The following is a 56,416-nucleotide window of genomic DNA, read 5'->3' as shown; positions in this document are numbered from 1 at the left end:
GTGAAGGCCTGGCGGGACCGCGTGCTCGGGCTGTCCGCCGAGGCCGCGTTCTGGCAGATGCTGAGCCTGCCGTCACTGTTTCTCGCGCTGATCGCGTCCCTGGGCTACGTCTCGCGCTGGTTCGGCCCCCGCACCGTCGGCAGTGTCGAGCGGCAGATCGAGAACACGCTGTCGCGCGGCTTCAGCCAGGAGGTCGTCGCCGAGGTCATCTCGCCGACGCTGCGCGAGGTGCTGCGCGGCGACCGCGCCGACATCATCAGCATCGGCTTCGTGCTGGCCCTCTGGGCCGGCTCGTCGGCGACGGCGACCTTCGTCAACACGATCACCATCGCCTACGACATGCGCGACCTGCGCGGACCGGTGCGCAGCCGGCTGCTGGCCCTGTGGCTGTTCCTCGGCACCGTCGTGCTCGGCGTGTTCCTGCTGCCGATGATGGTCCTGGGCCCGGGGTTGTTGCGGCGGACCTTCCCCGAACGGGTCCGTCCGACCGTCACGACGCTGATCGACGTCGGGTACTACCCGGTGCTGGTCGTGCTGCTGATGCTCGGCCTGACCACGTTCTACAAGCTCGCCCCGCCCCGCCGGCTGCCCTGGCACCGGGGCCTGCCGGGGGCCACCCTGGCCCTGCTCGTGTTCCTGGCGGGATCGGCCGGGTTGCGCGAGTACATCGCGTTCATCCTCGACCAGAACCATGCCTACGGGACCCTCGCCGCCCCGATCGCGGCACTGCTGTTCTTCTTCGTCCTCGCGCTCGGCGTGCTGCTGGGGGCGGAGTTCAACGCCGCGGTCGAGCAGTACAAACCCTCGAAGCGCCGCCAGCCGCGCGTGCTGGACCCGCGCAACTGGCAGGTCTTCTCGGGACCCACGCCGATCGTGGACGAGAGCCCGGAGACGTCCGTGAACGGGCACGAGACCGACCACGACACCGGCCACGACATCGGCGACGACACCGAACACGAAACCGGCCACGACACCGCCCACGAGCCGGCACGGCGGCTGCGCTCGCGCGGTGCCGCGCGCCGGGCGCGTCAGTCGCGGAAGCTCTCGTAGATCTCCTTGCACGCCGGGCACACCGGGGAGCCGGGCTTCGGGCTCTTGGTGACCGGGAAGACCTCGCCGCACAGCGCCTCGACCATGGTGCCCATGACGGCGCTCTCGGCGATCTTGTTCTTCTTGACGTAGTGGAACATCTCCGGACCGGTGTCGGTGTCGGAGGTGCTCGGCGACTCCAGAACCTGCGTGTCGGTCATGCCGACAGTCTGCCTAATACGAACGGCGCGGCGGGGCTCAGCCGTCGATGGTGCGGGAGCGGTCGTCGCCGGCGGTGAGCATCCGCTCGGTGCGATAGCCGGTGGCCAGGTTCGGCACCGGGGCGCGCTTCTTGGCGGGCCGATCGTTCGCGATCAGCACGGCACACCACGGCAGCACCATGCCGCCGACGACGAACACCAACGCCAGGATGATCGACAGCTGGTAGGTGACAGCCGCGAGGATCACGCACAGGGCGCGGATCGACATCATGATCGCGTACTTCTTGCGCCGCTGGTCGTAGCCGTCGCCGGCGACCTCCGGAGCGCTGGTGATGAGCCACGGGTCGTCCGTCCGATGTCCGGGATGTCCGCCGTGTGCCTCGTTGCGCATACCGCAATGGTTCCACCGCGCGGCGCGAAATGCTCGTCCTGCGCACGACCTGTTCCCAGCCGTCCATCACGATGGTCTGTGTGACCCACCCGAGACCGCTGCTGGCCCCCGACGACGTCGACCGGGCGCGCACCGCACTCGCCGGCGCCTTCACCGTCGACCTCGTGCACGAGCGCCTCGGCCCGGTCGGACGTGCCGCCCAGTCGCGCGGCGACCGGGCCGGCACCGCCCGCGCCCTCGGGGGCGGCGACGACCCCACCGCCACGCTCGTCCGGCTGTTCCTGCTCGGACGGGCGGTGCCGGCCCGCGCCGCCCGCGAGGCGCTCGACCCGCTGCCGTTGCCGTCGGCCCTGGCGGCGGGCCTGCTCGACGGCACCCCGGACGGCGACGTGCGGGCGGCGCTCGAAATCCGTCCGTACGGCGAGAACCGGGCGGACGGTGACCCGTGGTGGGTGGTGTCCGACCTCGGCGCCGACGTGCGGTCCGGGCCGCTCGCGGCCGACCACGTGCTCGGCGTCGGGGCGGCGGGGCTGACCCTGGCCCAGGCCACGCCACGCGACCCGGTGCGGCGGGCCCTCGACGTCGGCACCGGGTGCGGGGTGCAGGCGCTGCACCTGTCCGCGCACGCGTCGGAGGTGGTGGCCACCGACCTCAGCGCGCGCGCCCTGACGATGGCCGCCACCACCGCGGCACTCAGCGGGCGGGCGTGGCAGCTGCGCCAGGGGTCGTTCCTCGAGCCCGTGGCGGGCGACCGGTTCGACCTCGTCGTGGCCAACCCGCCGTTCGTGCTCTCCCCCGGCGTCACCGAGCACGAGTACCGCGACAGCGGACGTCCCGGTGACACCGCCTGCCGTGACCTGGTGCGAGGCCTGCCCGGTGTGCTCGCGCCCGGCGGCACCGCACAGCTGCTGGCGAACTGGGCCGTGCCCGCGGACGGCGACTGGCGCGACCACGTCGCAGAGTGGGTGTCCGACTCGGGGTGCGACGCCTGGGTCTGGCAGCGGGAGGTCGCCGACCTGGGCGAGTACGTCACCCTCTGGCTGCGCGACGCCGGCCACGACCCGGACTCCCCCGACTGGACCGGCCGCTACGACGCCTGGCTCGACTGGTTCGCCGCGCAGGGCATCGTCGCGGTCGGGATGGGGCTCATCACGCTGTGGGCCGGGGGCGCGTCCGACCCGGTGGTGGTCCTCGAGGACGTCGTCCAGCCGGTGTCCCAGCCCATCGGGTCCGAGATCGCCGCCTGGCACCGGCGGCAGCGTCGGCTCGCCGCGATCGACGACGCGCAGCTGCTGGGCATGCCGCTGCTGCCGGCCCCGGGCGTCGTGCGCACCCGCGACGACCTGACGACGGACGACGGCTGGTCCACCGCCCGGCAGGTGCTGCGCCAGACCCATGGCATGCGGTGGGAGCTCGAGGCGGACGACGCGATCGGCGGGCTCGTCGGCGCGTGCGCGGCCGGTGGCACCCCCGCACTGGCCTGCGAGCTGCTCGCGGCGACGACGGGCGCCGACGGGGGCGCCGTGGCGCAGGCGGCGGCCCCCGTCGTCCGGGACCTGGTCTCGCGCGGGTTCCTGCTGTTCCCGGAGGCGTCCGCGTGAGGGCGGTCGTGCAACGGGTGACCCGCGGCGCGGTGACGGTCGACGACCGGACCGTCGGCAGCATCGGCACCGGGTTGGTGGTGCTCGTCGGCGTCACCCACGACGACACCGCGGACCAGGCGCGCACCCTGGCCCGGAAGGTGCTCGGGCTGCGCATCCTGCACGGCGAACGCAGCGTCTCCGAGGTCGACGGTGCGGGCGTGCTCGTGGTCAGTCAGTTCACGCTCTACGGCGACGCCCGCAAGGGGCGTCGCCCCACCTGGGCGGCCGCCGCACCGGGACCGATCGCCGAGCCGCTCGTCGCCGCCTTCGTTGCCGCGTTGAGACAGGCCGACGCCACGGTCGAAACCGGTGTATTCGGGGCCGACATGCGGGTAGACATCGTCAACGACGGCCCGATGACCCTGCTGCTCGAGGTGTGAAGCCCGTCGCACCTCCTCGCTCACGTCGGTGCCGTCGGCCGGATCTCGTCGCGATCCCTCCGGAATCGCCGCGCTGAGCCCGGCCTGAGCACCGCAGGGCCCGTCTCAGCGGCGGGAACACCGACCACCGTCGGCACGTTCGAACACATGACAGCGGGAAGCGCAGTTCCATCCGGCCCGTCCCCGAGAAGCACGCCGCAGCCCATGACGCGGTGCTCTCGCCGGGCCACCCCTGGTTCTGACACCCACCATCACCACGTTTCTCAGTGAGGTGGAGACGACATGACGACCACTCCGAGCGCAACCACCGCCCGCACGCCCCGGCGCGCGTCCGGCGACGCAGCCACCACCCGGGCCCACCGCACGGCGCGCGCCGCGGCCGCTGCGGCTGTCGACGCGGTCGATGCGGTCGACGCGTCCGAGACCGCCGCGGCGACGACCGAGGCCCCGGTCACCGAAGCTGCCAAGACCGCCAAGCCGGCCCGGAGCGCCGCCGGCGGCAAGCCGAGCGCGAAGGCCCCCACCAAGACCGCGACCAAGGCCGCCGCCACGAAGGCGACCGCGCGGCGCGCGAAGTCGGCGTCCCAGGACGGCGACACCGCCACCCAGGAGGCGCCGACCCGGACCGCCGGGTCGGCGTCCGCCGACGACGGCCGCACCCCGACCACGACGTCGTCGCGCGGCGCCCTCGACCTCGACGAGGTCGCGGCGTCGGCGGACCTCGTGCGGGTGTACCTCAACGAGATCGGCAAGGTCGCGCTGCTGACCGCCGCCGACGAGGTCGAGCTGTCGCAGCGCATCGAGGCGGGGCTGTACGCCAAGCACCTGCTCGAGACCGCGGAGAAGCTCACGCCCGCGCGGCGTCGCGACCTGCGCATGGTGATGATCGACGGCGAGCGCGCCAAGGACCACCTGCTGCGGGCGAACCTGCGTCTCGTCGTGTCCCTCGCCAAGCGCTACACCGGCCACGGCATGCCGTTCCTCGACCTCATCCAGGAGGGCAACCTGGGGCTCATCCGTGCGGTCGAGAAGTTCGACTACACCAAGGGCTTCAAGTTCTCGACGTACGCGACCTGGTGGATCCGGCAGGCGATCAGCCGGGCGATGGCCGACCAGTCGCGCACGATCCGGCTGCCCGTCCACCTGGTCGAGCAGGTCAACAAGCTGCAGCGCATCCGCCGCGAGATGAACCAGCAGCTGGGCCGCGAGGCGAGCGACGCCGAGCTGGCGCACGAGCTGGACATCACCGAGGAGCGGGTTCGGGAGCTGATCGACCTCTCGCGCGACCTCGTGAGCCTGGACCAGACGGTCGGGGCGGACGACGACGCGTCGCTCGGCGACTTCATCGCCGACGAGCGCGCGACCTCGGCCGCCGAGGACGTCGTCGAGGGCGGGCTCATGCGGGCCCACCTGCAGGACGTGCTCGACACGCTCGACACCCGCGAGGCGGCCGTCGTGCGCATGCGGTACGGCCTCGACGGCAGCCAGCCGAAGACGCTGGACGAGATCGGCCGGACGTTCAAGCTCTCGCGCGAGCGCATTCGGCAGATCGAACGGGAGACGATGGCCAAGCTGCGGCATCCCTCCCGCTCGCAGCCCCTGCGGGACTACCTCAACTGAGCCGAGCGGAGACGAGCTTGCTCGTATCCCGAGGCGAGGGCAGAGGTCGAGGGGCGAAGCCCCGGAGCACCTCAACTGAGCCGAGCGGAGACGAGCTTGCTCGTATCCCGAGGCGAGGGCAGAGGTCGAGGGGCGAAGCCCCGGAGCACCTCAACTGAGCCGAGCGGAGACGAGCTTGCTCGTATCCCGAGGCGAGGGCAGAGGTCGAGGGGCGAAGCCCCGGAGCACCTCGACCAGCAAGCCTCGGATGCCTCGACCGCCGTCCCGGCGGCCCCGCTGCGGCGGGCCGTGGGGCGGCGGTTCGTCGTCGTATCGCCGGTCACCACTAGCACTAGGATTGCGTCATGTCGCACCATTCCGAGCTCATCGACACCACGCAGATGTATCTGCGCACCATCTTCGAGCTCGAGGAAGAGGGCATCGTCCCGCTGCGGGCCCGGATCGCCGAGCGGTTGTCGCAGAGCGGCCCCACCGTCAGCCAGACCGTGGCCCGCATGGAGCGCGACGGTCTCGTGCACGTCGCCGACGACCGCCACCTGCAGCTGACCGACCTGGGCAAGCAGGAGGCCGTCGCGGTCATGCGCAAGCACCGCCTGGCCGAACGCCTGCTCGTCGACGTCATCGGCCTCGGCTGGGAGGACGTGCACATCGAGGCCTGCAGGTGGGAGCACGTCATGAGCGAGGCGGTCGAGCGCCGCATCGTCGCCATGCTGACGCCGCCGCTGGTGTGCCCGCACGGCAGCCCGATCCCGGGCCTCGAGGACCTCGGCGTGACCGCCGCGGGTGCCGCCGCCTTGCCGGACGCGGGCATCGTCAGTCTCACCGACGCCGCGACCGCGGCGGCCACGGCGCCGCAGGGCGAGCGCGAGGTCGCCGTCGATCGCATCAGCGAGTTGTTGCAGCCCGACGCCGACCTGTTGCACCGGCTCACCGACGCCGGGATGCGACCCGGCAACAAGATCGTGATCGCCCCGTCGGGCCGCGACGTCGAGGTCTCCCACGACGGCGGACCCCGCCAGCGCTTCGACCACGAGATCACCGACCACGTGTTCGTCCGGGTCTCCTGACCGACCCTCCCCCGGCGACGCATCAGGCCGGTCGCCGCAGCCGCGGGAACGTGCGCGGATCGATGCCGCGCGCCAGGACCCCGAGCAACAGGTCGGCCGGATGCAGTTCGGGGTCGCTCGCTGCGGCCCGCTGTGCCGCCTCGCCCGCCTGGGCGCCGTCGCCGTGGCGCCAGCACGTCCATCCGTGCAGGAACAGTGCCCGCGCATCCAGCGGCGCCGGCAGCCGACGGGCGAGATCGCGCCACAGCGGACGACCGTCGAGCCGCTCGGCGTCGACGGCGAGCCACAGCGGCTCGAACACCCGGCGGTCGGCGAGCGCCACCCCGAAGCCGGCCGCGACGTCGTCGTCGACGGCGGGCGCCCGCGCCTCCTCGCTGTGCCGCGCCGCCGCGAACAGTGCCCGTTTCGCCGCCCGGGCATGCCGATCACCCGCACCCTCGGCCTCGGCGCGGGCCGCGTCGCGCTCGGCGGCGGCCACGGCGAATCGCAACCGCGCCCGCTCCGGCGCGGGCAGCGGGTCGAGCTGGGCGGCCATGGCTTCGCGGTCGGGCAACGCCACCATGCCCCGGAACGTGGCCTCGGCGAGGAACGCCGACGGCATCTCGGGTACCGCCGAACCGTCGGGCGGGCAGCAGTAGGCGTCGGCGCAGGTGTAGGACCACCACCGTCCGCCGTGCAGGTAGACGACCTCGATCGGCACGCATCCGGACTCGACGACGGCCGCCTCGACCTGCTCTGCGAGCGGCCAGAGGGGCAGCGGCGGCGCGGCTGCGGGTTCGTCGTCTCCCGCGACGACGACCACGACCTCGGTGACCCCGCTGCCGGTGAGCGTGGCCAGCGTGTTCGTCACCGCTCCCGCCCGGCCCCAGCCGTCGGTGCGGACGCAGTCGGCGATGTCGAGCCGGGCCGTGACGACGAGCGAGCCGTCGTGCAGGCCCACGAGGACGACGCTGCGCCGGGGATGGAATCCGAGCAGGTACGGCACGGCCTGCACCAGCTCGGCCGGTCCGGAGAGGCGGTGGCGACTCGAGGACCGGCCGGGGCTGCGGCGGGGGCGACGTCGTGTCATGGCCGGAAGCCTCACGGGCCGGCAGGGAGCGGCGCGCGGCGACGACGCCGGCTGTGGACGACCGGCGGTCTGTGGACGGCGCGGACCGCTGCTGTCGGCCGCGTGTGCTAGCGGGACGCGATCAGGCCGCTCGGCGCATCGCCATCAGCGCGTCGCCATCAGCGCGTCGCCGTCGGCGCGTCGCCATCAGCGCGTCGCCGTCGGCGCGTCGCCGTCAGTGCGTCGCCGTCAGTGCAGGTCGCCCCGCCGCCACAGGCCCGCCGCCGTCCGCAGCGACGCGGCGGCACGGTCGTTGCGTTCGGCGAAGTCGCCGGCCAACTCGGCGTCCGCCTCACGCCGCGCGGTGCGACGTCCGCTCGCCACCACGCGGAAGAACGCCGCCGCGCGCTCGAGCGCGACGTCGAGGTCACCGCGGAACGCGCCGGCGAGCACGGCGTCGGCGAAGCGTTCGACGGCGGCCGCGTCGGCGAAGTCGGACAGTCCCGCCACCACCGCGTCGGCGGGCGCGAGGGCTTCGCCGTCGCGCCACAGCCGCACGACCTGATCGGCGTCCGAACGGCACCACTGCCGCAGCAGGTACAGCGTCCAGAGCACCCCCGGCAGGCTCACCGGGTCGCTGCCGCGCCACAGCGCGGCCAGGGTGTCGAGCCCGACCCGGTCGGCCAGCTCGACGAACACCTCCCCGTCGGCGGCGGTGCCGTCCGCGTCCGCGGCGCGGGTACGGCCCGCAGCCACGACGGCCGCGGCCGTGGTGGCGGCCAGCTCGGCGCGGGTGCCGGGCGCGTTGGCGCCACCGGCGGCGTCGATGATCTCGGTGAGATCGGCGAAGCGCGCGGGGCGGTGCGGACGGGATTCCACCGCGACCACGATACGGATCGGCACGCCCATCCGGACGGTCGCCGGACCCGGCGGCGCATCGGTTCGCGCTTGGGTACCGTGGAGAGCGACGTCGGCCCGCATCATGGCCCCCGGTCTCACAACTGCCGCCACGAGCGGCCTTCCGCCGAGAGGCGACCTGGCGGGTCGGCGTCACTTCACTTCGCGAGCCCGGTGTCGGGCTCCTCGACGGACGAGTCGGCGGGACGCGTGTTGGGCGACGGCAACGGCTGGGTGCACTGCAGCTGCGGGCGCACGCACTGGGGCCGGCACGGCGCTGCGGGGCTGCTGGTCACCGCCACCACCGACGACGGTCCGGTCGTGCTGTTGCAGATGCGCGCCGCCTGGACGCACGACGGCGGCACCTGGGCCCTGCCCGGCGGCGCCCGCGACTCGCACGAGCGTCCGATCGAGGCGGCGCTGCGGGAGGCGGGCGAGGAGACGTCGCTCGACCTCGACGCCCTGACCGTCTACGACGAGCTGGTCGACGACCACGGCCCGTGGTCGTACACGACCCTGCTCGCGCACCGGGAGGACGCCGCACCCGTGCGCAGCGCCAACGCCGAGAGCGACGAGATGCGCTGGTTGCCGCTCGGGGAGGTCGACCGGCTGCCGCTGCACCGCGGGTTCGCCGCCACCTGGCCGGTGCTGCGGGAGCGGGTCACCGACCGGCGCGACGTCGGATAGCGTCGCGCGGATGCACGTGCTGCTGCCGCCCAGCGAGACGAAGCACCCGGGGGGCCGCGGCCGTCCGCTGCGCACCCGGACGGCGAGCGGCCCGCTCGCCGAGCCGCGCCGGCAGGTGCTCGACGCCCTCGCCGAGCTCGTGAGCGGCGACGCGGACGCCGCCGCCGAGGCGCTGCTGCTGCCGGCCGGGGTCGCGGCCGCGGCCCTCGAGACCGACCGCGCCGTGCGCGACTCCCGCACCACTGCCGCGCTGAGCCGGTACGCGGGCGTCGTCTACGACGGCCTCGCCCACGCCACCATGACCGTGGCCGAGCAGCGGCTCGCCGCGCGCAGCACCTGGGTCTTCTCGGGTCTGCTCGGCGTCGTGCGCGGCGACGAGGCCGTCCCCGACTACCGGGTGCCGGCCAAGGCCGTGCTGCCCGGCATCGGCGTCGCCGGCACGTTCTGGCGCCCGGTGCTGGACGAGGTCGTGCCGCGACTGCTGCGCACCGGCCTGGTCGTCGACCTGCGCTCCGGCGACTACGCGTCGATGTGGCGGCCGAAGGGTCGGCTGGCCGCCCGCGTGGTGCCGGTGCGGGTGCTGTCGCCCGTTCCGTCCGGCGGGTACGGGGTCGTGAGCTACACCAGCAAGTTCTCGAAGGGGCTGCTGACCGCCGCCCTGGTGCGCCGGGCTCTGGGCGGCGACCCGGTGGCGGACGTGCAGGACGTGGCGGCCGCATGGCTCACCTGCGGCGGCCACGGCAGCGAGGTACGGCCCGACGGCGGCCTGGACGTCGTCACGGGCTGATCGGCGAACGAACGAGTCGTCCGGACGGCGAGCCCACCGGACCCGCCTGTCACCGGCCCGGAGCGGTCGGACACGATGTGGCGATGCGCCTGGATCATCTGTCCTACGTCGCGGGCCCCGAGGGGCTCGCCGCCTGCATGCAGCGCATCGGATCGCGGTTGGGGGCCGGCTTCGTCGACGGCGGCATCCACCCGTCCTTCGGCACCCGCAACGTCGTGCTGCCGCTGGCGAACATGACGTACCTCGAGATCGTCAAGGCGCTGGACCATCCGGCCGCCGACCGGGCGCCCTTCGGGCGCGCCGTGCGCGACAAGGCCGAGGCCGGTGGCGGCTGGCTGGCGTGGGCGATCCGCGTCGACGACATCGCCCCCATCGAGCGGCGCCTCGGCCGCGCGGCTGCGCAGGGGCACCGGCGCCGTCCGGACGGATTCGACCTGCGGTGGCGCCAGATCGGCATCAACGACCTCACCGAGGACCCGCAGCTGCCGTTCTTCGCGCAGTGGGAGATCGACGATTCCGAGCACCCGGCCCACGGCGGCTCGGCCATCAGCCTGACGGGCCTCGAGATCGCGGGCGTCGAATCGGTCGTCGACGAGTACCTGGGTGTGCCCGCGAGCGAGCCGCTCGCCGGTCTGGACGTGCGCTGGGTGCCGCCCTTCGGCGAGCACGGCGACGAGCGCGGTGTCGTGGCGGCGACGTTCTCGACGCCGCGCGGCGACGTCCGCATCGACTGAACGGGTCCGGCTACCCCGCGACGGTGGTTGCGGCGGCGCCCTCCGGCGTCGCCGCCCGCGGCGGACGCGCCCGCCGCGCGGCGAGCACGGACCCGACGAGGATGAGCGGGAACCCGATCGCGATGCCGAGGGTGAACGGCTCGTCGAGCACCAGCACGCCCAGCAGCACGGCCACCGCCGGGTTGACGTAGGTGAACACCGTCGAGCGGGCCGGGCCGTTCTCGGCGATGAGGGCGAAGAACACCACGAACGCGAGCGCGGTGCACACGACCGCCAGCGCGACCACCGACAGCCACGCCTGGAGGCCGGCCGACGTCGGCGGCCGGACGGCGGCGTAGGGCAGGTAGGCCAGCGCCACGACGAGCAGCGACACGCAGATGACGGGGATGCTCGGCAGGTCGGACAGGTAGCGCGACAGGATCACCGGCGCGCTGGCGTACCCGAGGACCACGAACAGCACCTCGACCAGCGCGCCGCCGTGCACCTGACCGACGTCGACGCCGAGCAGCACCGCGACGCCGACGAGGCCGAGCAGCAACCCCGCGTAGCGGACCGGCCCGCCGCCGCGGTCGTCGGAGCGCAGCACCGCGGCGATGACGACGCCCACGAGCGGCACGCCCGCGATGAGCAGACCGGTGAGCGAGCTGGACAGGTGCTGTTCGGCCTCGCCGAGCAGCAACCACGGCCCCGCGATCTCGATGGCGCAGAACGCCAGCAGCGGACGCCACCGCCGCAGCACCGCCCGCAGGTCGGCCACCCCGCCGCCGCGCAGCGCGAACGGCACCAGCAGCAGGCCGCCGAGGGCGGTGCGCAGGAACACCAGCGTGCCGGGGGTGATGTCGCGGACGGCGACCCGGATCAGCAGGTACGGAACCCCCCAGATGACGCACATCGCCGCGAACAACAACCACCCGCGACGACTCACGGACGACACCCTAGGGCCGGGGACCGACACGGTCGCCGGGAGCGGGGGCCGGGAGTGCAGACTGTGGCCCGTGCAGGCCGTCGCGCTCGACTGGGAGCAGGCCGCGGTGCTCACCGCGGGCCTGGCCGCCGCGTCGGCCGGGCTGACCCTGTGGGCGCCGCCCCGCGCCCGCCGCCTGGCCCCGTTCGCGCGCGAGGCCACCATGATCGCCGGGCTGTACGCGCTGTGGCAGTTGGCGGGCCGGCTGTCCGTGCTGGGCACCTCGGGCGCGTTCGCCCGGGCCGAGTGGATCGAGCGCGTCGAACGCGACGTGCACCTGCCGTCCGAGGCGACGGTGCAGCGGGTGCTGACGACCGGCGGCGGCGTCCGCGACGTCGTGGCCCAGGTCGCGAACCTGTACTACGCGACCATGCACTTCGGTGTGCTGTTCGTGTTCCTGCTCTGGCTGTTCCTGCGTCACCGCGACCGGTACCGACAGGTGCGGCGGGTGCTCGCGATGACGACCTTCGTGTGTCTCCTGGTGCAGCTGCTCCCGGTGGCGCCGCCACGGCTGCTGCCCGGCTACGAGGACACCGCCGAGAAGTTCGGGCAGTCGGTCTACGGGCTCGGGTTCGGGGCGGACGAGTTGTCGGCCATGCCGTCGGTGCACGTCGCGTGGGCGGTGCTGGTCGGCGTGGCGGTGTGGCGCATCGCCGACTCCCGCTGGCGCTGGCTAGGCCCGGCCCACGCGGTCGTCACCGTCGTCGTGGTGGTCGCGACGGCCAACCACTTCTGGGCCGACGGCATCGTCGCGGTCGCGATCATGGCGGTCTGCGCGGGCGTCGAGCGGACGGCCACCAGGGTCGCCCACCGCACGCGACGCGACGTCGACGCGAACAGCACCCCGGCTCCGGCCCCGGTGCCCGCGGACGGTTGACTGGCGCCATGGACGAACGCCTCGAGACCGATCCGCAGGAACTCGGCCGGGGCACCTACCCGTGGTTGACGGCATCCCTGATCCCGCGGGCGATCGCGTGGGTGTCGAGCATCTCGGCCGACGGGGTCGACAACGTCGCGCCGCACTCGTTCACCACCGTCGCCGGCATCGACCCGGCCACGCTGTGCTTCGTGTCGGTCGGCGAGAAGGACACGCTGCGCAACGTCCGGGCGACCGGCGAGTTCGTCCTCAACGTCGGGTCGGACGCGCTGCTGCACCCGATGAACGACTCGGCGACGCCCCTGCCCGGTGAGCTCAGCGAGTTCGACGAGGCCGGGCTGGCCCGCGAGCCGAGCCGGGTCGTCCGTCCGCCCCGCGTCGCGGCAGCTCCCGTCGTGTTCGAGTGCCGGGTCAGCGGCGAGTACCCGATCGGCAACTGCACGACCGTGTTCGGCGAGATCGTGCACATCGCCGCCCATCGTTCGGTGCTGGCCGACGACGGGCTGCCCGACCCGATCGCCCTCGCGCCGCTCGCCCGCCTCGGGCGCAGCGAGTGGTCGCGGCTCGGCGAGGTGTTCTCGCTCGAGCGCATCACCTACGACCAGTGGACGGACGGCCGCCGCAGCGCCGGCGCGTGAGTCACCCCGTCGGGCGGGGGCGTCCGTCACGGTGGGGCACGACGCGGCCGTTCAGCGGCAGACACGTCCGGACGAACTCCTCGCCGAAGGAGTTGAGCCGGATGCTGCGCTGCACCAGCTTGGGTGCCCGGCCGGCGGACTTCATCGCCGTGACCACCTTGGGCTGCGCCTCGATCACCTGGTAGCGCGTGGGGTTGCGCACCTGCTCCTTGGAGAAGTCGAGCAACCCGAGGCGACGCAGGTTGGTGAGGTACTGGTCGATGCGGTCGACGTTGCGCAGCCCGGCGTGCTCGCCGATCATGTTCAGCCCCGCCGCCACCAGCTCGGAGCCGATGCCCAACGGCCGGTTCGTGCGGATGTCGAGCGAGGGCTGCGGCCCGTCCAGGTAGACGAAGCGCAGGATGCGCGCCTCGTCGGGCGTGATCTCGGACAGGATGCGCGCGAACGCCGGATGGGTGTCCTCGACGACGTGCACGTCGTTGCTGCGGCGCAGCAGGTCGCTGCCGCGTCGCTGCAGGTCGGCGGTCGTCGCGCCGTGGACGGCCTGCGTCACCGGCGAGCGGTCGGGCGCCGGCGTCGGGGCGAAGCCGCCGAGGTCGCCCTGCAGGCCCAGCGCCCGCCAGGCGAACGCCCGCAGGTCGCGGCCCGCCTCCTGCAGGATGGTCGTGGCCGACTCCCCCGCGGCCGCGCGCCGGGCGACATAGCCGGCGCTGTTGACGGTGGCGTTGAGCGTCCAGCCGGCGAGGTTGAGCGCCGACGTGGCCGCGACCCGGGCGATCTCGGGGGCGGCGCGCGCGACGACCGGGGTGGCGCGGGCGATGCGGTCGGGCAGCGGTCGCCAGTACGGCCGGGGCCGGCGGGCCACGGTGTGCACCGCACCCGGCGCCGGGCCGGTCGCCGCCCGGCGCGCCGCCGGGGACTCCTGCGGCGCCGCGTCGAGCAGTTCGCCGACGGACGCCGCCAGCTCGGGGTAGTGCTCGTCGCCGGTCGGCGTCGTGCCGCCCGGGAACTGGCCGTGCTCGCTCACACGTCCCCTCTCGCGAGTCGTGCCGTGCCGCTGGTGGTCACGCGGGCGCGGCCGGTCAGACGCCGAAGATGCCGAGGTGCAGCAGCCCGGCGACCAGGCCGAGCGCGCCGCCGTGGAAGAACAGTAGCCACTCGTCCTGCTTGATGGCCGAGCGGAGCATCTCGACGAAGTCGTCCGGCCCCATCGCCTTCATCTGCCGGGAGATGTAGTTGTAGATCTTCACCGACTGCCGCTGGCTGAACTCGGCGTCGTTGAACGCGATGGGCGCGAACGCGGTGGCCTCGGTGGCCACCGACGAGCGGATCTGGTCGTACTCCTTGCCGCCGATCGCGACGCGGACGGCCGCGCGGGCGGGCCCGACGGCGCGGTCGACGGCCGGGCGCAACGAGTCCTCGAGCATCTGCAGGGTGCGGTCGCTGCGCGGCCCGGTGAGCAGCTCGTTGCCGACGTTCTGCAGCGTGATGACCCGGTCGGCGACCATCTGCGAGTACTTCTCGGTGACCTCGTCCTGCCGTTTGAGCATGAGGCCCTGTTTCCAGGGCACCCAGCGTTTCGGGTGGACCGGCTCGAAGATCATGTTCAGGCCGATCCAGTTGACGATCCAGCCGATGACGACGCCGCCGATGGGCAGCACCCACCATTCGGGCACGACCTGCAGCACGCCCACGAGCACGAAGCCCATCGGCAGGCCGAAGTAGAAGCCGAAGTTCTGCATGAACCGCAGTTCCTTGCGGCCCATGATGAGGAACAGCTCGTTGAGCAGCTCGGGGTTCTGCACGAAGTAGCGGATCACCATCAGCTTGGCGTCGATGAGCTGGTCGACGTTCTCGCCGATCTCGTCGGTGATGTGCTTGATGATGGCCGGCAGCTGGGCGCGGACGCGGTTGAACACCGCTTCCTTCACGACCGGGGGCAGGTCGTGCCACAGCTGCGGGTTCTCCTGCTGCATGATCTGCTCGACCACGTCGCGGATCTCGGCCTGCGCGATCGCGGCGAGGTGCTCGGCGATCTTGTCCGGTTCGAGCTCGCGGTAGAAGTCCTTGATGCCGCCGAGCTTGGCCAGACCCTTGTCGACGCTGATGCTGGCCATCTTGTCGGCCCGGGACGGCACGATGCCCTGCCAGCCCAGGCGGCCGTCGTAGCGGATCAGCGGCAGGATGCGCACCCGCCGCGGCAGGTACGGGAACAGGATGCGCAGCCCCGGCACCCGGACGCCGTGGAACTGGATCGGCTTGAACAGCATGAGGACGCCGGTCCAGTTCGTGATGTAGCCGATCACGCCCGTGAACAGCGGGATGCTGATGAGCTCGCTGATCAGCTTGTCGCTCACCGCACCCCCTCGTCCTGCCGCGTCCGGGCCACGTCCGGGGCCACCGCCACCCCGGCGTGGGTGTCAGTGTGTCGTGCCCGGGCCCCGGACGCACGGCCGGGAGGGCCGGAACACACACGGTCCGTCACACATACCCGCCGGACGGGCCCGCGACGCTGCCGAGGGCGTGGCGGACGGCGCGGGTGGTGCGGGGCAGGTCGCCGGTGGCCAGCAGGTCGAGCAGGCAACCGCGCAGCACACCGAGCACGGCGGTGCGGGCGGCCGCGGCGTCGGCGGTGTCGCGGGTGCGCGCGGGCTGGGCGCCGCGCAGCACCGCCAGCCAGTCGGCGACGGTCGCCCGCGCGAACGTGGCGAACGGGTCGTCCTCGCCGGTGGCGCGCAGCGACAGCGCGTAGCACTCCGTCCACAGGCGCAGCTGCCGCCGGTGCTGCGGCGCCGCCAGCCACAGCCACAGCTGGGCGGCGGTCTCGGCGAGGTCGCCGGGCCCGGCGGCGGTGGTGCCGGCGAGCAGGGCCCGCTCGTCCTGGCGGGCGCGGTCGAGGACGGCGGTCACCAGCCCGTCCTTGGTGCCGAACAGGAAGCGCAGCACCCCGGTGCTCGAGCCGATCGCCTCGGCGACCGGGCGCAGCGACAGCGCGGACGGCCCGTGGTCGAGCACCCACTCGTACGCCGCCTCGAGCAACTCGGCCCGGCGCGGCGACGTCATGGCACCAGTCTGCCTCGCTGCTACGTCCGTGTCAGTAGTCACAATGGCCGGATGCGCAACGGCGACGTGTCCTTCTGGCAGCACCGCCTCGGAGACCCGGCAGCCCGTCCGCCCCTCGACGGCGACGTCACGTGCGATGTCGCCGTCGTCGGCGGCGGACTGACCGGGCTGTGGAGCGCGTACCACCTCGCGGCCGCCCGTCCGGATCTCGACGTCCGCGTCGTCGAGCGGCGGTTCGCGGGCTTCGGCGCGTCCGGCCGCAACGGCGGGTGGCTGTCGGCGGAGCTGTCCGGGTCGCGCCGGCGCTACGCGGCGGCACACGGCCGCGAGGGTGTCGTCGCGCTGCTGGCCGCGCTGCGGACGGCCGTCGACGACGTGCTCGGCGTGCTGGCGGACGAGGGCATCGAAGCCGACGCGGCGAAGGCGGGGACGGTGACGGTGGCCCGCAACCCGGCCCAGGCCGACCGGCTGCGCGCCGAGGTCGCGGAGCAGCACGCGTGGGGCGACGGCGACCTGCAGCTCGTCGCGCCCGGCGACACGGGCATCGAGGTCGCGGGCGCGGTGGCCGCCGCGTTCACGCCGCACTGCGCCCGGGTCGACCCCGCCCGGCTGGTGCGCGGTCTCGCCGGGGCGGTCGAGCGGCGTGGCGTGACCGTCTACGAGGGCACCACCGCATCGGCGATCGAGCCGGGGCTCATACGCACCGACCGGGGCACGGTGCGCGCCCGGCACGTGCTGCGCTGCCTCGAGGGCTTCACCGCGAGCCTCGCCGGCGCCCGCCGCGACTGGCTGCCCATGAACTCGTCGATGATCGTCACCGCCCCCCTGCCCGGCGACGTGCGCGACGCGATCGGATGGCGCTCCCCCGCGACGCTCGGCGACGCCGCCCACGCCTACGTCTACGCGCAGATCACGGCCGACGGTCGCATCGCGCTCGGCGGTCGGGGCAACCCCTACCGGTTCGGGTCACGGACGGACGTCGACGGCCGCACCCGGGACGCGACCGTCGCGTCGCTGACCGGCATGCTCCGGACGTTGTTCCCGGCGGCGCGGGACGTGCCGGTCGAACACGCCTGGTGCGGTGTCCTCGGGGTGCCGCGCGACTGGTGCACCACGGTCGCGCACGACCCGGCGACGGGACTGGGCACGGCCGGCGGCTACGTCGGCAACGGTCTGACGACGACCTACCTGGCCGGGGCGACGCTGGCCGACCTCGTGCTCGGCCGCGAGACGGCACTGACCCGCCTGCCGTGGGTGGCGCGCCGGGTGCGTCGCTGGGAACCCGAGCCGCTGCGCTGGCTGGGCGTCCAGGCCATGTACGCCCTCTACCGGACGGCGGACCGGCGCGAGGCCCGTCCGGACGTCACCCGGACGAGCCGGTCGGCACGACTGGCGGACGTGCTGTCGGGTCGCTGACCAGCTCGGCGGCCCGCCATCCCCGCAGCGAGTTCACCACGGCGAGCGCCTCGGCCCGGCGCAGCTCGGTCACCGGCACCGGGCGCTCGCGCAGCGTGCCGTCGGCGAGCAGGCGGGCCCGTTCGACGCCCGGGAGGCAGCCGGCGTCCAGGGGCGGGGTGCACCAGACACCGTCCAGCAGCACGGCGAGGTTCGCGATGGTGGTCTCGACCGCCTCGCCGCGGTCGTTGACGAGCACCACGTCGCGGGTGACGCCGTCGACACCGTGCCGGGCGGCGCGGCGCTCGTAGGGTTCGCGGCGCGTGGTCTTGTGCCACGGCCACGGGCCGGACAGGTCGACGGGCTCGTCGTCGACCACGAGCGCGACCGGGGCGGCGACGGCCGCGGGCAGCGGTGCGGTGTGCAGGTCGAGCCGGCCGTCGCGGTGCAGCACCAGGCGCAGCCGTCCCTCGGGCGCGGCGTCCAGGGTCGCCGTGGCCGCTCGGCGGTCGAACCGGAACCCGAAGTGCGCGGCCGACGCGGCGAGCCGGTCGAGGTGCCGGTCCCGGTTGCGCAGGCCGTCACCGTCGCGCCGCAGGGTCTCGACGAGCCCGAACTCGGGGGGCGGGCCGTCGAGGATGCGGGCCTTGGCGTGCAGCTCGGCGAGCTCGGCGTCCGGGTCGGAGCCCCACGTGATGCCGGCGCCGACGCCGTAGGTGACCCGGCCGGCGTCGCGGTCGAGCACCGCGGTGCGGATGGCCACGCCGAAGCGGGCCCGCACCGGCTCGCCCGGCGGCGCCACCCAGCCGACCGCGCCGCAGTAGACGCCGCGCGGACGTCCCTCGAGCTGCCGGATCAGCTGCATCGTGCGCGGTTTCGGCGCGCCCGTCACCGATCCGGACGGGAACAGCGCGGTGAACACGTCCGTCAGGGTCGTGCCGGGGCCGACGCGGGCGGCGACGTCGGACGTCAGCTGCCACACCGTCTCGTAGCGTTCCGCCGTGCCGAGCGGCGCCGCGCGCACCGTCCCCGTCACGGCGATGCGGCCCAGGTCGTTGCGCAGCAGGTCGACGACGATGACGTTCTCGGCCCGCTCCTTGGCGCTGGACAGCAGCGCGCGGCGCACCGCGGCGTCCTCGGCCGGGGTGCGGCCGCGGGCGGCGGTGCCCTTCATCGGACGGGTGAGCAGCGTGTCGCCCGTCCACTCGAAGAACAGTTCGGGGCTCGCGGACGCCACCACGTGACGTCCGGTGTCGACGTAGGCCGCGTAGGCCGGACGCTGTCGCAGTGCGAGGTCGGCGTAGAGGCCCCGCTGGTCGCCGTCGAACGACGCGCGCAGCCGGGTCGTCAGGTTCAACTGGTACGTCTCCCCCGCCGCGATGTGCGCGCGGACCCGGTCGACGTCGCGGCGGTAGCCGTCGGTGTCGCGGTCGAACGTCCAGGCGGGGGTGCGGTACCCGCCGCCGGTGGTGACGGGCTCGACGGCGAGCGGCGGCCCGGTGACCGCGAACCACACCAGAGGGGTGCCGTCGCCCGTCGCGACGGTGAGAGCGGGGTCCAGCCCGGCGGCGGCCTCGTACGCGACGAATCCGTGGGCCCACTCCCCGCCGCGCGTGGCGGCGTCGACCGCCTCCAGGGCGGGACGGACCTCGTCGGGGCGGGACGCGCTGATCACCTGCTGCGGCGGCCCGAAGGCGAGAGCGGACCCCGCCACCAGGTCGTCGAACCGCGCGGTCATGGCCGCAGGATGTCAGGTTCGGGGGCGCCAGCGCTTCCAGAGCGCGCTCGCCGACGCCCGCACCTTGCCCTGCCACCAGAGCTCGGTGTCGACGGTGACGGCGTCCGCGCTCGACTCGCTGACCCGGGCCACCAGTTCGGCAGGCTCGACGAGCGGGGACGGTCGCCGGAAACGGACGTCCAGGCCGGCGGTGACGAACTGCAACGTGCCGTCCGGGGCGAGCCCGAGCCGTTCGGCCTCGACGTACACGGCGGCGGCGCTGTTGCAGTCGAGCAGCGTGGCGATGATGCCGCCGTTGAGGTAGCCGAGGCCGTTGTCGTGCTCCGGCCACGGCTCGAAGACGGCGCGGACGGACCCGTCCGATTGCGTGAAACTGCGCAAACGCAGGCCGCGCTCGTTGGCCGGCCCGCAGCCGAAGCAGCGCAGCTGCGGGGTGTAGTGCTCCTGGATGGACAGGTCGGTGGTCACGTCCGCGATCCTGTCGCACGCGGGTCGACGCCGCGGACTCGGGATGACGCGCGCCCTCACCTCACGAACGGCGCAGCAACCACAGCCCCGGGACCCCGGCGGCCACGGCGTAGGCCGCCAGCACCAGCAGGTCGGTCGCGCGCCACCCGAACCCGAACCACGGGTCCTGCAGCGCGGTCAGCAGGTGTGCCAGCGGGAGGGCGCCACCGGCCGCGCGGAGCCCGAGAGGCAGCACCGCGCGCGGCGGGGCCGTGCCGGACAGCAACCACAGCGCGAAGAACGCGAGCAGGCCGGCGCCGAGAGCCGAGCGGGCGGTGCGGACGACGGCGGCCAGCAGCAGGCCGACCGCCGCGAAGGCGAGATTGCCGAGCAGCAGCGCGACGACCACGCCGAGCGGGTCCTGCGGCAGGCTCGCGCCGTACGCGACGCGGGCAATGACGCCCACGATCACCGCGCCGGCCCCGGACGTGACGAGGAAGAGGGAGAGCTGGGCGGCGGGAAGCGACCACGTGGGCACCGACGAGGCGCGGAAGCGACGCAGCACGCCCCGCTCCCTGTACCCCGCCAGGGTTATCGGCAGCGTCATCAGCCCGAGCGCGGCGACCATCACCGCCACAGAGGCAACGGCGTAGTACTCGGCCGGGTCGAGTCCCCTCCAGACGAGCATCCCGTTCTGGCGCTCGGTGACGGCGGCGGAGTCGTTGCCGAAGACCGAGGCCAGCAGCGTCATCATCATGATCGGGAACGCGAGCACGAACACGACCGAGAACGGGTCGCGGCGGAACAGCCGCAGCTCGACCCGCGTCATGGCCGTGTACTCGCGCAGCGCCCTCACTCGTCCTCGACCCCCCGCCCGGTCAGCGAGAGGAACGCGTCCTCGACGGTCGGCCGCTCGATGCGCAGGTCGACCGGAGCGTGACCCTGCGCCACGAGATCGGCGGCCACCAGCGCCAGGACGGGCCCGCGCCCGCGCACCTCGACACCGGACTCGAGCCGTTCGACGGACTCCACCGCGTCGAGGCGACGCAACCGTTCGAGGTCGGCGCCGTCCGCGGTGAACCGCACCGTGGACGGGAGTCCCAGACCGTCGATGAGGCCCTGCGGCGTGTCCAGCGCCACGAGCCGGCCGCGATCGACGACCGCGACGCGGTCGCAGAGCCGCTCGGCCTCGTCCATGAAGTGCGTGACGAGCACGACGGTCGTGCCGGCGTCACGGACCTCGCGCACCAGCTGCCACGTCGCGTGCCGAGCCTGCGGGTCGAGTCCCTGCGTGAGCTCGTCGAGAAAGACCACCTTCGGCGAGTTCACGAACGCGAGGGCGATGAACAGCCGCTGCCGCTGGCCGCCCGACAGCGCATCGAAGGCGGTGTCGCGCTGGGCTCCCAACCGCCAGCGCTCGATGAGCTCCGCGCTGTTCACCGGGTGCTCGGCGAAGGAGGCGAACAGCTCGAGCGCCTCGGCGACCTGCAGCCGTCCGGGCAGGGCGGAGTCCTGCAGCTGCGAGCCGATGAGGCGTCGCAGCCGCGCCGAGTCGGTGGCCGGGTCGAGCCCGAGCACCCGGACCGTGCCGCCGTCGAGGTGCCGCAGACCCTGGACGCACTCGACCAGCGTGGTCTTGCCGGCGCCGTTGGGCCCGAGGACGCCGAAGATCTCCTGCTCCGCCACGTCGAAGGAGACGTCCTCCACCGCGGTGACGTGCTTGTACCGCTTGTGCAGGTGCCGAACGGTGACGACGTCCACGCCCGCTCCTGTCACCGTTCCGCCCGGACCCCGCCGACCCTCGTCGCACGGCGACGCCGACCCCAGGGCCGTTCGGCGTGGCCGACCACGAGCCGGACGGCCCCTCCTCGGCGCGCCTTCCGGACCGGGTGCCCGCGTCCGCCCGGCGTCAGGCTCACGACCGTGAACTCCTTGCCGTCCCATGACATCCCCGGTCCCGCGGCTCGCGGCCGGCTCCTCGCAGCCGTCGCGGCCGTGACGATCGCCGCCGCCTGCGGAAGCGACGGGGGCGGATCGTCCGGCACCGCGAGCGGGTCCTCGTCCGCGACGACACCGAGCCCACCCCCGGCGAGTTCGTCGGTCCCGTCGGCGCTGCCGGTGTCACCGACGGCATCGGCCGGCGTGCGCGAGCAGAAGGTGGTGGTGCTGCCTTCGCGGCACCTGCGTGACGGGCAGACCGTGGCCGTGCGGGCCACCGGCTTCACGCCGGGCGAGGCCCTGCAGGTCGTGCAGTGCGCGGACCGGGGCACGGCGACCGGACCGTCGGACTGCAACCTCGCCGCGATGCAGTCGGCCGTCAGCAGCGCGCGCGGCACCGTCGCCGCGCGTCTCGCCGTCGTCCGCGGCCCGTTCGGCTCGAGCGGTGTCGTCTGCAGCGCGACGGTCCGCTGCCTGATCTCGGTCACGCAGGCGTCGCTGACCCCGACGGAACAGGCCAACGCGCCCATCAGCTTCGGGCCGGCCGGCTCGTAGCGCCGGCGCCGAGCATTCTCAGCGGCACCCTCAGCGGCACCCTCAGCGCCGGCTCGCGCGCAGGGCCGCCACCGCGACGAGCGGCACGGCCACCGCGAGCAGCACTCCGCCGCCCACCAGCAGGACCGTCGCGATGAGGGCGAGGTCGGGCACGGTCGCGCCGACGTCAGCGCTCACCCCCAGCCCGGGGCGGCCGTCGGCGTTCATGACGACGACCGTCCAGTCGCCGCCGCTCGGCGTCCAGGTCAGGGTCTGCGGCCCGGTGCCCTTCGCGCTGGCGCTCCAGATCCCCGCCTCGGACGGTCGCACCGCCGGCGCGCGTCCGCTGCCCGAACGCGTCCGGTCCGACCCATCCCACCCGGTGACGACGAGGTGGCTCACACCCCGCAGGTAGCGGTCGGCGTCGGCCTTCGGCGCGATGCCCACGAACACGTCGTCGGTGGCGTCGATCCCGCGGACGCGGATGCGCACCGTCCCGAGCACGTCCCCGGGTGTCACGGCGTCGCCGGCATTGCCGAGGTCGATGCGGTCGCTCGTGACCGCGTAGCCGTCGGTGCGGAACGTGTGCCGGTCGCTGCTGATGTAGCCGCCCGCACCCCGCTGGGTCGACGTCGCCCAGGCCGCGACGCCGCCGGCCCCCACGATGCCCAGCGCGAGGATCCCCATGAGGATGCCGGCGACCAACGACGTGACCCGGCCGCCCGTCCACCCGCCGCGGGGTCGGCGGTGCTCCCCCGGCGGAGCCGGCTCCACCGTGGGCGCAGCCGCGGGCTTGCTCATCGTCACCGTCCCCGCCTCGTGTCCGCCCATGTCGAGGCGGAACGGCGGGTACCGGTCGGTCATGAGCCCGGCGTACGCGGCGACGCGCAACGCCCAGCGGTTCATCCCGAGGACGAAGTCGAAGATCTGCTGCGGGTAGCGGCCGGTGAACGCGAGCACGACGGCGGCGACCAGAACGAGCAGGTCGATCAGGCCGATCGCGCCGCCCGCCGCCTCCCGGGTGCGCCAGAGCGCCCAGCCGCCGCCGACGAACACGCCGACGACGAGGTAGTGCGGGATCGCCAGCAGCCACCACTTGACCAGGACGAGCCCGCGGGACAGCCGGTGCGGGTAGTCGATCTCGAGGTGGGCCGGGTAGGTCGGGTCCTCGGCGAGGCTGAACGGCGGGTACCGGTCCGTGGCGAGAGCCCCGTACGTGTAGTAGGCGACACGCCAGGTCCACCGCAGCACCCCGACGTTGAAGTCGAACAGAACCCGTGGGTACCTCCCCGTCAGGAGGATCGCGAAGAACGCGATCACGCTGACGCCGGCGAACCCCACCCAGAGGAACGCCAGCACGATGTAGTGCGGCACGGCCAGCAGCCACTTCACGAGCCACAGCCAGCGGTTCAGGCGCGGGTCCAGCGACGCGTCGACGTGGACGGGATAGGTCGTGACCGACATGGCACCTCCCGGATGCGGTCCCGCCACCGTCGCCCGCCGCGGCGGACGGGAGCAGGGACGAACGTCACCGCGCCGGCAGGAGCTTCGCCGCCACCTCCCGGGCGTCAGTCCAGGACGCGCCCGTCCGCCATGGCGACGGTCCGGTCCGCTGCGCGGGCCACGGCCGCGTCGTGCGTCACCATCACGATCGTGAGCTCGGGCCGGTCGCTGCGCAGGCGCACGAGCAGGTCCAGCACGCGGCGCACCGACGAGGTGTCCAGGCTGCCGGTCGGCTCGTCCGCCAGAAGCAGGGGCGGGTCGTTCGCGAGCGCTCGCGCGATCGCGACGCGCTGGCGTTCGCCGCCGGACAACCGCGTCGGGTCGCGCCGCTCCCGCCCCGCCAGGTCGACGTCCGCCAGCAGCTGCAACGCGCGGCGCCGCCGTTCGCGCGGCCCCCGCCCCGTGCCGATCATCGCCACCTCGACGTTCTGCACCGCGCCGAGGTTCGGTAACAGATGGTGCAGTTGGAAGACCAAACCCACATGTTGTGCGCGGTAGCGCGCCGGGTTGCGCAGGTGCGCGAGGTCGGTGCCGTCGACCTCGACGAGCCCGGAGCTCGGGGCGTCGAGTGCGGCCAACAGGTGCAGCAAGGTCGACTTGCCGCACCCCGAGGGGCCGGTCACCGCCACCCACTCCCCCTGCCGCACCGTGAGGTCCAGCCCGCGCAGCGCGCGCACGGCGCCCCGGTCGAAGTGCTTGTGGACGTCACGTACCCGCACCGCCGGCCCGTGCCCGGTCTCATTCACGGCGCAGCGCCTCCAGCGGCGACAGTTTGGCAGCGCGCGCCGCCGGGTGCACCGCCCCGAGCAGGCTCATGGCTGCCGCGGTCCAGAGCGCGCGCCAGAACGCCGTGGTCGTGTACTCCGGGTGCAGGATGCCGCGCAGACCCGGCAACTGACCCACCGCCTGGGTCGCGGCGAAGGAGAGGGCGACGCCGACCGCAGCTCCGAGCAACCCGATGACCGCTGCTTCCCCCATGATCATCGCGAGGATCCGCCGGCCGGGCCAGCCCACGGCGGCGAGCACCCCGAACTCCCGCGTCCGTTCGATGAACGCCATCGTCATCGTCGTCATGACGATGATCGCGCCGACCAGGACGGCGAGGACCTGGGCGGCGCGGTCGGCCGCACTGATCAGGGCGAGGCTGCGGTCGGCGCGGCCGAAGTCCTCTGCCGTCCGCACGGTCACCAGCTGCGGGAACCGGTGCTCGATGTCGGCTCGCAGGCCGGCGATCGACGCGCCCTGGCGCGTGCGGACGAACACCAGCGTGTACTGGCCGGGCTGGCGCCGTTCGGCCTGGAACGGCACCAGCGGCAGCATCGCCCCGGCGTCGCCGAGCGCCTGCCCGGTCGAGTAGATGCCGACGACCCGCCGTCGCACGCCGTCCAGCGTGACGCGGTCCCCGGCCCGCGCGTGCAGGTTGTCGGCGGCCCGCCACCCGAGCAGGACCTCCCGCGTGGCGTCGGTGCGGAACGGGCGGCCGGACACCACCGTCACGCCGAAGTCGGCCAGCGAGTGGGGGTCGATGCCGATCTCGAGGAACAGGGGGTTCGCGGCGTCGAGCCTGGTCGTGGCGATGAGGACGCCGGTCGCGGCGGCGATGCGCGGGTCGGCGGCGACGCGTGTCAGCGTCCCCTGGTCGACGGCGCTGTTCAGCAGGTCCGAGACGCCGCGCTGCGCGACGGTGAAGTCGGCCCGTCCGGTCTGCATGATCGCGACCGCGCTCGCCTTCAGGCTGTGGTCGACGACGTGGAACGTCACGACCGTCATGACGCCGACCGCGATCGCGGCCGCGGTCAGCGCCAGGCGCAGCTTGCGGGTCACCACGTTGTGCAGCACGAGCCGCGGCAGGGTGAGCCCCGTTCGGTGCGACGCCGTGGACATGTCCCGATGGTCGGCGGATCGGCGCGTGGGCGCCCGGGGCGAAGGGCGTGGTCCGGACGGGTCTCCCGGTCTCGCGACCCCACGTGCCCGACGCGCCCGACGCACCCGGGGCCGCCCACCGTGGTGGTGGGCGGCCCCGGGTCGCCGGCGACGTCGGTCAGCGCGTGCCGGTCACCCACTGCTCGTCGGACATGCGCAGCGCCTTCACGCCGACGAACGCGAGCGCGCCGAACGCGACCGCGGCGCCGCCGGTGTTGACGACCCAGCCCTGCGCGCCGAGGAACACGGGGACGAAGAAGCCGACGGCGAAGACCGGCGGCACGGACCAGTGGAGCTTCCGGGCCCGCGCGGCGGCGATCATCACCGCGATCAGGCCGAGCACGAGGCCGAACACGGCGGGCACCGCCATGACGGCGCCGAGGCCGTACTCGCTCGCCTTGTCACTCGTGGCGACGGCCTGGTCGTCGGGCAGGGTCTGCCGGATGGCGAGGTCGTAGAAGTCGGTGACGAGCAGGCCCGGCAGGGTGACCGCGCCGGCGCCGGCGACGCCGAGGGCGACGGTCACGAACTTCGAGCGCAGGCCGCGGGTCATGGCGGCCAGCACGAGCAGCGCGGCGGCGAAGGCCATGTAGCCGAAGTGCAGCAGCAGGGCGGCGATCTGGCTCTGTGTGGGGTTGACGTCGAGCGAGTTCAGGTACGACAGCTTCGTCTCGTCGACCTCCCACACGGTCGTGGCGAACCCGGCGACGGTGAGCACGCTGCCGGCGATCACCGCGACACCGAGCGCCCTGCGGCGCAAGCCTGTGGACGCGGGGACGACGGTGCCGTGCGGTTCGGCCGGGATGTCGATCGGACGGATGTCGGGTCGGGCGGCGGGCGGGACGGTGGCGGTCATGGCGGGCTCCTGAGACGGGGTGGCGATCTGATGTGATCACCGTGCCGCGGCGCGACGGTTGCCATGAGGCTGCTGCCCCGTGCGTCGCGCGCGCCCACCACGCCGGTCTCGGGGGGTGCTGGCACCCCGTCCGGGTACGCCGCGACGCACACGGCCTTCCGGCACGCCTGGTGGACGTACGCCGGGGTCGCCCTGCCGGCCGCCCTGGTGGCGCCGGCGACGACGCCTCGACGGACGGCGGCGCCGGTCGCGCCGCCGGCCGTCCCCGCCGCCGGGTGAGCTACTGCTGGTAGCCCTCGACCTCGCCGACGCTGCGCTCGTGCGCGGCGTCGGGGTCGCCGCCGAACTCCTCCTGCGCCCGCCGCTGACGCAGCAGGTCCCACGCCTGGTCGAGCTGCTCCTCGAGGTGGCGCAGGCGCGCGCGTCCCTCGTCGTCGAGCCCGCCGCGGGTGCCCCGCAGCTGCTTCTCCTCGGCGACGAGTTCGTCGATGTGGTGCAGGATCGTGCGGTCGCCGGTCGCGCCCGTGGCATCGGTCATGCGTCCATCCTGCCTTCCGGGAGCGTCACCCCATCGACTGCCCGTACACGCGCTGCACGGTGAGGGTCATCAGCACCCGCTCGTCCGCCACCATGGTGGCGCGGTACTCGTCCCAGTCGGGGTGCTCCCCCGCCGCGGCGCGGTAGTACTCGACGAGCGCCTCGACCGCCGGGTGGTCGGGCGTGTCACCCGGACCGACGAGCTCGACGGTGCCCTCGGCGGTCGCCCACGCCCGGCCGTCCGCACTCGTCACCTCGACCGAGGCGCGCGGGTCGCGACGCAGGTTGCGGGTCTTGGCGCGGCCCTCGGTCATCGACACGCGCAGCGTCTCCGCCGACCGGTCGTAGAAGGGCGTCACCGGTGAGAGCTGCGGCAACCCGTCCGCCTTGATGGTCGCGAGCACGCCGAGACGCGCCTCGGCGAGCAGGGCACGGGGATCGAAGTCGGTCATACCCCGAGTGTGCTCCCCCGCGCCGCGTCGGACAGGGTCGATCGAGAAGGACAGCTTGTACGACGCGTCGCGTCGCCGATCGACGGCGAGTCCCCGCTCCTCCCGCGTGCTGAGACGCCGGTTCTGCACACGGATCAGCGTCATCGCACCGCGGTCGGGTCGTGGGCGCGGTTGCGTACGGGTGTCCGCCGGCGGTCGATCCAGGGTGGCGGTACCCAGTGGGGCAGGCCGCCGATCATGACGACGGCCCAGCCGTTGCGGTCCTTCTCGCGGTGGTGATGCGGGCAGGCGAGGTGACCGTCGTCGACGCTGGTGCGGCCGGTGTCGACCCAGTCGGTGACGTGGTCGGCTTCGCACCACAGGGCGGGGACGGTGCAGCCGGGGAAGGTGCAGCCGATGTCGCGGGCGATCATGGCCAGTCGGTCGCGTTCGGTGAACAGCCGGTGGGCGGTGCCGTACCCGGTGATCGGTCGCACGGTACGAAAGATTCGCTCGATGCTCGCCGTGTCGGCGGTCTCGGCGTCTGCGAAGCCGTCGAGAGTGACGGGGAACAGGCGGGTCTCGCCGTTGCCCATCCGTTTGGCGGCCGCGACGGTGACGAGCGCACCGTGGCCGGTGCGCATCAGCCCCTCACCGGAGACCCACTGGTCCGCGGTACCGGTGAGCACGACGGTGGCGACCACGCCGTTCGCGGTGGGCAGGTCGCCGGCGCGCAGTGTGAGGCGTAGCGCGTCGAGCAGGCCGTCGTGGCGTCGCTGCCCTGGCGTGCGCGGGTCGCGCGCACCGTCCGACTCCGGCCGCGGCGCTGCCGTCACGTCGAGAACGCTCTGCAACACCTCACCGAACTCGGCGGTGCCGTCGAAGCGTCCGGTCACCGAGCCGTCCGCGCGCCGGCGGAACGTCAGGTCGCGGTGCCGGTCACGGCGACGGTCGTTCTCGGGACTGCCGTCCGGGTCGAGGGTGTCGAGCAGGTGGCGGGTGATCTTCGCGAGCTGCTCGGGAGCGAAGCTGCGCGCTTGCTCGACCAGGAAGGTCTCGATGGCGGGGACCTCGCCGCGCTGGTCGACCTCGTCCGGCAGCTTCTCGATCGTCGTGGTGATCTCGGCGGTGTGCCGCTCGGAGATGTCGCCGGCCGCCTGGGCCGCCGCGACAGCGGGGTACAGCGGCGGCAGCGCCTCGCCGCTCAGCGTGCGCCGCGGAGCGAGCCGTTCGGCGGCCCGGACCCGCGCGCGGGCCTCCCCGGACGACAACCGCAGCAGAGAGGTGAGCAGGACGCCGGTCGACGCGCAGCCGTGCTCGCGTGCGAGACCGCGCCGGTCGATCTCGGCCGTCAACCGGTGCGTGACCGGTGCGACCTGCCGGGCCACCGTTTCGGCCTCGCGCACCACGTCGAGCAGATCGTCGTCGGACAGCACGTCGAGCGGCACCTCGCACAGCCCCGCCACGGCGTCGCGGTATCGACCGAGCGCGATCGTCACGCTGTCGGAGCCGAGGGCCGTCGTCACGTGTTCTATTATCGGTTTTATTCGAACACGGGTCCATTCGGTTCTCGTTGGATCGACGGCCACCGCACAGGCCACGCCGCCGATGCGACCGATCCAGGGCGCCCGGACGGACGGTCGATCAGCGGCGCGCCACCTCGATCAGCAGTGCCGCAGAAGGCGACGGCGTCGCCCCCATCCACACCGCGCTGAGCGGACGCGCCGCGGCCAGCCCGGCGACCGGCACCTCGACGAGGTTGCCGTGCTCGATGTCGGTGCCCGCCGCGCGCGCACTGAGCACGCCGAGCCCACCGCCGGCACGCGCGGTGGCGAGGATGGTCGAGGTCGAGCCGAGCTCGACGGCGTGCGCGGGCGCCACCGTGTCCCGTCCGAGCGCCGTGGCCAGGGCGGCGAGGAACGTGTCGCGGGTGCCCGACCCGATCTCGCGCAGCAGCAGCGGTTGCTCGAGCAGGTCCGTCGGCGTGAGCGGACGGGAGGCCCGCGCGGCCGGGTAGTCGGGCGCGGCCACGACCGTCAGCGTGTCCGCGCCGATGTCGGCGTGCGACAGATCGGCGGGCACCGCCGGCATCTCGACGAACCCGAGATCGGCCGCTCCTGAACGCACCCGGTCGCACACGTCGTGGGAGTTGGCCACGACCGCGGAGACGTCGAGCGACGGGTTCTCGCGCCGCAGCACGAGCAGCCAGCGCGGCATCAGGTACTCGGCGTTGGTGAGGCTGGCCGCGATGCGCAGCTTCGCCGACTGCGAGACCCGAAGCGACGTCACGTTGCCCGACAGCGTGCCGGCGGCGGCGACGACGTCACGCGCCCACGCCGCGAACGCCTGGCCGATCGGGGTGAGCGTGGATCCGGCGGCGGTGCGGGTCAACAGCGCCAGGTCGACGCGGCGCTCGAGCCGGTGCAGCTTCGCGCTGGCGGCGGGCTGGCTGATGCCGTGGGCGTGGGCGGCCTTGCCGACGCTGCCGAGCTCGGCGACGCTCAGCAGCAGGTCGAGCGACTCGAGGTCCGGGGTCCAGGCGGGCAGTGGCATCGTCTGCGTGTCTACACCACCTGGAGCAGCAGGCTGGTCGCCGCGACCGTCACGCTGAGCACGAGTCCGAGCAGCAGCGGACGCGGCCCGGTGCGGCGCAGCTCGGACGGGTTCGTCGACAGCCCGATGCCCACGAGTGCCGTGGTGATGAGGAACAGCGAGACGTGCGAGAGCGCGCCGTGCGCGCCCGACGGCACCGCACCGAGCGTGTTGAGCGCGGCGACGAGCACGAACCCGACGAGGAACCACGGCACGAGCCGCAGCGGGTGGACCCGGACGACGGCCCCCGTGGCGCGTGCCTCGCGGCGCCGCACGACGGCGGCCAGCGCCAGGCACACCGGGATGATCATGAGCGAGCGGACGAGCTTCACGACGACCGCGTGGTCGGTGGCCGCCGGACCGTACTCCGACGCCGTCGCGACGACGGAACTCGTGTCGTTCACGGCGGTGCCGGCGAACAGGCCGAAGTCCGTCTGGCTCATCCCAAGGGCGTGTCCCAGCGGCGGGTAGACGAGCACCGCGACCACGTTGAACAGGAAGATCGTCGACACCGCGTACGCGATGTGATTGCTGCGGGCCTTCAGCACCGGTCCGGCCGCGGCGATCGCGCTGGCGCCGCAGATCGCGGTGCCGACGCCGACCAGGGTGCGCAGGTCACCGTCCACGCCCAGCCGCCGGCCGACGACGTAGGCGACCGCCAGGCAGGCGGCCAGCGTGCAGAGCATGACGGGCAGCGACCCGAGGCCGACGTCCGCGATCTGTCCGAGCGACAGCTGCGTGCCGAGCACGACGACCGCCAGCTGCAGGACGAACCCCTTCGACCGGTCGATGCCCGCGTCCAGGCGCGGGTGCACGCCCGCGGCGAGCCGCCACACCACGCCGACGACGATGCCGATGACGGGCGCGCCGACCAGCGGGACGAACCGTCCGCCGACCGTGGCGAGGGCGGCGATTCCGGCGCACAGCGCGAGTCCCGGCAGCACCGCCGAGCGACGGGGCCGGATGGTGTTGCGGTGCGCGACGGTGGTCATGCGTCGATGCTCCGTCGGGACGGGCCGGCCCGATACCGACCGCGTGGTTGCCGCGGTCATAACCGGCGCCTATGACCCGCGAGGACCCGCCCTGATGTCAGGGCGCGACGTCGGCCAAGGCCTCGTCGAGGATGCCGATGCCCAGGTCGATCTCGTCCTCGGACGCGGTGAGCGGCGGGGCCATGCGGAAGACGCCGCCCATGCCGGGCAGCTGCACGATGTTCATGTGCAGCCCGAGCTCGAGGCAGCGCCTCGTGACGGCGGCGCCGAGTTCGTCCGAACTCTGCTTCGTCGCGCGGTCGGTGACCAGTTCGAGCCCGACGAGCAACCCGCGGCCGCGCACGTCGCCGATCACCTCGTGCCGCGTCGCGAGGTCGCGCAGCCCGTTCTGCAGCCGGGCGCCCAGCGCGCGCGACCGTTCGTCGAGCCGATCGCGTTCGAGCACGTCGAGGACGGTGTTGCCGACCGCCGCCACCAGCGGATCCGAGACGTGGGTGGTGAAGAACAGGAACCCGCGCTCGTGCGCCGTCCGCTCGATCTCGTCCGAGGTGATCATCGCGGCGAGCGGCAGGCCCGCGCCCAGCGTCTTCGACAGCGTGAGGATGTCGGGCACGACTCCGTCGCGCTCGAAGGCGTACCAGGTGCCCGTGCGGCACAACCCCGTCTGCGCCTCGTCGAGGATCAGCAGCATGTCGCGCTCCCGGCATTTGCGCGCGAGTGCAGCAAAATAGCCGGGCGGAGGTTCGAGCAGGCCGCCCGAGCTGAGGATCGGCTCGGCGATGAAGGCCGCGAGGCTGCCGACCGACTGCGCGTCGACCAGCTCGAAACCGAGGTCCAGCTGCCGCTGCCAATCGAGCTCGCCGTCGGGCGTGGTGACGTCCGGACGGTAGGTGTTCGGCGCCGGGATGGCGAAGTTGCCCGGCGCGGCGGGGCCGTAGCCCTTGCGGCCGGAGCTGTAGGTCGCGTTGGCGGCGGCCTGGGTCATGCCGTGCCACGAGCGCGCGAACGACACGATCTCGTGCCTGCCGGTGACGAGCTTGGCCATGCGGATGGCGGCCTCGTTCGACTCCGCGCCCGTCGTCAGCAACAGCACCTTCTCGAGCGGGTCGGGCAGCGACTGCGCCAGCCGTTCGGCCAGCTCGACCACCGGACGGCTGAGCATGCCGCTGAACAGGTGGTCCAACGTGCGCACGCCGTGCTCGACGGTCGCGACGATCTCCGGATGCGAGTGGCCTAGGATCGCGCTCATCTGACCGGACGTGAAGTCGAGCAACCGCCGTCCGTCCGCCGTCGTCACGAACGATCCGGACGCCGACTCGATGATCTCGCGGGTGAAGCCGCCGTGGCCGAAGTAGCGGACGAGGTGCCGGTCGGCGCTCGTCCAGAAGGCTTCACCCGTCGCGGCGGCGGGACGGTCCGTGGTCGTCATGCCGTCACGGTAGGAGCCCCTCCGGCGTTGCGTCCATCCCCTCCGGCGCGGCCTCCGCTGCCGTCGGGCGGTGCGGCGTCGAGCAGCCGCGACACCGTCTGCGCGGCGGTGTGCAGCGCGCCGGCTGCCGAGGACCCGACGCCGTCGGGCAGCACACCCGCCGTGCCGACGAGGGCGAGGGCGGCGAGGGGCGTCCCGCGCCGGAACACCGGTGCCGCCAGCATGCGCACGCCGCCCGCGTCGGGTGGCCCGGTCGAGAGCCCGCCCTGCCTGATGCGCGCGAGATCGGCTGCGAGCGCGGTGTCCTGCACCGCGTCGGCCGCGGGGCCGCCGGCCGGGAGGAACGCGCAGTGCACGCGGCCCGGTGCCGAGCCGACGGCGTCCAGGCGCGCACCGGCGTCGAGCGCGACGCGCACGGCCTCGTCGGTGTCGTCGACGACGCCGATGACCAGCGCCGACGCGCCGTCCCACACGGTGAGCACGACGGTGCACCGCGTGCGGACGGCGAGCTCGGCCATCACGGGCTCGGCCGTCCGGGCGACCGGCGACCCGGCTCGCGCCGACGCCTCGAGGTCCAGCACCCGCGGCCCGAGCGAGTACAACGCCGTGCGCTCGTCGTAGCGCAGCAGGCCGACACTGCGCAGTGCCATCGTGTAGCGCTGCGCGGTGGTCCTGCTGGCGCCGAGCCGGTCGGCGATCTCACGGCCCGGCAACCGGGGACGGCGCACCGTGAACAGCCCGAGGACCAGCGCCGCGCGGTGCACCGCCTGAATGGTGTCGCGGGGGGCGAGCCGCTCGGCCGCCACGGTCACCGGTCCGGCGACGCGCCGGCCGGGGTCGGTCGCATGACGAGCTCGAACACCTGACTGCGCAACAGGCTGAAGTCGGGTTCCAGTTTGGTCTTCACCTGGTCACGCGGCCGGGGCAGGTGCACCGGCACGTCGGCGATGATCCGGCCCGGGTGCGCGGCCAGCACCACGACCCGGTCGCCGAGGTACACCGCCTCGTCGATGTCGTGGGTGACGAAACCGACCGTCACCTTGTACTCCCGCCGCACACGCAGCACGAGGTCCTCGAGATCGGCGCGGGTCTGCGCGTCGACCGCGGCGAAGGGCTCGTCCATGAGCATGACCTCCGGCTGCACCACCAGCGCGCGGGCGATGGCCACGCGCTGCTGCATGCCGCCCGACATCTGATACGGGTAGAGGTCGGCCGTGCCCTCGAGGCCGACCGCGACGAGCGCCCGCTCGACCCGCTCGGCGGTCTCGCGCTTGCCGAGCTTGTACGCCGCAGCCGCCATCGACAGGTTGCTGCGGACGGTCAGCCACGGGAACAGCGAGCGCGAGTAGTCCTGGAAGACGACGGCCAGGCCCAGTGGCGGCCCGCTCACGACCTGCCCGTCCAGGCTGACGGTGCCACCCGACGCCTTCAGCAGGCCGGCCATGATCATGAGCAGCGTCGACTTGCCGCACCCGGACGGGCCGACGATCGACACGAACTCGTTGTCCTCGATGACGAGCGAGGTCGCCGACAGCGCCTCGCGTTCGCCGTAGGTCTTGGTCACGTTCTCGACGGTCAGCGTCATGGTCGTGTTCTCCAACTCGGGACGGACGTCTGCCGGTTCACAGGCCGGCCAGGGAGCTGCGCCGCTGCCAGCGGAGCGCGCGTTTCTCGATGAGCCCGAAGGCGAGGTTCAGCAGGATGCCGACGAGCGCGATCAACAGGAACGCCGACCACATCTTCACGTACTCGAAGCTCGTCTGGTACAGCACGATCTGGTAGCCGAGACCCTCGGTCGTCGCGTAGAGCTCCGACACGATCATGAGGATCAGGCCGATGCCGATGCTCACTCGCAGGCCCGCGAAGATGTGCGGGGACGCCGCCGGCAGCAGCACCCGGAAGTAGAAGACGCGCCGGCTCACGTGCATGCTCTGCGCGCTGCGCAACCACGCAGGGTCCACCCCGGCGATGCCGTCCGCCGTGTTGATCATGATGACCCAGACGGTGCCGATGAAGATCAGGAACACGTTCATGCTGCCAGCGATGCCGAAGATCTGCACACCGATGGGCAGCAGGACGACCTTCGGGATCGACATCCAGAACCGGATCACCGGCCGGTAGAGCTTGGCTGCAATCTCGCTGCGCCCGATCACGAACCCGACCGCGATGCCGACGACCACTGCGAGCAGCCAGCCGCGGGCGAAACGCCCGAGGCTGGACGTGACCGCGTCGACCAGCAGGTCGGAGAAGAACAGCTGCGACCAGTCGGACGAGAACCACATCGACCCGAACTCGCGCAGCACCGTCGACAGCGGCGGGAAGTAGTCGGTCACCGCGAGCCGCGCGACGACCTCCCAGCTCAGCAGGATCGCGCCCACCATCCAGAGGTTTCCGACGCTCGACAGGAACCGGCGGCTCGTCCGCCGCCGGGCCCGCGGAACGGTCGTCGTCGCCACGCGCTCGGCCGGCGTCAGTGTCTCAGGCAAAGGACACCCACTTCACGAGTCGGCGCTGCGCGAACGCGATGCCGGTGTACATCAGCGCTCCGAGCGCTCCGACGACGAGCACGCCCGCGTACACCTCTTCGACGCGCAGTGCGTTCTGGTAGCGCAACATCACCGTGCCGACGCCCGCCTTCGCGCCGAGCAGCTCGGCCGACAGCACGGTGACGAGCGCGGTGCCGGACGCGATGCGCACACCCGTGAGGATGTAGGGCAACGCGCTCGGGAGGATGACGACGAGCTGGCGACGCCACCAGGACCAGCGCATCGAACGTGCCGCGTCGAGACGCAGCGGTTCGGTGCTGGCCACGCCGTACACCGTGCCGATCAGGATCGGCCACACGATGGCGTAGACGGCGATGGACACCTTCATCTCGAGGCCCAGTCCGAACAGCAGGATCGCGATCGGGATCAGCGCGGTCGCCGGGATCGACCGGAACGCGTCGACCGCCACCGCACTCGGCTTGACGAGGTGCCGGTTGCTGCCCGACAGCAGCCCGAGCACGACCCCCGCCGCGGTCGCCACGCCGAGCGCGACGACCCAGGCCTGCAGGGTGCTGCCGATGCCGTCGAGGAACTCGGCGTCCTGCAGCAGCGACGGCAACCGTCCGATCACCGCGAGCGGGCCCGGCAGCGAGTTCTTCGGCACCAGTTCGGTGACGTGCACGAGCTGCCAGGCGAGCAGCACGCTGAGCACGCCCAGCGTGCCGAGCACGACGGTGCTCGCCCGCTCCCGGCCGGCGGAGCGGACGTCCGCCGGCCGGGAGCTGTTCGTGCTACTTGACGGCGAAGTCTGCGACGGCACCGTCGAGTCCCTTGTCGGTGATGGCGCCGGCCTTCTTGAGCACCGAGACCAGCGAGTCGTACGCCGACATGGTCAGCAGACCCTCGAAGGTCGCCTCGGGCTCGGACGCCACAGCCTCCGGGGTGCTCTTGCAGTACTTGGCCATCACCGGGAAGCGCTTGTCGTCGTTCTTCGGGTCGTTCGCCGACTGGGACGCCTTCTCGATCCCCTTCGTGAAGGTCTCGGCCTTGTCCTTGTTCTTCTCGATCCAGTCCGTGCCGGCGAGGTAGAACGCCGTGGGCACCGGACCGGTGGTGGCGAAGAACGGGTTGCCGAGGTTGACGGCGCTGCCGTCCTTCTCCCCCTGCACGACCTGCGCGGCGGCGACCTGCGCGGCGGCGATCTTGCCGTTGGTGACGGCGGGCAGCAGCTGGTCGAAGGGCAGCTGGGTCCACTTGGCCGTCGACTTCTGGCCCGTCTCCTTCTGGATCCAGTAGTCGGTCATGACCTGCCCGAGGCCGCCCAGGATGTTGGTGGCGATCGTCTTGCCCTGCAGGTCCTTCACGGACTTCACGTCACCGCCCTTCTTGACGACCAAGCCGTTGGCACCCTTGGTCGACAGGCCGGTGTCCGAGATGATCTTGACCTTCTGGCCCTTGTTGATGGCGGTGAAGCTGGTCAGCGAGTTCACGAACGCGATGTCGGCCTCACCGGCCTGCAGCGACGCCAGGGCGGCGGCACCGCTCTGCACCGGCACGAGCTCGATCTTCTGGTCGCCGAACATCTTCTGGTCGATGCCCCAGGCGATCTGCTCGTTGCAGAGACCGATCGTGGTGACGCGCAGCGCGTCACCGCCGCCGGAGTCGTCGGAGCTGGAGCAGGCCGACGCTGCGAGAGCGAGGGCGGAGGCGGCGAGGGTTGCGGCAATGCGTTTCAACGGGAATTCCCCTTCCGGGAGGGTGGACCGGGACCGGCCGGACGAAGCAACGGGGTACGAGCGAAACGACGGACGTCCGTCAGTGGTGGAACGCCGACTCGGACGACGCGCTTGTTCGCGCAGCATCGCGCAAAACACGTCGAGGACGGCGTACTGCCGCAGATCCCGCGCACGGCGGGCACCCGTACGTCGCGTCCCCGGCAACCGACGCCGGGATGCGTGCAACCGAGACGTCGCCGTTCGACGACGCGCCGCGTACGAGTGGTGCTTCGGACGGCCCAGCTAGAAGAGCGTCTGCGTCTTGCCCGCAGCAGTACCCGGCCGCATGCCCTCACGAGGAGGAAGGACGTGCAACGGCTCGGCGTACCTGCGCGACGCGACGCTGGGCATGAGGAGCGCGCCGATGGCGTCCGCTTTCCTCATCCCGAAACTCCTGTCAGTCCGTTGAGTTCGTTCAGGCTAGGACGAGGGTTCCCCCTCGTCAATGGGCGAGACGTTGTCTCACTTGGCGCATACGCTAACCGGCCTTCGAGCCGTGCGGGCGGAGCCGGACGCGACACGCCGGGCCGTTGCGGGCGCGGACGTAACACGGTCGTCCGCGGTCGTGCGATTGCGTACCGGACGGCCTCGGCGCGCGGGCTCAGTCGGATCGCGCATCCACGACCGAGCGGACCCGCTCACGGAAGGTGCGCCACCGCCGCTCGCTGTCGAGCTCGGCGCCCGCCGCGCGGCTGCTGAGTTCGGCGGCGTGGTCGAGCATCTCGGCGATCGAGTACAGCCGCTTCGACGTGACCCGCGCGCCGGCGAGGTCGGCGCGCACCGCCGACGGTCGCAGGTCGGTCCCGTCCAGCAGGTCGGCGGCGCGATGCAGGATGCGCCCGGCCATAACGGTCGCGTCGGCGGCCTGCCAGTCGTTGGCGATGATGCGGTGCCGCTCGCCGAGCACGTCGGCCAGCCCGTCGATCGGCGCGAGGGCGGACGCCATGCTCCATGACGCCTCCATGGCCGCCGCCAGCCAGGCGCCGGTCGCCTCGGCGTCCTCGGCCTGTGTGCGCAGATCGCGGACGAGACGGGTCAGCTCGGCCGGGCGCTGCTCGTCCTCGAGGAACAGCACGCCGTCGAGCTGCACGGCGTCCGGCGCGTTGAGGTCCTCCGCCGCCTCGTAGGGGCTCAGCACCGCGCGCCGGGACGACTCCACCTCGCTCCAGCGATCGGCAAGGCCCTGCAGGGTGCGTGCGTGGCGTTGCAGCGTCACCGCCTGCTCCCGCGGGGCCGAGGCATAGAACTTCTCATGGTCGCGGTGGAACCTGGACAGGTTGAGCACGGCCGTCAGCAGCGGGTCGGGGTCCTGGTGGGCGTCGGTCATGGCTGCTCCCCCGGCGTCGGTCACGGTCGCACGAGCGTGACCCGCGGCCACCCAGGGTGCGCAGGGGCGGACGGACCCCGGCGCCGGCTCGCGTCCCTGCCGTCGACGCTCCATTCGGCCCTACGGCACGACCGCGGGGCGGCCCACGCTCGCGGGATGACGGGGATGCGATCGTCGTGGCGGGTGCGCACCCCGCGCAGCCGCGCGTGGCTTCCGCCGCGCCGGGTGGTGCTGATGTTCTGGCGCGCCCACCGCGCCGTCGTGCGCCGCAGCCACGGCCGGCGTGGGTTGTGGCCGCCGGGAGCGCAGCGGTGGGGCGCGCTGCAGCTCACCACGCTCGGCCGGCGCAGCGGTCAGCCCCGCGCGGTGGTGCTCGCCTATCTCGAGGACGGTCCGAACCTGGTCACCATGGCGATGACAGGCTGGGCCGAGCCCGAGCCGGCGTGGTGGCTGAACCTGCAGGCGCATCCGCACGCCATGGTGCGCACCCGCGACGGAGCCCGGACGGTGCACGCCCGCGCCGCCCACGGCGAGGAGCGGGGCCGGCTCTGGGCGCGGTTCGCCGCGCTGGACCGCAAGCTCGACGAGTACGCCGTCCGTCGGCAGCGGGAGACCGCCGTGGTGGTTCTCGAACCGTTCGCCGGGTGAGGCGCGCGGTACGGCCCGCGGCACGACGAAGGGCCGGCCTCCCTTCCCGTGGAGGCCGGCCCTTCGGGTCGATGGCTCAGCTGCAGCCGCTGGTGCTGCCGCAGCCCTCGCAGACGAAGCAGGAACCGGCGGGACGCATCTTGGTGCCGCAGTTCATGCACAGCGGGGCGTCGGCGCTGCTGCCCATGAGGGTCTCGAGCAGCTCGGTGCTGCTGTGGACCTTCACCGGCACCGGGGTCGCGGTGGCGGCGACGACGGGGTCGCTGACGGTGGGCTCGTCCTCCTCGACGACCGTGGACTGCTCGACGGGCGCCGACTGCGCGAGGGCCTCGAGGTCCTCCTGGTCGTCGGCGGGGGCGTACGAGCCGGTCTCGAGCTGCCGGGTGCGCTCGGTGGCGGTGTGGATGCCCAGCGCCGACCGCTCCTCGAAGGGCAGGTGGTCGAGCGCCAGACGCCGGAACACGTAGTCGAGCACCGACTGCGCCATGCGCACGTCCGGGTCGTCGGTGAGACCGGCCGGCTCGAAGCGCATGTTGGTGAACTTCTGGACGTAGGTCTCGAGCGGAACGCCGTACTGCAGCGCGATGGAGATCGCGATCGAGAAGGCATCCATGACGCCGGCCAGGGTCGAGCCCTGCTTGCCCAGCTTGAGGAACACCTCACCGAGGTTGCCGTTGTCGTAGGTGCCCGCGGTCATGTAGCCCTCGGCACCACCGACGGCGAACGACGTGGTGCGCGAGTTGCGCGACTTCGGCAGCCGGGTGCGGGTGGGCCGGAACTCGACGACCTTCTCCGGCGCCGCCGAGGCGCCGGCCTTCTCGTCCTTCTTCGCTTCCTTGCCCGCGGACAGCGGCTGGCCGACCTTGCAGTTGTCGCGGTAGACCGCCAGCGCCTTGAGGCCGAGCTTCCAGCCCTGGAAGTAGACGTCCTCGATGTCCTCGACGGTCGCGTTCTCGGGGAGGTTGACCGTCTTGGAGATCGCGCCGGACAGGAACGGCTGGACCGCCGCCATCATGCGCACGTGGCCCATCGGACGGATCGCGCGGGCGCCCATCGCGCAGTCGAACACCTCGTAGTGCTCGGTGCGCAGGCCCGGCGCGTCGATCACGTGACCGTGCTCGGCGATGTACTCGACGATGGCCTCGACCTGCTCCTCCTGGTAACCCAGGATGCGCAGTGCCCGCGGCACCGTCTGGTTGACGATCTGCATCGAGCCGCCGCCGACGAGCTTCTTGAACTTGACCAGCGCGAGGTCGGGCTCGACCCCGGTGGTGTCGCAGTCCATCATCAGGCCGATGGTGCCGGTGGGCGCGAGCACGGACGCCTGCGCGTTGCGCCAGCCGTTCTTCTCGCCGATCTTGTTGCCGCGCGTCCACTCCTTGGTGGCCAGCTCGAGCACCGCACGGTCGTTGTCGTGCAGCGTGCGCACGGCGTCGGTGGCGGCGGCGTGCTTGCGCATGACGCGGGCGTGCGCGGCGGCGTTGCGGGCGAACCCGGCGTACGGGCCGACGATGCCGGCCAGCTCGGCCGAGCGGCGGTAGGCGACACCGGTCATCAGCGACGTGATCGAGGCGGCGAGCGCACGGCCGCCGTCGGAGTCGTAGGCCAGGCCGCACGCCATGAGCAGCGCACCGAGGTTGGCGTAGCCGATGCCCAGCTGGCGGTAGTCGCGGGTGTTCTTGCCGATCGACTCGGTCGGGAAGTCGGCGAAGCAGATCGAGATGTCCATCGCGGTGATGATCAGCTCGGTGGCCTTGACGAACCGCTCGCCCGCGAAGGTGTTGTCGGGCTCGAGGAACGTCAGCAGGTTCAGCGACGCCAGGTTGCACGAGGTGTTGTCGAGGCTCATGTACTCCGAGCACGGGTTGGACGCGGTGATGCGGCCGGTCTCGGGGTTGGTGTGCCAGTCGTTGATCGTGTCGTCGTACTGGATGCCCGGGTCGGCGCACTCCCACGCGGCCTGCGCGACCTTGCGGAACAGGTCCTTGGCGTCGACGGACTCGATGACCTCGTGCGTGCTGCGCGAGCGCAGACCGAAGTCGGTGCCCTCGTCGACGGCGCGCATGAACTCGTCGCTGACGCGGACGGAGTTGTTGGCGTTCTGGTACTGCACGGACGTGATGTCCGAGCCGCCGAGGTCCATGTCGAAGCCGGCGTCGCGCAGGACGCGGATCTTGTTCTCCTCGCGCGCCTTGGTCTCGACGAACTCGGCGATGTCGGGGTGGTCGATGTCGAGGACGACCATCTTCGCCGCGCGGCGGGTGGCGCCGCCGGACTTGATCGTGCCGGCGGACGCGTCGGCGCCGCGCATGAAGGACACCGGGCCGGACGCGGTGCCGCCGGAGGACAGCAGCTCCTTGGACGAGCGGATGCGCGAGAGGTTGAGGCCGGCCCCGGAACCGCCCTTGAAGATCAGCCCCTCCTCGCGGTACCAGTTCAGGATCGAGTCCATGGTGTCGTCGACCGAGAGGATGAAGCAGGCGCTGACCTGCTGCGGCGACGTGGTGCCGACGTTGAACCACACCGGCGAGTTGAAGCTGAACACCTGGTGCAGCAGCATCCACGTGAGCTCGTGCTCGAAGATCTCGGCGTCGGCCGGCGAGGCGAAGTAGGCGTGCTGCCGGCCGGCGGCGACGTACTTGCTGACCACGCGGTCGATGAGCTGGCGCAGCGACCACTCGCGGGTGTCACTGCCGACGGCGCCGCGGAAGTACTTGGTGGTCACGATGTTGGCGGCGTTGACCGACCAGAAGTCGGGGAACTCGACGCCGCGCTGCTCGAAGTTGATCGAGCCGTCACGCCAGTTGGTCATGACGACGTCGCGCCGCTCCCAGCTGACCTCGGCGTACGGGTGCACGCCCTCGGACGTGTACACGCGCTCGATGCGCAGCCCGGACGCGGGATAGACCGCCTCCGGCTCGCTCGTGGCGGTGCGGTCGGTGCTGGCTGCGCTGTCGCGGCTGACGTCGGCCTCGGTCATCGGCGTGGGTCCTCTCGTACTGCTCGTACTGCGTGGCTTCGGGGGGTGGGGTGTTGTGCTGGGCCGTACTGCGGTGCTGGCGTCGCTGCTGGAGTCACTGCTGGAGTCACTGGTGGAGTCACTGCTGGGGTCATTGCCGGCGTCCGGAGAACGGAACGCCAGGGATGTGATCAGGAGTCGGGCGGTGCGGGAGCGGCGTCGCCCGGCCGGTCGCCGCGGAGGTCGAGGATCGCCTTCTCGAAGTCGTCGGCCGAGCTGAAGGCCTGGTAGACGCTCGCGAAGCGGAGGTACGCGACTTCGTCGAGCTCGCGCAGCGGCTTGAGGATGGCCAGGCCGACGTCGTCGCTCGGGACCTCGGCGACACCGGTCGCACGGATCGCTTCCTCGACGGCCTGGGCGAGCTGGGCGAGCGCGTCCTCGTCGACGGGGCGACCCTGGCAGGCCCGGCGCACGCCGCTGATCACCTTCGCGCGGCTGAACGGCTCGGTGACGCCGCTGCGCTTGATCACCGCGAGCGTCGCCTCCTCGACGGTGGTGAACCGCCGACCGCACTCGGGGCAGGACCGGCGGCGCCGGATGACCTGGCCCTCGTCGTGCTCGCGGGAGTCGACGACGCGGGAGTCGGGGTGGCGGCAGTACGGGCAACGCACGGTGCTGCACCCTCCTCGGCTCGCGCGGCGCGGCCCCACTCGGACGCCTCGCCTGTGGACACGGCTGTCGACAACGTGGGGAGAACTGCCGCTGCCCTGTGGACCGCAGCGGCTGTCCTGTGGAGAAACAACCCCAACTTGTGGACGAACAACACCGTTGTAACTACTAGATGTTGTGAACGCTAGGCCTGTCGCGGTTGTTCCGCAAGCTTCGCGCCCGACGTGTCGCCACGGCCGCCGGGAACGCGGCTTTCGTCAGCGGTTCAGCGGGTGCGCAGGTGCTGGCCGGGGCGCAGGGTGACCCCGGTGGCACCGTCGAGGTGGTTGAGCCGGCGCAGCCGGTCGACCTCGGCGCGGGGGTCGGCGCCGGGCGCGGTGCGACCCGCGATGGACCACAGCGTGTCGCCACCCCGGACCGTGACGACGGCCGGCGCGCGGCCCTCGGCCGGCGCGGGGCCGGCGGCGGGCGCGGACACCGTGGCGAGCCAGACCAGCGCGCCGCCCACCGCGGCGGCCAGCACCGCGAGCACCGCCATGCCGCGGCGGGTGAGCCGCACCCTGACCCGCTCGGCGTCGGCCGGGGGCGCGAGCACCGACACGGCGCGCGGCGCGGGCGACGCCGGGACCGCCGGCGCCACCGGCGACAGCGCCGGTCGGACGGGAACCGCGTGCAGGTGACGCGGGCGCCGGACCGGGACCTCGCAGGGCTCGGCGGGGCTCGTGTCGGGGAGGAAGGACAGTGCTGCGGACATCGGTGTACTCCTGTCGATCGGGCCTGCGCGTCACCATCTGGTTCGAACAGGCTTTCGATAGAACGCCTATTCGAATGTGTACCAGCGGGGTCCGACACGAACCACGGACGACCGGCGTGTCGTTCGAACAAATGTTTGAGTTGCGGACGCGATGTGGCTAACGTCCGGGCCACCGAACACGATTTCGAACACCGCCGATCCGGCGGGTGTGTCGCGGGACACCTCCGCGGTCGCCCGCAGCACGACGCCCACCGCAGACCGAAGGAAGGCTCACCACCGTGGCGCAGAAAGCGCAGAAGACGCGCACCACCGCAGCCGGTCCCCGCACCGCCCGGTCGAAGGAGGTCGACACCGCCGACACGACCGAGGCCACCGCGGGCGAGGCCGTTGCGACGACCGACGAGCAGCCCGCCCGCCGGGGCCCCGGCCGTCCGAAGGTCACCGAGCTGCCCGACCCCGTCACGGGGCTGACGCGCCGCCAGCAGGCGATCCTCGACGTCATCCGCGACTCCGTGGAGCGGCGCGGCTATCCGCCGAGCATCCGCGAGATCTGCGAGTCGGCGGGGCTGGCCTCGACCTCGAGCGTCGCCCACCAGCTCGCCATGCTCGAACGCAAGGGCTTCCTGCGCCGCGACCCCAACCGGCCGCGCGCGGTCGACGTCCGCGACGGCGGCCTGCGCGAGGGCGCCACGGGCACCGGTCGCGGCAAGGCGGCACGGCGCGCCGTCGCCGTGGCCGACGACGCGCCGCGCAGCGAGGCGCCGGTGTTCGTCCCCGTGGTGGGCCGCATCGCCGCCGGTGGGCCGATCCTGGCCGAGCAGATGATCGAGGACGTCTTCCCGCTGCCGAAGTCACTCGTCGGCGACGGCACGCTGTTCCTGCTCAAGGTCGTCGGTGACTCGATGGTCGACGCGGCCATCGCCGACGGCGACTGGGTGGTCGTCCGCCAGCAGGAGAACGCCGAGAACGGCGAGATCGTCGCGGCGATGATCGACGGCGAGGCCACCGTCAAGACGCTGCAGCGCAAGGGCGGGCACGCCTGGCTGCTGCCGCACAACGAGGCCTACTCCCCCATCCCCGCCGACGACGCGACCATCCTCGGCCGCGTCGTCACCGTGCTACGCCGGGTCTGACCCCGCGTCCGGCTGCGGTTCCGACGACGGGGCCGCAGCCGGTGCAGCCGGAGCCGCCGGAGCCGCCGGTGCCGGTGCCGGTGAGGCCATGAGCGCCGTCTGCACCAGCACGGGTGCGTGGCGGCGGTGCACCAGCCGCCCCCGTCCGGGCGGCAGCGGCTCCATCTTCTGCGAGCCCAGCACCGCCCCCTCGTCCTTGCTGCCCGACAGCAGCAGGCCGGGGGTGCCCATGTCACGCAGGTTGCGCATGAACGGTTCGAACATTCCCTGACCCGCGCCGCCGGCCGAGCGGGCGAGCACCACGTGCAGCCCGATGTCGCGGGCCTGGGGCAGGAACTCGATGAGGTCGCGCATCGGGTTGCCGCCCGACCCGCCGGCGATCATGTCGTAGTCGTCGAGCAGCAGGAACAGCCGCGGACCCGTCCATTTCGCCACCTCACCGGCGGACGGGTCGACCTCGATGTTCTTGAGCCGGTCGCGCAGCGCGGCGACGATGTTCGACGCCGTCTCCGGCGCGGCGACCGAGTTCATCACGTACCCGATCTGGTGCGGTGTGGTGATCGCGCCGAGCATGCCGCGCCGGTAGTCGAAGGTGATGACCTTCGCCTCCTTCGGCGTCCACCGGGTCGTGATGCCGGTGGCGATCGCGCGCATCAGGTTCGACTTGCCCGACTCGACGTCGCCGACGACCACGAAGTGCGGTTCGGCGTCGAAGTCGATGTACACCGGCTCGAGCACGTCCTCGTCGACGCCGATGGGCACGGCCGCCCGCGACGGGTCGACCGGCGGCAGGTCGGCGAACGGCAGTTCTGCGGGCAGCAGCCGCACCGGCGGCGCGACCGGACCGGCCCACGCGTCCTTGACGCGCTGCACGGTGTCGGCCACGCCGTCGACGACGTCGTCGACGGAGGGGTTGCCGTCCGCCCGCGGCAGCGCGCTGAGGAAGTGCAGCTTGTGGGGCGAGATGCCCCGTCCGGGGCTGCCCTCCGGCACGTCCTTGGCGATCTTGCGGTCGAGCTCCGACTCGGACGGGTCGCCCAGGCGCAGCTCGAGCCGGTTGCTGATGAGGTCCTTCAGCGCGGGACGCATCTCCATCCACCGCTGGATGGACAGCACCACGTGCACGCCGTACCCCAGACCGCGCGACGCGATCTGGGTGATCGCGGCCTCGAGCGGTTCGAAGTCGGAGCGGATCGACGCCCAGCCGTCGACGACGAGGAACAGGTCGCCGAACCCGTCGCGCGGCAGCCGTCCGGACGCGATCGCGCGGCGGTACGAGTTCATCGAGTCGATCTTGTGCTCGGTGAAGAACTCCTCGCGTCTGGCGAGCAGGGTGTTGACCTCGGCGATGGTGCGGCGCAACCGGTCGGGCTCGAGGCGGGTCGCGACCGAGCCGACGTGCGGCAGGTCCGACAGGCCGGTCAGCGTGCCGCCGCCGAAGTCGATGCAGAAGAACTGCACCTGCTCGGGCGTGTGGGTCAGCGCCAGCCCCGTGATCAGCGCGCGGAGCACGGTGCTCTTGCCGCTCTGCGGCCGTCCGACGACCACGAAGTGCGAGCTGGCCAGCTCGACCCAGTGCGGGTCCCGACGCTGGTCGAACGGCCGGTCGATCAGGCCGATGGGCGCGGCGAGCCGCGGTGCGGCGTCCCAGTCGACGGGCCGCAGGCCCATGTCGGTCTCGCGCAGCGGCGGCAGCAGCTCGTCCATGGTCGGCGGCACGTCCAGCGGCGGCAGCCACACCTTGCGCGCGGGGACGCCGGCCCCCTCGAGCCGTCCGACGAGGATGTCGAGCATCGTCTCCTCGGGCCCGTCGGCCGGCCGTTCCTCGGACTCGTCCGGGTCCGGTTCGGGATCGTCGCGCGGCTCCTCGCGCGCGGCGAGGTAGTCGACCTGGTAGGGCAGGATCTGTCGCCGCTGTCCCTCGGTGACGGTCGGGCCGGCGCTCGCGGTGGCCTTGAACGGTCCCGACACGTAGGCGGCCTTGAAGCGGACGAGCCCCTCGGTGGCCTCCTTCAGGTAACCGTTGCCGGGCGCGCTCGGCAGCTCGTAGGCGTCGGGGACGCCGAGCACGACCCGGCTCTCCATGCCCGAGAACGTGCGCAGCCCGATGCGGTAGCTGAGGTGGGTGTCGAGGCCGCGCAGCTTGCCCTCCTCGAGGCGCTGGCTGGCCAGCAGCAGGTGCACGCCCAGCGACCGTCCGAGCCGTCCGATCATCACGAACAGGTCGATGAAGTCGGGCTTGGCACTGAGCAGTTCGCTGAACTCGTCGACGACGATGAACAAAGACGGCATGGGTTCGAGCGGGGCGCCCTGCTCGCGGGCGCGCTCGTAGTCGCGCAGCGAGGCGTAGTTGCCGGCCGCGCGCAGCGCCTCCTGGCGGCGCACCATCTCGCCGGAGATGGCGTCCTTCATGCGGTCGACGAGGATCAGCTCGTCCTCGAGGTTGGTGATGATCGCGGACGTGTGCGGCATGACGTCGAGGGACGCGAACGTCGCGCCGCCCTTGAAGTCGACGAGCACGAAGTTCAGCGTCTCGGACGAGTGCGTGAGCGCGAGGCCGAGCACCAGGGTGCGCAGCAGCTCCGACTTGCCGGACCCGGTGGCGCCGATGACCAACCCGTGCGGACCCATGCCGCCCTGCGCCGACTCCTTGATGTCCAGGTCGACGGGCTGGCCGCCGGGGCCGACGCCGATCGGCACGCGCAGCCGGTCGCGCGGCGCCCGCGGCCGCCACGTGATGCCGGGGTCGACCGTCCGCGGGTCGCCGATGCGCAGCAGCTCCGGCAGCGTCAGGTCGGCGGTGAGCGCGTCGCTCGGCTCGTCCGCGGTGGCGGTGGAGAAGCGCATCGGGCTCATCCGGCGGGCGAGGTTCTCGGCCTCCACCACCGACAGCGAGTCGGGCACGCCGATCCAGGTGCGCTCGACCTCGCCGGTGCGGTCGCGGCGCACGATCGACAGCGCGCGGGGGGTGCGCTGCTCCCGGGGCGCACGTCCGTTCTGGCTGCGCTCGGAACTCTTCGCCGGCCCGGTGACGTCGAGACGCAGGATGCCCGGACCGGTGTCGGGACCGGTCGTGCCCGACAGGTCGAGCACGGTGACGCCCTGCACCAGGCTGCCCGCGAGCTGCGACTCCCCCGGCACGCGTCCGCCGTCGACGACCACCACGACGTGCGGCCCCTCGCCGCCGCCGGTTCCGAAGCGCGGACGGCTCGTGAGGGTGTCACCGAACAGCGACTCGATCGCCAGCAGGTCGTCGCCGATGAGGCGCACCTGGCCGACCGCGTCGAAGGTGTCGGAGCTCAGCGCGTGGGGCAGCCACTTGAGCCACTCCCACTGCGGTGCCGTCTCCGGCCCCGCAGCCACGGCGATCACCAGGTCGTCCGGCGTGTGGAAGGTCGCCAGCTGGCCGAGCATCGCCCGGGCCAGGCCGCGCACGGCGGACGGGTTCTCGCCCGACAGCACGATGCGCCCGAACGAGGGCAGCGCCAGCGCGGCGGGCAGGTCGGCGACGGTGTTGTGGGTGCGGACGAAGCGTCGCAGCGCCGCTGCCGAGATCGGCTCGAGGTCCTCGATCGGCTTCGTCTGCGGCGGCACGAGAGTGACCGCGAGGCGCTGCGGACCGCGTCCGGTGCGCACGACCAGGAAGTCCTCGTCGCCCGGGCGGCGCTCCCACATGCGGCTGCCGACGACGATCGACCACAGCGAGTCCGGTTCGGGGTGGTGCCAGAGGGCGGCGGCGCGCTGCTGCTCGGCCGCGCGCCGCACCCGGCGGCGCACCTGCTCGAGGTACCGGGCGTAGTCGCGGCGGTCACCGTCGAGGCGGCGGCGCTTCTCGCCCGACTGCCGTCCGACACCGCCGATCGCCATACCGACCATCGACAGCGCCATCATGCCGCTGGCGAGATACGTGATCGGCGTGCCTCCGGAGCCGGTGACGAGCAGGCCGGTGGCGCCGGCGCCCGCCAGCATCGGCAGATAGGTCAGTGCCTGACCGGCGCCGCCGCCGCTGACCGTCTCCGGCAGCTCGGGCGGCGACTCGAGGACGATCTCGCCGCGCGGCTCCAGCGGACCCGTGCGACGGGCCGGACGGCGGAACAGCTCAGTGCCCACTGCACACCCTTCTCCGGCGCACCCTCGTACGACCAGTGGTCACCGGCTGCCTCCGTTACGGTGTGGTCGGGCGCGTCGCCGCACGTCCGATGATCGTAAGACAGTCCCCGGGAGGCGCGGTTTGTCCGCGAGCTTGGTCGCCAGCAGCTGCCGGCTCACCATCATCTCGTCCTCGCTGCGCGTCGACCTGGCGGTCCCGATGCAGCTGTCGGTGGCCGAGCTGTTGACCATCGTCGTGTCCAGCCTCGGACGCGAGACCGCCGACCAGGGCATGGCCGAGGGCGGCTGGCTGCTGCAGCGCGCGGGTGAGGCGCCGTTCGACCCGGGCACGTCGCTGTCGGCGGCGGGCATCCGCGACGGCGACACCCTGCACCTGCGCACCCGCAGCAGCCACCTGCCCGAAGTGGCGTTCGACGACGTCCTCGACGCGGTCGCGGCCGGGGTCAACGAGCGCACCGCCCGCTGGCGTCCGGAGCACACGATGCGGGCGGCGGCCGGCATGGCGTCGGCCCTGCTCGTGCTCTCCCTCCTGCTGTTGCTGACCACCGGCCCGGGCTGGATCCCGGCGATGGCCGCAGCCGCGACGACCGCGGTGCTGCTCCTGGCCACGGCCGCCGCCGTGGCGCGCATCTACAACCGCCGGACGCCGGCGTCGGTCGCTGCCGGCTTCGCCGTCGCGTTCGCCGGCGTCGCCGGAGGTGTGGGTGTGGGCGCCGACCACTCGCTGGTCGAGTTCGGTGCGCCGCAGGTGCTGGTCGCGAGCGCGGCCGTCGTCCTCGCCGCCGTGCTGTCCCTCGCGCTCACGGGCGCGGGCTTCGCCGGGTTCGTGGTCGTGATGACGACCGGCGTGCTGACGGCCATCGGCACCACGGTCGCCACCGCCACGACGCTCACCCCCGCGGCCACCGCGTCGATCGTCGCGACCGTCGCGCTCGCCGTCTCGCCGTTCCTGCCCGCGCTGTCGTTCCGGCTGTCGCGGCTGCCCCTGCCGCAGATCCCCCAGGACGCCGCCGACCTGCGCCGCGAGACCGGTGTCGCCGACTCGCGCCAGATCCTCGGCCAGGCCGTGCGCGCGGACCAGTTCCTGACCGGACTCGTCGGCGGCGTCGCGCTCGCCATCGCCGGCGCGGCCGTGCTCATCAGCGGCGAGGGCGTCACCGAACGCATCCTGGCCATCGTGCTCGGTCTCATCTGCCTGCTGCGGGCGCGACTGTTCACCGGACGCGCCCAGCGCACCCTGCTGCTGATCGCCGGCTCGCTCGCGCTGCTCGCCGTGCTCGTCTCCGCGGTGCTCGACGCCTCGGGCACCGGCCGCATCCTCGCCTTCGCCGCCCCGAGCGTGATCGTCGCGGTGCTGCTCGTCGCCGCCGCGGTCGGTCTGCCCGGACGCCGCTACAACCCGCCGGTCGGACGCGCCGCGGACATCGTCGAATCGCTGCTCGTGCTGTCGGTCATCCCGCTCGCGCTCGCGGTCATGGGTGTCTACGGCGCGGCGCGCGGGCTGCCGAGCCCCTGACCCGTCCGGACGCTCAGCGTCGTCCGGCCGGCACCGACGGCGGACGGGACGAGGCGTGTCCGACCCCCCGCGCGGAGTCGAGCACCTGCGCCTCGGCGGGGGTCGGGTCCAGCGAGACGAAATCGACCCGGCCGCGCCGGACGACGGCGAACGATCCCGCATCCAGCTGCGCCAGCCGCGCGACGGCGTCGCGGGCCAGGCCGAACGCGGACGCGACCGCGCGGGCGGCGTCGCCCGGCATCGCGCCGAACACCGCGACGTCGGCGAGGGCGAGGTGCGCGAGGTCGGACGCACCCCACTGGGTGCGCACGTCGACGCGGCACTGCCACGGTCGCGCGTCCAGGGCACTGCGCGCCGCGGGCGGACGGTCGTCGACGACCAGCATCGGGCCGCCGCTGACCGCGAGCGACGACGCGTCGGGCACCACACGGCTCTGCGGCGCGCCGCGCAGCAGCGGCTCCCACAACTGCGGACGGGGGGTCATCACCTGGACCGGCGTGCCCGCGGCGGTGGCGCGCACGGCGAGCAGCTGCGCCGGGAGCACCCGCGCGGCCAGCGCCACCCGCGTGCCGGCGAGACGGAACAGCCGCAGCACCACGGGTCCGCCCTGCCCCGCGCCCAGCCGGGCGCCCGTGACGGGTGCGGCGAGCTCGGCGCCGGGGGCGATCTCGAGGGTGACGACGCCCCGCACGGCGCGCCTCACACCGGCTCCCCGACACCGAGCGGGGTGGTGGCGCGCAGCAGCTCGGCCTGCTCGCCGCCGACGTGCTGCAGCGTGAGGTCGTACGCCTTGGCGAGCAGCGCGAGCGAGCCGACGGCGTCGCGGGGCGGCGCCGCGTCCGGCGAGCTCACGCGCACGAGCAGCGTCGCGGTCACACCGGCGCCGCCCGCCGCGCGTCCGCCCGAGCGGTCGCCGGACGGACGGCCCGCGACCGGCCGCAGCACGAGCGACGTCGCGGTCACCGGGGTCGGCGCGGCGGCGGTGAGCCGCTGCACGCGGGCGGCGACGTCGGGGCCGGTGCCGGTCACGGCGAACACCGTCGACCAGGTGCCGCCCACGAGCACGTCGTTCCAGGCCTCGGCGGTGCGGTGGCCGTGGCCGGCCGCCGGCGAGGTCGGACCCATCCAGGTGCCGAACAACGCGGCGACGGCGTTCTCGTCGAGGCGGCGCACCTGCAGGTCGGCCGTGGCGAGCACCTGCTCGGTGTGCACCGCGCAGCGGCGCAGGATCTGCCGGATCGCGGCCTCGGTGCCGCCCCGCGCGGCGATCGCGTCCGCCGCGCGGCGGGTGTCGAGGGTCAGCAGGCAGTAGCGGACGGCGAGCTGCGTCACGGGGGCGGCCGGCCCGTCCGGGGCGTGCGCCGCCTTCGCCGCCGGGGTCGTCAGCGTGAACAGCCGGACGCTCGACAGCGGGACGTCCTCGACCTGCAGCAGACCGGCCAGCAGGTCGACGGGCACCGCCGCGTCGTCGTTGAGCACGTGGTCGAGCCCGACCACCAGCGGCAGGCTCCAGGTGGTGCCGGAACGCACGACGCCGATGCTGCCGCCGAGCCGTCCGCCCTCGACGGACTCGACCCGGTAGTCGCCGAGCAGTCCGGCGAGTCCGGCCCGGCCGCGGGCCCGCCGCCGGCGACGCGCCAGCCCCCACCGCGACGCGAGCACCTGGTACAGCCAGCGGCGACGCCGGGGCACGAGCGCGAGCGGCAGCAGCACGACCGCGACGCCGATGCCGACGTAGTAGGGCACGGCGCCGAGCGCGAAGCCCCCCAGCACGGCGGCCGCGGCGACCTCGATCAGCACGAGCTGCGTGCGGGTCGGCGGGGGCGGCTGCGGCACGCCGCCGATCATTGCAGAGCCCCGCCCCGAGGTCGCGGCGCGCGAATCGTCACCCGGTTCTCGTATGGTCCGAGGGTGCAGACCCGCCGCGACCAGCTGCAGGCGTTCCGGTTCCAGAACCGGCGCGCCCTGGCCGCGCTGGTCACCGGTGACCCCAACGTGCTCGAACCGCCGATGCGCCGGCTCACCGTCACCACGCTCAGCGGCATCATGATCGCCATCCTCGTCGTCGTCGGCTTCACCGTCTTCGGGTTCATCCGTCCCAAGGCGGGCGACGCGTGGAAGAAACCGAACTCCGTGGTCCTGCAGGTCGACGACGGCACCCAGACGTACGTGAACCTCGGCGGAGTGCTGCACCCGACCGCGAACTACACCTCGGCGCTGCTCGCGACCGGCGGTCAGGGTGGCAAGCCGGTCAAGGTCGAGGGCAGCGACATCGCCGACGCGCGGCGCGGCACGAAGATCGGCGTCCCGGAATGGCCGGGCGTGCCGCCGGCCTCCGGCGACCTCGTCAGCGGCCCGATCACCGCCTGCTCCCGCCAGCGCCCGCTGCCCGGCGGCAACGAGCTCACGACGCAGGTGGGCCTGACGATCGGCGAGCGGGCCAGCGGCACCGCGCTGCCGTCCGGCACCGGGGTCGTCGTGGCGACGAAGCAGGCCTCCTACCTGCTCGCCGAGGGCCGTCGCTTCGCGATCGCCAGCGGACGGGTCGCCACCGCGATGCGGCTCGGCCAGGCCGACCCGCTGCAGGTCGGCACCGCGTTCCTCGGCGCCGTCCCCGCGGGCCGCGACCTGCGCGATCCCGCCCTCGAGGACGCCGGCGGCCGCAGCGACGTCGAGCTCGACGGCAGCACGCTGCGGGTCGGGCAGCTGCTCGACGTCCAGGACGGCGGCGGCTCCTTCGTGGTGCTCCGCGACGGCATCCACGCCGTCGACGAGGTCCAGCGCGCGGTCCTGAGCACGGTGAGCGTGTCCTCGGCCGGCGACGTCCTCACCCCCCGCAAGGTCACGTCCGCGGCGGTGATCAACGTGCCCCGCGCGACGTCCAGCTTCGACGCGCTGAGGCAGTCGCAGCTCGACGGCCTGCCCACCGAGATCCCGACCCTCGACCGCAGCGCGCAGGCGAACGGTGGCGTCTGCGCGGTGTACGCGAAGGGTTCCGGCGGCGTGGCGCAGGCACCCTCCTTCACGGTCCCGCCGAGCCTCAAGCCGACCACGCCGATCTCGGACATCAGCGAGACGGGCACCTCCGCCAACGGCCTCGCCGACAAGGTGACGGTGCCCCCGGGCCGCGCCGCCGTGGTCACCGCCTCGGACGGCTCGCCGGTCCGCTTCCTCGTCTCCGACTCGGGCACCAAGTTCCCGACCGCCGACACCCAGGACGACAACGCGCTGGCCGCGCTCGGCTACGGCGGCGTCACGCCCGTCCGGCTGCCCTCGGCGCTGCTCAAACTGATTCCGACCGGGCCGGCCATGAACCGGGACGCGGCGCTGACCGAGGTGCGCTGAAGCCCCCGAGTCCCCGGATTTCCTGCCCTCCGACGGTGCGGAGCCGACTAAACGCGGGTATCACACACGCGATCGGGCAGCGGTCCCCACGCCTCGACGGCACCGGGGGTAGTAGTCCCCATTCGTTCCGATGGTGGCGACCTGACCCCGATTGTATGGTCGGTTCACAGCACGAAGATCACCACCGAAGATCACCGTCAGAGATCGACAACGACACGACGAAGGAGCGAGATCGTGGGTCAGTACACAACCAACGAAGAGGCGATGCAGGCCGGCGCCGCGAAGGTCGACGACGCCGCCCAGCAGATCCAGGGCCACATCAGCGCGCTGCGCAGCGAGGTCGAGTCGATGATGGGCGGCTGGAAGGGTCAGGCCTCCACCGCGTTCGTCGGCGTGCACGACGCGTTCGAGCAGCAGGCCAACAAGATCAACACCGCGCTGCGCCAGATGCACGAGGCGCTGGTGTCGACGCGCAACACGTACGGCACGCAGGAGACCAACGAGACGTCGTCCATGACCGGTCTCGCCGGCCAGATCAACGGCTGACGCCGAGACCACCCGACAGACTTTCCGAGAGAGGACGAACAGACATGAGCGAGATCAAGGTCAACTTCGGGGCCCTCGAGGCCGGCGAGCAGGGCATCCGCGCCAACTACGCCAAGCTGACGGCCACCCTGGACCAGCTCGAGAGCGGGCTGAACCCGATGATCCAGAGCTGGAGCGGTTCCGCGCAGGAGTCGTACCTGCAGTGCAAGAAGCAGTGGGACGACGCCGCACTGGCCCTGTCGCAGGTGCTCAACAACATCGGTCAGGCCGTCGGCCAGGCCAACCAGAACTACCAGGCCGCCGAGCACGCGGCGAAGTCGAACTGGGGCTAGTCGTCCGCACCACCTGACCGCGGGCCCAGGGGCCCCGACGCGGCCGGTGCGCACCTCCGGCGCCGGCCGCGCGAGAACGACCGATCACCGAACCACCACGCAGAGCAACGAAGGAGAGCCTCGGTCATGGGCAAGCAGTTCCGGGTCGACACCGACGCCCTCGAGGCCGTCGCGAAGCGGGTGAAGGCCCTGCTCGACGACGTCTCCGGCGCCAACGGCTACCAGGCCGGCAGCAAGCCGGAACTCGACAAGATCGGGCCCGACGCCATCTCGACGGCCCTCGGCGCGCACACCGCCCACCCGATGGACGGCACGGGTAACGGTGGTTCGGCGTTCGCCGAGTCCTACCGGCAGGAGCACGAGGGACTGAAGTTCACCTACCAGTCGATGATCACGCAGCTGCAGAACCTGTACACGACGTGCCACACCACTGCGCAGACCTACGCGAACCGCGAGGACGACGCCAAGAAGGCCGTCACCAACCCCGGCACGCACGGCGAGTACTGAGGAGATGACCATGGCCGGCACCAGTGACCCGCACCCGTACCGGACGAACGTCAACACCTACGACTTCGTCGTCAGCGGCCAGGGCAACGCCTCGGGCATCGTCAAGCAGTTCGAGAACTGCAATCCCGGCGCCCTCGACCCGCTGATCAACACGCTGAACTCCATGTACGGCCTGTCCCGCGACCGCATGGGCCCCGAGATCGAGCAGATCAAGGCCGACCTGCAGGCCGCCTGGGAGGGCGAGGAGGCCGACCACGCGGTCAGCATCATCGGCGACTTCACCAAGAACGCGACCGAGCTGCGTGACAACTCGCTGTCGGTCTACCAGTCGCTCGAGGGCTTCCGCACCGACCTGGCGTCGCAGAAGGCCAAGGCCAGCGGCCTCGACGGCGGCGGCATCAGCATCAACAACGACGACTCCGAGGCGCGCGCGCTCTACAACGAGTTCGTCGCGTCGAAGAACACCGCGCTCGACGGCATGCCCAACGTGCTGAACTACTGGGAACCGTTGAACGGCAACAACCCGTCCGACGGCACGCAGATCCCCGGGCCCAGCCAGTCACCCGGCCCCGGTCCGACCATTCCGGGCGGTCCCGGTGGCCCCGGCCCGGGTGCGCCCGGTCCCGGCCCGAAGATCGACGACATCCCCGGCCCGCAGCAGCACCCGCCGATTCCGGGACCGCAGTACCCGCCGCCGGGCGGGCCCGGCGAGGGCGGCCCCGGTCCCGGCTACGGTCCCGGCTACGGCCCCGGTTACGGTCCCGGTCACGGACCCGGCCCGAACATCCCGGGTCCCGGTCTCGGCAGTGGCGGCGGACCCGGCGTCGGCCTCGACCACGGTTCGCAACTCGCCGGTCTCGGCGGCGGCGGAGCCGGCGGTCCTGGCCCCGGCCTGGGCGCCGACGGCCTCGGCGGCGGTGCCGGTCCGGGCGCAGGCGGCGTCCCCGGTGGCGGTGCCGGTCCCGGTGCTGCCGGCGGTCTCGGCGGCGGCGTCGCGGGCGGTGCCGGCGGTCTCGCCGGCGGTGGCGCCGGCGGTGGCGCCGGTCCCGGCGCAGGCACCGGAGCGGGCGGACGCGGCGCGATGATGATGCCGATGCACGGCAACCAGGGCGACGAGCAGGACCGCGAGCGGTCGACCTGGCTGGAGGAGGACGACGACATCTGGGGTGGCGACGACGCCCCGTCGGGCGTCATCTCGTGACCTCGCGGTCACCCACGAGCAGCACCCGCCAGCCGACCCGCCGCACCTCGCGGCGGGTCGGTTGCGTGCTGGCCGTCGTGGCCTTCCTCGTGGCGCTCGGCCTGCCGGGCACCGCGGCGGCGCTCCCCCGCTCGCAGGTCCAGGCGCAGCAGTGGTGGCTCGACCGGCTCGGCCTCGATCGCGCCTGGCAGGTCACCCGCGGGCAGGGAGTCACCATCGCGATCGTCGACAGCGGCGTGAACGCCGACTTCGGCGACCTGCGCGGGGCGGTGCTGCCCGGATTCGTGGTCGGCGGTTCGGGAGACGGGTGGCGCGACACCGACAAGACGCTGCACGGCACCCGCATGGCCGACAACGCGGCCGGGCGCGGCACCGGGTTCGGGCTGCTCGGCAGCGCGCCGCGCGCGAAGATCCTGCCGGTGCAGATCGACTACTCCTCCGGAGACGGGCAACAGGAGACCGCGACCGCGCTCGACCGGCTCAGCGCACTGGCCGACCCACCCGGGGTCGTCAACATGTCCTTCGGTTCGAACGGCACCTGCACACCCGAGCTGCAGCAATCAGTGCAGCGCGCCACCGCCAAGGGCATGATCCTCGTCGCCGCGGCGGGCAACACCGGCGACGGCGCGAACACGTCCGAGGCGCCGGCCAACTGCACCGGCGTCGTCGCGGTCGGTGCCTACGGCAACGGCGACACGCCCCGGTTGTGGTCGGGCAGCACCCGTCAGCCCTACGTCGCACTGGCCG

At 72.9% G+C, this 56,416-nt stretch carries 56 protein-coding genes (2 of these 56 running past the window's edge); 22 read left to right on the top strand and 34 right to left on the bottom strand.

Annotated elements, in window-relative coordinates; all coding sequences use genetic code 11:
- On the top strand, positions 1-1,050 hold the 3' portion of the coding sequence (locus ACYVP9_RS05715) for a YihY/virulence factor BrkB family protein (protein ID WP_460603738.1). The gene continues 108 nt to the left of window position 1, outside the view; the window shows 1,050 of its 1,158 coding nt (coding positions 109-1,158); the start codon falls outside the window, past its left edge; it ends in the stop codon at positions 1,048-1,050.
- Here ACYVP9_RS05715 and ACYVP9_RS05710 read toward each other — a convergent pair.
- Both ACYVP9_RS05710 and ACYVP9_RS05705 read right to left on the bottom strand, forming a co-directional pair.
- Positions 1,029-1,250, bottom strand: coding sequence for a DUF3039 domain-containing protein (locus ACYVP9_RS05710; protein WP_460603737.1), 222 nt, complete (start codon positions 1,248-1,250; stop codon positions 1,029-1,031). The two genes, ACYVP9_RS05715 and ACYVP9_RS05710, sit on opposite strands and share 22 nt — an antisense overlap.
- A 37-nt stretch (positions 1,251-1,287) precedes the next feature.
- Entirely contained in the window at positions 1,288-1,641 is a 354-nt protein-coding gene (locus ACYVP9_RS05705) for a DUF3099 domain-containing protein (protein ID WP_460603736.1), read from the bottom strand.
- An 80-nt stretch (positions 1,642-1,721) separates the two neighbouring features.
- Here ACYVP9_RS05705 and ACYVP9_RS05700 point away from each other — a divergent pair, with 80 nt between their 5' ends.
- The 4 genes from ACYVP9_RS05700 (at position 1,722) to ACYVP9_RS05685 (ending at position 6,351) form a co-directional block, all read left to right on the top strand.
- Entirely contained in the window at positions 1,722-3,242 is a 1,521-nt protein-coding gene (locus tag ACYVP9_RS05700; protein WP_460603735.1) for a DUF7059 domain-containing protein, read from the top strand.
- A complete protein-coding gene (dtd, locus tag ACYVP9_RS05695) occupies positions 3,239-3,664 on the top strand; it encodes a D-aminoacyl-tRNA deacylase (protein ID WP_460603734.1) in 426 nt (141 codons plus the stop codon). Before ACYVP9_RS05700 ends, dtd begins: the two co-directional genes overlap by 4 nt.
- A 282-nt stretch (positions 3,665-3,946) precedes the next feature.
- Entirely contained in the window at positions 3,947-5,284 is a 1,338-nt protein-coding gene (sigB, locus tag ACYVP9_RS05690; protein ID WP_460603733.1) for an RNA polymerase sigma factor SigB, read from the top strand.
- A gap of 344 nt (positions 5,285-5,628) precedes the next feature.
- Positions 5,629-6,351: a metal-dependent transcriptional regulator gene (locus ACYVP9_RS05685; RefSeq protein ID WP_460603732.1), complete on the top strand. Its 723-nt coding sequence runs from the start codon at positions 5,629-5,631 to the stop codon at positions 6,349-6,351.
- A 22-nt stretch (positions 6,352-6,373) separates the two neighbouring features.
- On the opposite strand, the gene ACYVP9_RS05680 is transcribed toward ACYVP9_RS05685, so the two are convergent.
- Both ACYVP9_RS05680 and ACYVP9_RS05675 read right to left on the bottom strand, forming a co-directional pair.
- Complete coding sequence (locus ACYVP9_RS05680; protein ID WP_460603731.1) at positions 6,374-7,420, bottom strand: DUF4192 domain-containing protein; 1,047 nt, start codon at positions 7,418-7,420, stop codon at positions 6,374-6,376.
- Positions 7,421-7,648: 228 nt separating this feature from the next.
- Positions 7,649-8,278, bottom strand: coding sequence for a hypothetical protein (locus ACYVP9_RS05675; RefSeq protein WP_460603730.1), 630 nt, complete (start codon positions 8,276-8,278; stop codon positions 7,649-7,651).
- A gap of 228 nt (positions 8,279-8,506) precedes the next feature.
- On the opposite strand from ACYVP9_RS05675, the gene ACYVP9_RS05670 reads away from it, so the two are divergent.
- From ACYVP9_RS05670 to ACYVP9_RS05660, 3 genes are all read left to right on the top strand, one after another.
- Positions 8,507-8,983, top strand: a complete 477-nt coding sequence (locus ACYVP9_RS05670; RefSeq protein ID WP_460604302.1) for an NUDIX hydrolase — start codon at positions 8,507-8,509, stop codon at positions 8,981-8,983.
- A gap of 10 nt (positions 8,984-8,993) precedes the next feature.
- A complete protein-coding gene (locus ACYVP9_RS05665; protein ID WP_460603729.1) occupies positions 8,994-9,770 on the top strand; it encodes a YaaA family protein in 777 nt (258 codons plus the stop codon).
- A gap of 83 nt (positions 9,771-9,853) precedes the next feature.
- A complete protein-coding gene (locus ACYVP9_RS05660) occupies positions 9,854-10,504 on the top strand; it encodes a VOC family protein (RefSeq protein WP_460603728.1) in 651 nt (216 codons plus the stop codon).
- A gap of 10 nt (positions 10,505-10,514) precedes the next feature.
- Here the strand turns inward: ACYVP9_RS05660 and ACYVP9_RS05655 are convergent, their stop codons facing one another.
- A complete protein-coding gene (locus ACYVP9_RS05655) occupies positions 10,515-11,429 on the bottom strand; it encodes a DMT family transporter (RefSeq protein WP_460603727.1) in 915 nt (304 codons plus the stop codon).
- Positions 11,430-11,499: 70 nt separating this feature from the next.
- On the opposite strand from ACYVP9_RS05655, the gene ACYVP9_RS05650 reads away from it, so the two are divergent.
- Positions 11,500-12,345: a phosphatase PAP2 family protein gene (locus ACYVP9_RS05650; protein WP_460603726.1), complete on the top strand. Its 846-nt coding sequence runs from the start codon at positions 11,500-11,502 to the stop codon at positions 12,343-12,345.
- An 8-nt stretch (positions 12,346-12,353) separates the two neighbouring features.
- Positions 12,354-12,983, top strand: coding sequence for a flavin reductase family protein (locus ACYVP9_RS05645; protein WP_460603725.1), 630 nt, complete (start codon positions 12,354-12,356; stop codon positions 12,981-12,983).
- A gap of 1 nt (position 12,984) precedes the next feature.
- Here ACYVP9_RS05645 and ACYVP9_RS05640 read toward each other — a convergent pair whose 3' ends face one another.
- The 3 genes from ACYVP9_RS05640 to ACYVP9_RS05630 all read right to left on the bottom strand — a co-directional run bounded on the left by ACYVP9_RS05640 (position 12,985) and on the right by ACYVP9_RS05630 (position 16,046).
- Positions 12,985-14,010: an Abi-alpha family protein gene (locus ACYVP9_RS05640; protein WP_460603724.1), complete on the bottom strand. Its 1,026-nt coding sequence runs from the start codon at positions 14,008-14,010 to the stop codon at positions 12,985-12,987.
- Positions 14,011-14,065: 55 nt separating this feature from the next.
- A complete protein-coding gene (locus ACYVP9_RS05635; RefSeq protein ID WP_460603723.1) occupies positions 14,066-15,340 on the bottom strand; it encodes a hypothetical protein in 1,275 nt (424 codons plus the stop codon).
- Positions 15,341-15,464: 124 nt separating this feature from the next.
- Complete coding sequence (locus ACYVP9_RS05630; protein ID WP_460603722.1) at positions 15,465-16,046, bottom strand: TetR/AcrR family transcriptional regulator; 582 nt, start codon at positions 16,044-16,046, stop codon at positions 15,465-15,467.
- A gap of 51 nt (positions 16,047-16,097) precedes the next feature.
- Between ACYVP9_RS05630 and ACYVP9_RS05625 the strand changes: the two genes are divergently transcribed.
- On the top strand, positions 16,098-17,462 hold the full coding sequence (locus ACYVP9_RS05625) for an NAD(P)/FAD-dependent oxidoreductase (RefSeq protein ID WP_460603721.1): 1,365 nt from the start codon (positions 16,098-16,100) through the stop codon (positions 17,460-17,462).
- Here ACYVP9_RS05625 and ACYVP9_RS05620 read toward each other — a convergent pair.
- From ACYVP9_RS05620 to ACYVP9_RS05605, 4 genes are all read right to left on the bottom strand, one after another.
- Entirely contained in the window at positions 17,410-19,179 is a 1,770-nt protein-coding gene (locus ACYVP9_RS05620) for a bifunctional chorismate-binding protein/class IV aminotransferase (RefSeq protein ID WP_460603720.1), read from the bottom strand. The two genes, ACYVP9_RS05625 and ACYVP9_RS05620, sit on opposite strands and share 53 nt — an antisense overlap.
- 12 nt (positions 19,180-19,191) lie before the next feature.
- Entirely contained in the window at positions 19,192-19,647 is a 456-nt protein-coding gene (locus tag ACYVP9_RS05615; RefSeq protein ID WP_460603719.1) for a PaaI family thioesterase, read from the bottom strand.
- 61 nt (positions 19,648-19,708) lie between these two features.
- Positions 19,709-20,482 carry an ABC transporter permease gene (locus ACYVP9_RS05610; protein WP_460603718.1) on the bottom strand — a complete coding sequence of 258 codons (774 nt, stop codon included), beginning with the start codon at positions 20,480-20,482 and terminating at the stop codon, positions 19,709-19,711.
- On the bottom strand, positions 20,479-21,387 hold the full coding sequence (locus ACYVP9_RS05605) for an ABC transporter ATP-binding protein (protein WP_460603717.1): 909 nt from the start codon (positions 21,385-21,387) through the stop codon (positions 20,479-20,481). Before ACYVP9_RS05605 ends, ACYVP9_RS05610 begins: the two co-directional genes overlap by 4 nt.
- Before the next feature lie 162 nt (positions 21,388-21,549).
- Here ACYVP9_RS05605 and ACYVP9_RS05600 point away from each other — a divergent pair, with 162 nt between their 5' ends.
- Positions 21,550-22,119, top strand: a complete 570-nt coding sequence (locus tag ACYVP9_RS05600) for a neocarzinostatin apoprotein domain-containing protein (protein WP_460603716.1) — start codon at positions 21,550-21,552, stop codon at positions 22,117-22,119.
- 42 nt (positions 22,120-22,161) lie between these two features.
- Here ACYVP9_RS05600 and ACYVP9_RS05595 read toward each other — a convergent pair whose 3' ends face one another.
- The 4 genes from ACYVP9_RS05595 to ACYVP9_RS05580 form a co-directional block, all read right to left on the bottom strand.
- Positions 22,162-23,562 (bottom strand): DUF4389 domain-containing protein, encoded by a 1,401-nt coding sequence (locus tag ACYVP9_RS05595; protein WP_460603715.1) that lies wholly within the window; start codon positions 23,560-23,562, stop codon positions 22,162-22,164.
- Between the two features lie 104 nt (positions 23,563-23,666).
- On the bottom strand, positions 23,667-24,347 hold the full coding sequence (locus ACYVP9_RS05590) for an ABC transporter ATP-binding protein (RefSeq protein ID WP_460603714.1): 681 nt from the start codon (positions 24,345-24,347) through the stop codon (positions 23,667-23,669).
- Positions 24,340-25,485 carry an ABC transporter permease gene (locus tag ACYVP9_RS05585; RefSeq protein WP_460603713.1) on the bottom strand — a complete coding sequence of 382 codons (1,146 nt, stop codon included), beginning with the start codon at positions 25,483-25,485 and terminating at the stop codon, positions 24,340-24,342. The genes ACYVP9_RS05590 and ACYVP9_RS05585 overlap by 8 nt, the downstream gene beginning before the upstream one ends.
- A gap of 157 nt (positions 25,486-25,642) precedes the next feature.
- Positions 25,643-26,380 carry a hypothetical protein gene (locus ACYVP9_RS05580; RefSeq protein ID WP_460603712.1) on the bottom strand — a complete coding sequence of 246 codons (738 nt, stop codon included), beginning with the start codon at positions 26,378-26,380 and terminating at the stop codon, positions 25,643-25,645.
- A 63-nt stretch (positions 26,381-26,443) separates the two neighbouring features.
- Here ACYVP9_RS05580 and ACYVP9_RS05575 point away from each other — a divergent pair, with 63 nt between their 5' ends.
- Positions 26,444-26,659, top strand: coding sequence for a hypothetical protein (locus ACYVP9_RS05575; RefSeq protein WP_460603711.1), 216 nt, complete (start codon positions 26,444-26,446; stop codon positions 26,657-26,659).
- A 1-nt stretch (position 26,660) separates the two neighbouring features.
- On the opposite strand, the gene ACYVP9_RS05570 is transcribed toward ACYVP9_RS05575, so the two are convergent.
- The 12 genes from ACYVP9_RS05570 to ACYVP9_RS05515 all read right to left on the bottom strand — a co-directional run bounded on the left by ACYVP9_RS05570 (position 26,661) and on the right by ACYVP9_RS05515 (position 37,949).
- Positions 26,661-26,918 carry a DUF2630 family protein gene (locus tag ACYVP9_RS05570; RefSeq protein ID WP_460603710.1) on the bottom strand — a complete coding sequence of 86 codons (258 nt, stop codon included), beginning with the start codon at positions 26,916-26,918 and terminating at the stop codon, positions 26,661-26,663.
- A 25-nt stretch (positions 26,919-26,943) separates the two neighbouring features.
- A complete protein-coding gene (locus ACYVP9_RS05565) occupies positions 26,944-27,369 on the bottom strand; it encodes a PPOX class F420-dependent oxidoreductase (RefSeq protein ID WP_460603709.1) in 426 nt (141 codons plus the stop codon).
- Between the two features lie 140 nt (positions 27,370-27,509).
- A complete protein-coding gene (locus ACYVP9_RS05560) occupies positions 27,510-28,874 on the bottom strand; it encodes an HNH endonuclease signature motif containing protein (protein ID WP_460603708.1) in 1,365 nt (454 codons plus the stop codon).
- Positions 28,875-28,992: 118 nt separating this feature from the next.
- Positions 28,993-29,901: a LysR family transcriptional regulator gene (locus tag ACYVP9_RS05555; protein ID WP_460603707.1), complete on the bottom strand. Its 909-nt coding sequence runs from the start codon at positions 29,899-29,901 to the stop codon at positions 28,993-28,995.
- Positions 29,902-29,912: 11 nt separating this feature from the next.
- Positions 29,913-30,932 (bottom strand): YeiH family protein, encoded by a 1,020-nt coding sequence (locus ACYVP9_RS05550; RefSeq protein ID WP_460603706.1) that lies wholly within the window; start codon positions 30,930-30,932, stop codon positions 29,913-29,915.
- Positions 30,933-31,029: 97 nt separating this feature from the next.
- Positions 31,030-32,361: an aspartate aminotransferase family protein gene (locus ACYVP9_RS05545; protein WP_460603705.1), complete on the bottom strand. Its 1,332-nt coding sequence runs from the start codon at positions 32,359-32,361 to the stop codon at positions 31,030-31,032.
- Entirely contained in the window at positions 32,358-33,167 is an 810-nt protein-coding gene (locus ACYVP9_RS05540) for an IclR family transcriptional regulator (RefSeq protein ID WP_460603704.1), read from the bottom strand. The genes ACYVP9_RS05545 and ACYVP9_RS05540 overlap by 4 nt, the downstream gene beginning before the upstream one ends.
- A gap of 2 nt (positions 33,168-33,169) precedes the next feature.
- Complete coding sequence (locus tag ACYVP9_RS05535) at positions 33,170-33,946, bottom strand: ABC transporter ATP-binding protein (RefSeq protein WP_460603703.1); 777 nt, start codon at positions 33,944-33,946, stop codon at positions 33,170-33,172.
- Between the two features lie 37 nt (positions 33,947-33,983).
- On the bottom strand, positions 33,984-34,847 hold the full coding sequence (locus tag ACYVP9_RS05530; protein ID WP_460603702.1) for an ABC transporter permease: 864 nt from the start codon (positions 34,845-34,847) through the stop codon (positions 33,984-33,986).
- On the bottom strand, positions 34,840-35,667 hold the full coding sequence (locus ACYVP9_RS05525) for an ABC transporter permease (RefSeq protein WP_460603701.1): 828 nt from the start codon (positions 35,665-35,667) through the stop codon (positions 34,840-34,842). The genes ACYVP9_RS05530 and ACYVP9_RS05525 overlap by 8 nt, the downstream gene beginning before the upstream one ends.
- Positions 35,639-36,583 carry an ABC transporter substrate-binding protein gene (locus ACYVP9_RS05520; RefSeq protein ID WP_460603700.1) on the bottom strand — a complete coding sequence of 315 codons (945 nt, stop codon included), beginning with the start codon at positions 36,581-36,583 and terminating at the stop codon, positions 35,639-35,641. The genes ACYVP9_RS05525 and ACYVP9_RS05520 overlap by 29 nt, the downstream gene beginning before the upstream one ends.
- 640 nt (positions 36,584-37,223) lie before the next feature.
- Positions 37,224-37,949 (bottom strand): hypothetical protein, encoded by a 726-nt coding sequence (locus ACYVP9_RS05515; RefSeq protein WP_460603699.1) that lies wholly within the window; start codon positions 37,947-37,949, stop codon positions 37,224-37,226.
- Between the two features lie 156 nt (positions 37,950-38,105).
- On the opposite strand from ACYVP9_RS05515, the gene ACYVP9_RS05510 reads away from it, so the two are divergent.
- Entirely contained in the window at positions 38,106-38,597 is a 492-nt protein-coding gene (locus ACYVP9_RS05510; RefSeq protein WP_460603698.1) for a nitroreductase/quinone reductase family protein, read from the top strand.
- A gap of 76 nt (positions 38,598-38,673) precedes the next feature.
- On the opposite strand, the gene ACYVP9_RS05505 is transcribed toward ACYVP9_RS05510, so the two are convergent.
- From ACYVP9_RS05505 to ACYVP9_RS05495, 3 genes are all read right to left on the bottom strand, one after another.
- Entirely contained in the window at positions 38,674-41,577 is a 2,904-nt protein-coding gene (locus ACYVP9_RS05505) for a vitamin B12-dependent ribonucleotide reductase (protein WP_460603697.1), read from the bottom strand.
- A gap of 170 nt (positions 41,578-41,747) precedes the next feature.
- Positions 41,748-42,227 carry a transcriptional regulator NrdR gene (gene nrdR, locus ACYVP9_RS05500; protein WP_460603696.1) on the bottom strand — a complete coding sequence of 160 codons (480 nt, stop codon included), beginning with the start codon at positions 42,225-42,227 and terminating at the stop codon, positions 41,748-41,750.
- Positions 42,228-42,490: 263 nt separating this feature from the next.
- Positions 42,491-42,979, bottom strand: a complete 489-nt coding sequence (locus tag ACYVP9_RS05495; protein WP_460603695.1) for a LysM peptidoglycan-binding domain-containing protein — start codon at positions 42,977-42,979, stop codon at positions 42,491-42,493.
- 446 nt (positions 42,980-43,425) lie between these two features.
- On the opposite strand from ACYVP9_RS05495, the gene lexA reads away from it, so the two are divergent.
- Complete coding sequence (gene lexA, locus ACYVP9_RS05490; protein WP_460604301.1) at positions 43,426-44,112, top strand: transcriptional repressor LexA; 687 nt, start codon at positions 43,426-43,428, stop codon at positions 44,110-44,112.
- Here the strand turns inward: lexA and eccCa are convergent.
- Positions 44,098-48,222 (bottom strand): type VII secretion protein EccC, encoded by a 4,125-nt coding sequence (gene eccCa, locus ACYVP9_RS05485; protein ID WP_460603694.1) that lies wholly within the window; start codon positions 48,220-48,222, stop codon positions 44,098-44,100. The two genes, lexA and eccCa, sit on opposite strands and share 15 nt — an antisense overlap.
- Before the next feature lie 121 nt (positions 48,223-48,343).
- Here eccCa and eccD point away from each other — a divergent pair, with 121 nt between their 5' ends.
- On the top strand, positions 48,344-49,738 hold the full coding sequence (gene eccD / locus ACYVP9_RS05480; RefSeq protein WP_460603693.1) for a type VII secretion integral membrane protein EccD: 1,395 nt from the start codon (positions 48,344-48,346) through the stop codon (positions 49,736-49,738).
- A 13-nt stretch (positions 49,739-49,751) separates the two neighbouring features.
- Here eccD and ACYVP9_RS05475 read toward each other — a convergent pair whose 3' ends face one another.
- Both ACYVP9_RS05475 and ACYVP9_RS05470 read right to left on the bottom strand, forming a co-directional pair.
- Positions 49,752-50,441 (bottom strand): hypothetical protein, encoded by a 690-nt coding sequence (locus ACYVP9_RS05475; protein ID WP_460603692.1) that lies wholly within the window; start codon positions 50,439-50,441, stop codon positions 49,752-49,754.
- Positions 50,438-51,574, bottom strand: a complete 1,137-nt coding sequence (locus ACYVP9_RS05470) for a type VII secretion protein EccE (protein WP_460603691.1) — start codon at positions 51,572-51,574, stop codon at positions 50,438-50,440. The genes ACYVP9_RS05475 and ACYVP9_RS05470 overlap by 4 nt, the downstream gene beginning before the upstream one ends.
- Before the next feature lie 75 nt (positions 51,575-51,649).
- On the opposite strand from ACYVP9_RS05470, the gene eccB reads away from it, so the two are divergent.
- The 6 genes from eccB to ACYVP9_RS05440 all read left to right on the top strand — a co-directional run.
- Positions 51,650-53,083 (top strand): type VII secretion protein EccB, encoded by a 1,434-nt coding sequence (gene eccB, locus ACYVP9_RS05465; protein ID WP_460603690.1) that lies wholly within the window; start codon positions 51,650-51,652, stop codon positions 53,081-53,083.
- Between the two features lie 234 nt (positions 53,084-53,317).
- Positions 53,318-53,629 carry a WXG100 family type VII secretion target gene (locus ACYVP9_RS05460; protein ID WP_460603689.1) on the top strand — a complete coding sequence of 104 codons (312 nt, stop codon included), beginning with the start codon at positions 53,318-53,320 and terminating at the stop codon, positions 53,627-53,629.
- A gap of 44 nt (positions 53,630-53,673) precedes the next feature.
- The gene (locus ACYVP9_RS05455; protein ID WP_460603688.1) at positions 53,674-53,961 is read left to right on the top strand and encodes a WXG100 family type VII secretion target; all 288 of its coding nucleotides are present in this window, start codon (positions 53,674-53,676) and stop codon (positions 53,959-53,961) included.
- A gap of 126 nt (positions 53,962-54,087) precedes the next feature.
- Positions 54,088-54,468, top strand: coding sequence for a WXG100 family type VII secretion target (locus ACYVP9_RS05450; RefSeq protein ID WP_460603687.1), 381 nt, complete (start codon positions 54,088-54,090; stop codon positions 54,466-54,468).
- Between the two features lie 10 nt (positions 54,469-54,478).
- Entirely contained in the window at positions 54,479-55,669 is a 1,191-nt protein-coding gene (locus ACYVP9_RS05445; RefSeq protein ID WP_460603686.1) for a hypothetical protein, read from the top strand.
- On the top strand, positions 55,666-56,416 hold the 5' portion of the coding sequence (locus tag ACYVP9_RS05440) for a S8 family peptidase (RefSeq protein ID WP_460603685.1). Its footprint extends 605 nt past the window's final position; 751 of the gene's 1,356 nt are visible here — the first part of the coding sequence; its start codon is at positions 55,666-55,668; the stop codon falls past the right edge of the window. Before ACYVP9_RS05445 ends, ACYVP9_RS05440 begins: the two co-directional genes overlap by 4 nt.

This window comes from Jatrophihabitans fulvus, assembly GCF_054781375.1.
The sequence above is the reverse complement of the archived record's forward strand: the minus strand, read 5'-3'. Positions and strand labels throughout refer to the sequence as shown.

Excerpts from the sequence above, each read along its gene's own strand:
- ACYVP9_RS05595 (WP_460603715.1), bottom strand. The coding sequence starts at position 23,562 with ATGTCGGTCACGACCTATCCCGTCCACGTCGACGCGTCGCTGGACCCG.
- ACYVP9_RS05455 (WP_460603688.1), top strand. The coding sequence starts at position 53,674 with ATGAGCGAGATCAAGGTCAACTTCGGGGCCCTCGAGGCCGGCGAGCAG.
- ACYVP9_RS05545 (WP_460603705.1), bottom strand. The coding sequence starts at position 32,361 with ATGACGACCACGGACCGTCCCGCCGCCGCGACGGGTGAAGCCTTCTGG.
- ACYVP9_RS05510 (WP_460603698.1), top strand. The coding sequence starts at position 38,106 with ATGACGGGGATGCGATCGTCGTGGCGGGTGCGCACCCCGCGCAGCCGC.
- ACYVP9_RS05645 (WP_460603725.1), top strand. The coding sequence starts at position 12,354 with ATGGACGAACGCCTCGAGACCGATCCGCAGGAACTCGGCCGGGGCACC.
- ACYVP9_RS05570 (WP_460603710.1), bottom strand. The coding sequence starts at position 26,918 with ATGACCGATGCCACGGGCGCGACCGGCGACCGCACGATCCTGCACCAC.
- ACYVP9_RS05680 (WP_460603731.1), bottom strand. The coding sequence starts at position 7,420 with ATGACACGACGTCGCCCCCGCCGCAGCCCCGGCCGGTCCTCGAGTCGC.
- ACYVP9_RS05705 (WP_460603736.1), bottom strand. The coding sequence starts at position 1,641 with ATGCGCAACGAGGCACACGGCGGACATCCCGGACATCGGACGGACGAC.
- ACYVP9_RS05555 (WP_460603707.1), bottom strand. The coding sequence starts at position 29,901 with ATGCCACTGCCCGCCTGGACCCCGGACCTCGAGTCGCTCGACCTGCTG.
- ACYVP9_RS05620 (WP_460603720.1), bottom strand. The coding sequence starts at position 19,179 with ATGACCGCGCGGTTCGACGACCTGGTGGCGGGGTCCGCTCTCGCCTTC.
- ACYVP9_RS05550 (WP_460603706.1), bottom strand. The coding sequence starts at position 30,932 with ATGACCACCGTCGCGCACCGCAACACCATCCGGCCCCGTCGCTCGGCG.
- ACYVP9_RS05515 (WP_460603699.1), bottom strand. The coding sequence starts at position 37,949 with ATGACCGACGCCCACCAGGACCCCGACCCGCTGCTGACGGCCGTGCTC.
- ACYVP9_RS05445 (WP_460603686.1), top strand. The coding sequence starts at position 54,479 with ATGGCCGGCACCAGTGACCCGCACCCGTACCGGACGAACGTCAACACC.
- ACYVP9_RS05575 (WP_460603711.1), top strand. The coding sequence starts at position 26,444 with ATGAGGCTGCTGCCCCGTGCGTCGCGCGCGCCCACCACGCCGGTCTCG.
- ACYVP9_RS05535 (WP_460603703.1), bottom strand. The coding sequence starts at position 33,946 with ATGACGCTGACCGTCGAGAACGTGACCAAGACCTACGGCGAACGCGAG.
- ACYVP9_RS05450 (WP_460603687.1), top strand. The coding sequence starts at position 54,088 with ATGGGCAAGCAGTTCCGGGTCGACACCGACGCCCTCGAGGCCGTCGCG.
- ACYVP9_RS05495 (WP_460603695.1), bottom strand. The coding sequence starts at position 42,979 with ATGTCCGCAGCACTGTCCTTCCTCCCCGACACGAGCCCCGCCGAGCCC.
- sigB (WP_460603733.1), top strand. The coding sequence starts at position 3,947 with ATGACGACCACTCCGAGCGCAACCACCGCCCGCACGCCCCGGCGCGCG.
- ACYVP9_RS05625 (WP_460603721.1), top strand. The coding sequence starts at position 16,098 with ATGCGCAACGGCGACGTGTCCTTCTGGCAGCACCGCCTCGGAGACCCG.
- ACYVP9_RS05580 (WP_460603712.1), bottom strand. The coding sequence starts at position 26,380 with ATGACCGCCACCGTCCCGCCCGCCGCCCGACCCGACATCCGTCCGATC.
- ACYVP9_RS05710 (WP_460603737.1), bottom strand. The coding sequence starts at position 1,250 with ATGACCGACACGCAGGTTCTGGAGTCGCCGAGCACCTCCGACACCGAC.
- ACYVP9_RS05565 (WP_460603709.1), bottom strand. The coding sequence starts at position 27,369 with ATGACCGACTTCGATCCCCGTGCCCTGCTCGCCGAGGCGCGTCTCGGC.
- ACYVP9_RS05665 (WP_460603729.1), top strand. The coding sequence starts at position 8,994 with ATGCACGTGCTGCTGCCGCCCAGCGAGACGAAGCACCCGGGGGGCCGC.
- ACYVP9_RS05585 (WP_460603713.1), bottom strand. The coding sequence starts at position 25,485 with ATGTCCACGGCGTCGCACCGAACGGGGCTCACCCTGCCGCGGCTCGTG.
- ACYVP9_RS05660 (WP_460603728.1), top strand. The coding sequence starts at position 9,854 with ATGCGCCTGGATCATCTGTCCTACGTCGCGGGCCCCGAGGGGCTCGCC.
- ACYVP9_RS05505 (WP_460603697.1), bottom strand. The coding sequence starts at position 41,577 with ATGACCGAGGCCGACGTCAGCCGCGACAGCGCAGCCAGCACCGACCGC.
- ACYVP9_RS05685 (WP_460603732.1), top strand. The coding sequence starts at position 5,629 with ATGTCGCACCATTCCGAGCTCATCGACACCACGCAGATGTATCTGCGC.
- ACYVP9_RS05630 (WP_460603722.1), bottom strand. The coding sequence starts at position 16,046 with ATGACGTCGCCGCGCCGGGCCGAGTTGCTCGAGGCGGCGTACGAGTGG.